At 67.0% G+C, this 56,850-nt stretch carries 54 protein-coding genes (2 of these 54 only partly in view); 29 read left to right on the top strand and 25 right to left on the bottom strand.

All coding sequences use genetic code 11. The features are described from left to right. The 6 genes in view from OHA42_RS36090 to OHA42_RS36065 are tightly spaced (at most 26 nt apart) and all read right to left on the bottom strand, a layout consistent with a single transcriptional unit that may run on beyond the window. Window positions 1-360, bottom strand: the 5' end (the start) of a protein-coding gene (locus OHA42_RS36090) for an AMP-binding enzyme (protein WP_406232659.1). 387 nt of this gene lie to the left of the window's left edge; only the first 360 of its 747 coding nucleotides appear in the window; it begins with the start codon at window positions 358-360; its stop codon lies beyond the left edge, outside the window. A 26-nt stretch (window positions 361-386) separates the two neighbouring features. After that, window positions 387-1,772 carry a hypothetical protein gene (locus OHA42_RS36085; RefSeq protein WP_406232658.1) on the bottom strand — a complete coding sequence of 462 codons (1,386 nt, stop codon included), beginning with the start codon at window positions 1,770-1,772 and terminating at the stop codon, window positions 387-389. A gap of 5 nt (window positions 1,773-1,777) precedes the next feature. Next, window positions 1,778-2,329, bottom strand: a complete 552-nt coding sequence (locus OHA42_RS36080; protein ID WP_406232657.1) for a nuclear transport factor 2 family protein — start codon at window positions 2,327-2,329, stop codon at window positions 1,778-1,780. Further along, entirely contained in the window at window positions 2,329-2,553 is a 225-nt protein-coding gene (locus tag OHA42_RS36075; protein WP_328405504.1) for a ferredoxin, read from the bottom strand. The genes OHA42_RS36080 and OHA42_RS36075 overlap by 1 nt, the downstream gene beginning before the upstream one ends. Next, window positions 2,550-3,368 (bottom strand): SDR family oxidoreductase, encoded by an 819-nt coding sequence (locus OHA42_RS36070; protein ID WP_406232655.1) that lies wholly within the window; start codon window positions 3,366-3,368, stop codon window positions 2,550-2,552. Before OHA42_RS36070 ends, OHA42_RS36075 begins: the two co-directional genes overlap by 4 nt. Beyond that, on the bottom strand, window positions 3,368-4,573 hold the full coding sequence (locus tag OHA42_RS36065) for a cytochrome P450 (protein ID WP_406232653.1): 1,206 nt from the start codon (window positions 4,571-4,573) through the stop codon (window positions 3,368-3,370). The genes OHA42_RS36070 and OHA42_RS36065 overlap by 1 nt, the downstream gene beginning before the upstream one ends. Before the next feature lie 291 nt (window positions 4,574-4,864). Here OHA42_RS36065 and OHA42_RS36060 point away from each other — a divergent pair, with 291 nt between their 5' ends. The 6 genes from OHA42_RS36060 to OHA42_RS36035 all read left to right on the top strand — a co-directional run bounded on the left by OHA42_RS36060 (window position 4,865) and on the right by OHA42_RS36035 (window position 10,696). Beyond that, window positions 4,865-6,334 (top strand): aldehyde dehydrogenase, encoded by a 1,470-nt coding sequence (locus tag OHA42_RS36060; protein WP_406232652.1) that lies wholly within the window; start codon window positions 4,865-4,867, stop codon window positions 6,332-6,334. 17 nt (window positions 6,335-6,351) lie between these two features. Further along, on the top strand, window positions 6,352-7,104 hold the full coding sequence (locus OHA42_RS36055; RefSeq protein WP_406232650.1) for an SDR family oxidoreductase: 753 nt from the start codon (window positions 6,352-6,354) through the stop codon (window positions 7,102-7,104). Continuing rightward, window positions 7,101-8,033 (top strand): NAD(P)-dependent oxidoreductase, encoded by a 933-nt coding sequence (locus tag OHA42_RS36050; RefSeq protein ID WP_406232648.1) that lies wholly within the window; start codon window positions 7,101-7,103, stop codon window positions 8,031-8,033. Before OHA42_RS36055 ends, OHA42_RS36050 begins: the two co-directional genes overlap by 4 nt. Next, window positions 8,030-8,488 (top strand): carboxymuconolactone decarboxylase family protein, encoded by a 459-nt coding sequence (locus tag OHA42_RS36045; RefSeq protein WP_406232646.1) that lies wholly within the window; start codon window positions 8,030-8,032, stop codon window positions 8,486-8,488. The genes OHA42_RS36050 and OHA42_RS36045 overlap by 4 nt, the downstream gene beginning before the upstream one ends. A gap of 151 nt (window positions 8,489-8,639) precedes the next feature. Continuing rightward, window positions 8,640-10,106 carry an FAD-dependent oxidoreductase gene (locus OHA42_RS36040; protein ID WP_406232644.1) on the top strand — a complete coding sequence of 489 codons (1,467 nt, stop codon included), beginning with the start codon at window positions 8,640-8,642 and terminating at the stop codon, window positions 10,104-10,106. Between the two features lie 11 nt (window positions 10,107-10,117). Continuing rightward, window positions 10,118-10,696, top strand: coding sequence for a TetR family transcriptional regulator (locus OHA42_RS36035; protein ID WP_328405487.1), 579 nt, complete (start codon window positions 10,118-10,120; stop codon window positions 10,694-10,696). 261 nt (window positions 10,697-10,957) lie between these two features. Here the strand turns inward: OHA42_RS36035 and OHA42_RS36030 are convergent, their stop codons facing one another. Continuing rightward, window positions 10,958-14,065: an AfsR/SARP family transcriptional regulator gene (locus OHA42_RS36030; protein ID WP_406232642.1), complete on the bottom strand. Its 3,108-nt coding sequence runs from the start codon at window positions 14,063-14,065 to the stop codon at window positions 10,958-10,960. A gap of 58 nt (window positions 14,066-14,123) precedes the next feature. On the opposite strand from OHA42_RS36030, the gene OHA42_RS36025 reads away from it, so the two are divergent. From OHA42_RS36025 to OHA42_RS36015, 3 genes are all read left to right on the top strand, one after another. Continuing rightward, window positions 14,124-15,167: a carboxymuconolactone decarboxylase family protein gene (locus OHA42_RS36025; RefSeq protein ID WP_406232640.1), complete on the top strand. Its 1,044-nt coding sequence runs from the start codon at window positions 14,124-14,126 to the stop codon at window positions 15,165-15,167. 51 nt (window positions 15,168-15,218) lie between these two features. Further along, window positions 15,219-15,860 (top strand): hemerythrin domain-containing protein, encoded by a 642-nt coding sequence (locus OHA42_RS36020; protein WP_406232638.1) that lies wholly within the window; start codon window positions 15,219-15,221, stop codon window positions 15,858-15,860. 143 nt (window positions 15,861-16,003) lie between these two features. After that, window positions 16,004-16,984 (top strand): pyridoxal-phosphate dependent enzyme, encoded by a 981-nt coding sequence (locus OHA42_RS36015; protein ID WP_406232637.1) that lies wholly within the window; start codon window positions 16,004-16,006, stop codon window positions 16,982-16,984. Between the two features lie 27 nt (window positions 16,985-17,011). Here OHA42_RS36015 and OHA42_RS36010 read toward each other — a convergent pair whose 3' ends face one another. Further along, window positions 17,012-18,103: a substrate-binding domain-containing protein gene (locus OHA42_RS36010; protein WP_406232635.1), complete on the bottom strand. Its 1,092-nt coding sequence runs from the start codon at window positions 18,101-18,103 to the stop codon at window positions 17,012-17,014. Window positions 18,104-18,156: 53 nt separating this feature from the next. Between OHA42_RS36010 and OHA42_RS36005 the strand changes: the two genes are divergently transcribed. The 3 genes from OHA42_RS36005 (at window position 18,157) to OHA42_RS35995 (ending at window position 22,203) form a co-directional block, all read left to right on the top strand. Next, a complete protein-coding gene (locus OHA42_RS36005) occupies window positions 18,157-18,597 on the top strand; it encodes a MarR family winged helix-turn-helix transcriptional regulator (RefSeq protein WP_406232633.1) in 441 nt (146 codons plus the stop codon). A 92-nt stretch (window positions 18,598-18,689) separates the two neighbouring features. Beyond that, on the top strand, window positions 18,690-19,466 hold the full coding sequence (locus tag OHA42_RS36000; RefSeq protein ID WP_406232631.1) for an ABC transporter ATP-binding protein: 777 nt from the start codon (window positions 18,690-18,692) through the stop codon (window positions 19,464-19,466). 208 nt (window positions 19,467-19,674) lie between these two features. Next, window positions 19,675-22,203 carry an ABC transporter permease gene (locus OHA42_RS35995; protein ID WP_406232629.1) on the top strand — a complete coding sequence of 843 codons (2,529 nt, stop codon included), beginning with the start codon at window positions 19,675-19,677 and terminating at the stop codon, window positions 22,201-22,203. A gap of 61 nt (window positions 22,204-22,264) precedes the next feature. On the opposite strand, the gene OHA42_RS35990 is transcribed toward OHA42_RS35995, so the two are convergent. After that, a complete protein-coding gene (locus OHA42_RS35990; RefSeq protein ID WP_406232627.1) occupies window positions 22,265-22,858 on the bottom strand; it encodes a TetR/AcrR family transcriptional regulator in 594 nt (197 codons plus the stop codon). A 30-nt stretch (window positions 22,859-22,888) separates the two neighbouring features. Here OHA42_RS35990 and OHA42_RS35985 point away from each other — a divergent pair, with 30 nt between their 5' ends. The 3 genes from OHA42_RS35985 to OHA42_RS35975 are packed head-to-tail and all read left to right on the top strand — an operon-like array spanning window position 22,889 to window position 24,733. Further along, on the top strand, window positions 22,889-23,239 hold the full coding sequence (locus OHA42_RS35985; protein WP_406232625.1) for a DUF6463 family protein: 351 nt from the start codon (window positions 22,889-22,891) through the stop codon (window positions 23,237-23,239). Window positions 23,240-23,280: 41 nt separating this feature from the next. Further along, a complete protein-coding gene (locus OHA42_RS35980) occupies window positions 23,281-23,439 on the top strand; it encodes a hypothetical protein (RefSeq protein WP_406232623.1) in 159 nt (52 codons plus the stop codon). A gap of 46 nt (window positions 23,440-23,485) precedes the next feature. Next, entirely contained in the window at window positions 23,486-24,733 is a 1,248-nt protein-coding gene (locus OHA42_RS35975) for a hypothetical protein (protein ID WP_406232621.1), read from the top strand. A gap of 89 nt (window positions 24,734-24,822) precedes the next feature. Here the strand turns inward: OHA42_RS35975 and OHA42_RS35970 are convergent, their stop codons facing one another. Next, window positions 24,823-25,017 (bottom strand): hypothetical protein, encoded by a 195-nt coding sequence (locus OHA42_RS35970; protein WP_406232619.1) that lies wholly within the window; start codon window positions 25,015-25,017, stop codon window positions 24,823-24,825. Between the two features lie 305 nt (window positions 25,018-25,322). On the opposite strand from OHA42_RS35970, the gene OHA42_RS35965 reads away from it, so the two are divergent. Next, the gene (locus tag OHA42_RS35965) at window positions 25,323-26,150 is read left to right on the top strand and encodes a phosphatase PAP2 family protein (RefSeq protein WP_406232617.1); all 828 of its coding nucleotides are present in this window, start codon (window positions 25,323-25,325) and stop codon (window positions 26,148-26,150) included. Between the two features lie 452 nt (window positions 26,151-26,602). Here OHA42_RS35965 and OHA42_RS35960 read toward each other — a convergent pair whose 3' ends face one another. The 3 genes from OHA42_RS35960 to OHA42_RS35950 all read right to left on the bottom strand — a co-directional run bounded on the left by OHA42_RS35960 (window position 26,603) and on the right by OHA42_RS35950 (window position 28,061). Next, window positions 26,603-26,809: a DUF397 domain-containing protein gene (locus OHA42_RS35960; protein ID WP_406232615.1), complete on the bottom strand. Its 207-nt coding sequence runs from the start codon at window positions 26,807-26,809 to the stop codon at window positions 26,603-26,605. A gap of 167 nt (window positions 26,810-26,976) precedes the next feature. After that, a complete protein-coding gene (locus OHA42_RS35955) occupies window positions 26,977-27,183 on the bottom strand; it encodes a DUF397 domain-containing protein (RefSeq protein ID WP_406232614.1) in 207 nt (68 codons plus the stop codon). Further along, on the bottom strand, window positions 27,180-28,061 hold the full coding sequence (locus tag OHA42_RS35950) for a helix-turn-helix domain-containing protein (RefSeq protein WP_406232612.1): 882 nt from the start codon (window positions 28,059-28,061) through the stop codon (window positions 27,180-27,182). The genes OHA42_RS35955 and OHA42_RS35950 overlap by 4 nt, the downstream gene beginning before the upstream one ends. A gap of 411 nt (window positions 28,062-28,472) precedes the next feature. Here OHA42_RS35950 and OHA42_RS35945 point away from each other — a divergent pair, with 411 nt between their 5' ends. Next, on the top strand, window positions 28,473-28,796 hold the full coding sequence (locus OHA42_RS35945) for a hypothetical protein (protein WP_406232611.1): 324 nt from the start codon (window positions 28,473-28,475) through the stop codon (window positions 28,794-28,796). Window positions 28,797-29,102: 306 nt separating this feature from the next. Here OHA42_RS35945 and OHA42_RS35940 read toward each other — a convergent pair whose 3' ends face one another. The 4 genes from OHA42_RS35940 to OHA42_RS35925 form a co-directional block, all read right to left on the bottom strand. Continuing rightward, window positions 29,103-30,266, bottom strand: a complete 1,164-nt coding sequence (locus OHA42_RS35940) for a VWA domain-containing protein (protein WP_406232609.1) — start codon at window positions 30,264-30,266, stop codon at window positions 29,103-29,105. Window positions 30,267-30,576: 310 nt separating this feature from the next. Continuing rightward, window positions 30,577-32,862 carry a DUF5682 family protein gene (locus OHA42_RS35935; protein WP_406239840.1) on the bottom strand — a complete coding sequence of 762 codons (2,286 nt, stop codon included), beginning with the start codon at window positions 32,860-32,862 and terminating at the stop codon, window positions 30,577-30,579. Between the two features lie 311 nt (window positions 32,863-33,173). After that, entirely contained in the window at window positions 33,174-34,289 is a 1,116-nt protein-coding gene (locus OHA42_RS35930; RefSeq protein WP_406232608.1) for an AAA family ATPase, read from the bottom strand. Further along, complete coding sequence (locus tag OHA42_RS35925) at window positions 34,286-37,207, bottom strand: DUF5691 domain-containing protein (RefSeq protein ID WP_406232606.1); 2,922 nt, start codon at window positions 37,205-37,207, stop codon at window positions 34,286-34,288. Before OHA42_RS35925 ends, OHA42_RS35930 begins: the two co-directional genes overlap by 4 nt. 444 nt (window positions 37,208-37,651) lie before the next feature. On the opposite strand from OHA42_RS35925, the gene OHA42_RS35920 reads away from it, so the two are divergent. From OHA42_RS35920 to OHA42_RS35905, 4 genes are all read left to right on the top strand, one after another. Further along, the gene (locus OHA42_RS35920) at window positions 37,652-40,081 is read left to right on the top strand and encodes an AAA family ATPase (RefSeq protein ID WP_406232604.1); all 2,430 of its coding nucleotides are present in this window, start codon (window positions 37,652-37,654) and stop codon (window positions 40,079-40,081) included. Continuing rightward, a complete protein-coding gene (locus OHA42_RS35915; protein WP_406232602.1) occupies window positions 40,078-40,533 on the top strand; it encodes a hypothetical protein in 456 nt (151 codons plus the stop codon). Before OHA42_RS35920 ends, OHA42_RS35915 begins: the two co-directional genes overlap by 4 nt. Before the next feature lie 175 nt (window positions 40,534-40,708). Beyond that, window positions 40,709-41,098, top strand: a complete 390-nt coding sequence (locus OHA42_RS35910; protein ID WP_406232600.1) for a YchJ family protein — start codon at window positions 40,709-40,711, stop codon at window positions 41,096-41,098. A gap of 17 nt (window positions 41,099-41,115) precedes the next feature. After that, window positions 41,116-41,391 carry a SelT/SelW/SelH family protein gene (locus OHA42_RS35905; protein ID WP_328405433.1) on the top strand — a complete coding sequence of 92 codons (276 nt, stop codon included), beginning with the start codon at window positions 41,116-41,118 and terminating at the stop codon, window positions 41,389-41,391. Between the two features lie 34 nt (window positions 41,392-41,425). Here the strand turns inward: OHA42_RS35905 and OHA42_RS35900 are convergent, their stop codons facing one another. After that, complete coding sequence (locus OHA42_RS35900) at window positions 41,426-41,653, bottom strand: zinc ribbon domain-containing protein (RefSeq protein WP_406232597.1); 228 nt, start codon at window positions 41,651-41,653, stop codon at window positions 41,426-41,428. Between the two features lie 153 nt (window positions 41,654-41,806). Between OHA42_RS35900 and OHA42_RS35895 the strand changes: the two genes are divergently transcribed. Both OHA42_RS35895 and OHA42_RS35890 read left to right on the top strand, forming a co-directional pair. After that, window positions 41,807-43,384, top strand: a complete 1,578-nt coding sequence (locus OHA42_RS35895; protein WP_406232596.1) for a carboxylesterase/lipase family protein — start codon at window positions 41,807-41,809, stop codon at window positions 43,382-43,384. Between the two features lie 312 nt (window positions 43,385-43,696). Next, window positions 43,697-44,422 (top strand): response regulator transcription factor, encoded by a 726-nt coding sequence (locus OHA42_RS35890; protein ID WP_406232594.1) that lies wholly within the window; start codon window positions 43,697-43,699, stop codon window positions 44,420-44,422. A 43-nt stretch (window positions 44,423-44,465) separates the two neighbouring features. Here the strand turns inward: OHA42_RS35890 and OHA42_RS35885 are convergent, their stop codons facing one another. From OHA42_RS35885 to OHA42_RS35875, 3 genes are all read right to left on the bottom strand, one after another. Next, window positions 44,466-45,695, bottom strand: a complete 1,230-nt coding sequence (locus tag OHA42_RS35885) for a cytochrome P450 (protein WP_406232592.1) — start codon at window positions 45,693-45,695, stop codon at window positions 44,466-44,468. Between the two features lie 270 nt (window positions 45,696-45,965). Further along, window positions 45,966-46,685: a TIGR03089 family protein gene (locus tag OHA42_RS35880; RefSeq protein WP_406232590.1), complete on the bottom strand. Its 720-nt coding sequence runs from the start codon at window positions 46,683-46,685 to the stop codon at window positions 45,966-45,968. A 3-nt stretch (window positions 46,686-46,688) separates the two neighbouring features. Next, entirely contained in the window at window positions 46,689-48,164 is a 1,476-nt protein-coding gene (locus OHA42_RS35875; RefSeq protein ID WP_406232589.1) for an LCP family protein, read from the bottom strand. 176 nt (window positions 48,165-48,340) lie between these two features. On the opposite strand from OHA42_RS35875, the gene rfbD reads away from it, so the two are divergent. The 4 genes from rfbD to OHA42_RS35855 all read left to right on the top strand — a co-directional run bounded on the left by rfbD (window position 48,341) and on the right by OHA42_RS35855 (window position 51,805). Beyond that, a complete protein-coding gene (gene rfbD / locus OHA42_RS35870) occupies window positions 48,341-49,198 on the top strand; it encodes a dTDP-4-dehydrorhamnose reductase (RefSeq protein ID WP_406232587.1) in 858 nt (285 codons plus the stop codon). A 91-nt stretch (window positions 49,199-49,289) separates the two neighbouring features. Continuing rightward, window positions 49,290-50,180 (top strand): glycosyltransferase family 2 protein, encoded by an 891-nt coding sequence (locus OHA42_RS35865; protein WP_406232585.1) that lies wholly within the window; start codon window positions 49,290-49,292, stop codon window positions 50,178-50,180. Window positions 50,181-50,229: 49 nt separating this feature from the next. Further along, window positions 50,230-51,309 (top strand): sugar phosphate nucleotidyltransferase, encoded by a 1,080-nt coding sequence (locus OHA42_RS35860; RefSeq protein WP_406232583.1) that lies wholly within the window; start codon window positions 50,230-50,232, stop codon window positions 51,307-51,309. A 94-nt stretch (window positions 51,310-51,403) separates the two neighbouring features. Next, window positions 51,404-51,805: a hypothetical protein gene (locus OHA42_RS35855; RefSeq protein ID WP_406232581.1), complete on the top strand. Its 402-nt coding sequence runs from the start codon at window positions 51,404-51,406 to the stop codon at window positions 51,803-51,805. A gap of 7 nt (window positions 51,806-51,812) precedes the next feature. Here OHA42_RS35855 and OHA42_RS35850 read toward each other — a convergent pair whose 3' ends face one another. Further along, complete coding sequence (locus tag OHA42_RS35850; protein WP_406232579.1) at window positions 51,813-52,511, bottom strand: response regulator; 699 nt, start codon at window positions 52,509-52,511, stop codon at window positions 51,813-51,815. Beyond that, window positions 52,508-54,025: an ATP-binding protein gene (locus tag OHA42_RS35845; RefSeq protein WP_406239838.1), complete on the bottom strand. Its 1,518-nt coding sequence runs from the start codon at window positions 54,023-54,025 to the stop codon at window positions 52,508-52,510. The genes OHA42_RS35850 and OHA42_RS35845 overlap by 4 nt, the downstream gene beginning before the upstream one ends. Window positions 54,026-54,287: 262 nt before the next feature. Here OHA42_RS35845 and OHA42_RS35840 point away from each other — a divergent pair, with 262 nt between their 5' ends. Continuing rightward, complete coding sequence (locus OHA42_RS35840; RefSeq protein WP_406232577.1) at window positions 54,288-55,640, top strand: cation:dicarboxylate symporter family transporter; 1,353 nt, start codon at window positions 54,288-54,290, stop codon at window positions 55,638-55,640. Between the two features lie 123 nt (window positions 55,641-55,763). On the opposite strand, the gene OHA42_RS35835 is transcribed toward OHA42_RS35840, so the two are convergent. Both OHA42_RS35835 and OHA42_RS35830 read right to left on the bottom strand, forming a co-directional pair. Next, on the bottom strand, window positions 55,764-55,979 hold the full coding sequence (locus tag OHA42_RS35835; RefSeq protein WP_406239836.1) for a DUF4287 domain-containing protein: 216 nt from the start codon (window positions 55,977-55,979) through the stop codon (window positions 55,764-55,766). 90 nt (window positions 55,980-56,069) lie between these two features. Beyond that, window positions 56,070-56,501 carry a DUF4267 domain-containing protein gene (locus OHA42_RS35830; protein ID WP_406232575.1) on the bottom strand — a complete coding sequence of 144 codons (432 nt, stop codon included), beginning with the start codon at window positions 56,499-56,501 and terminating at the stop codon, window positions 56,070-56,072. Between the two features lie 112 nt (window positions 56,502-56,613). On the opposite strand from OHA42_RS35830, the gene OHA42_RS35825 reads away from it, so the two are divergent. Continuing rightward, on the top strand, window positions 56,614-56,850 hold the beginning of the coding sequence (locus tag OHA42_RS35825) for a TetR/AcrR family transcriptional regulator (RefSeq protein WP_406232573.1). Its footprint extends 342 nt past the window's final position; the window shows 237 of its 579 coding nt (coding positions 1-237); its start codon is at window positions 56,614-56,616; its stop codon lies off the right edge, out of view.

Raw genomic sequence — 56,850 nt, 5'->3', positions numbered from 1 at the left:
GACGAACACCTTCTCGCCGCCGGTATCGACGACCATGTTGCCGCGGCCGATCAGGGTGACCGACCCGTCCCGCTCGGCCCGAGCTCGATCGTCGGTGACCACCATCCGGGTGCCGTCGACGGTCTTGAACAGCCTGCCGGTCTTCTCCTCGTCCTTGTAGTAGCTGTCGATGCCGTTGTGCATCTGAAAGCCGATGTGCGTGCCGGGGGCGACGTCCACCGAGGCGAGGTGGTCGGCCAGTCGATCGGCCTGTTCGTCGAGTTCGCGGAAGGTGAGCACGCGGTCGCCCTCGATCAGCGCGACCCGGTCGGATATAGCGTCGACGGCGTGCTCGAACAGGTCGGCGAAGTTGCAGGACATGGCAATTCACTCTTTCGGGGCGCGCGTCAGAGCACGGTGAGCGGCAGCGGTATGCCGCGGTCGGTGAAGGTGAAGGACGCGCCGGTGCTGTATCGGGTGAGCGTCACCTCGGTCGCCTCGCGAAATGGTTGTGGGGCGAGCGCCATTTCGACGGTCCAGCCGTGGTCGTCGGTGGCGACGGCGCGGGTGGCGAAGCGCGGGTTCACGCCCCTGGCCATGGCATCCAATGGCGCGAGGTGGTCGGCGTCGATCATCGCGGGCCACGCGCCGTCGGCTACGGCGTCGCTCCGATGCGGAATATGCAGCAGCACGGTGTCGCCGGTCTCGGTGATCTCGACGCCGGTGTAGGGCAGCGGGTTCCAGGCCGGATGCAGCCGCAGCACCTCGGCGAGTGCGGCGGGATCATCACCGATCCCGAGCACGGCACGGATGCGTTCGGAGCTGATGCCCGCGATGCCGGTGAAGTGCTTGCGGCCGAGCTCCATCGCGCTATCACTGCTGGAAGGGCCACCGGCACGGGCACCGGAAGCATCCTCGCCACCGCCACCGCCACCGCCACCGCCACCGCCACCCGCACCGGCAGCGCCGCCGCCACCGGCACCACCGGAAGTGGTGTCAGCAGCCGAAGCGGCATCGGCACCGAGCCTCGAGCGCACTGCGATCATGAATCCCAGGGTCAGCAGATGGTGTTGCAGACACACCTCGTCGGCAATCCGCACCAATGCCGATTTCGAGAAGTCGGCGAAACGGAGATCACTGAGCAGCGGACCGGAATAGTCCGCCCGGCCCGGGTCGTCGGTGTCGATCGCACCGAGCTCGACACCGGCTGCCGCGGACGCCGCCACCAGTTCTGCATAGCGCGGCGCAGGTGGTGCGACATTGGCCGGGTCGATGGTGACGGTCCACGCGCACATGGGATGCCGGTCGGCGGGCCTGCGCGGTGGGCGGTGAATCGGCCGAATCTGCGCGTGCGCGTTGGTCGCCAGCGCCGTCGCGTCGAAGGTCGGATCCTCGATGGTGTGGCACATCGCCACCACGAAATCCTCGCCCATCGGCTCGACATCCATCAGCGCACCGCAATGATCCAGCCAGAATTCCCCGTGTTCGCGGTCCTCGACGCGGAATCGGAAGTCCATGAACTGCGGCGGCGCGCCGATATCGAGTTGCAGCCCTTTGAAGATGGTCGCGACATCGTCGCCGACGAAGCCGAGCGCGCGTTGCATGCGACGGGTGTAGACGGGGCTGGCGAGCTGCCACTCCTCGATGGCGATCGCCGTCATGCCGTCGCGGCCGAACGCCGCGATGGCATGCGGCAGGCCGGATCTGTCGATCAGTTGGCCGCACAGCAGCAATTCCGGCAGCAATGCGGCCAGCGCTGCCCTCGACAGGTGGTCGAAGCTGCTGCGCGACATGGCCGTCACCACAGGGGAACCGGCGCTTCGCCGACTTTGTACCAGCCGGGTAGTGGCTTGCCGGACATCGATCGCTGGATCCGCTTCTGCATACCGGGCAACAGCGCATTGCCGGCGATCATCTCCAAGAACAACTGCGAGACATTGCCGAGGTCGAAAAAGTCACGCTGCCAGGACCATTGGTAGTCGCCGCCGTAGCGGAACCAGCTGCCGCCGATGCCCTCCGGGCTGTAGTTACGCCCATCGGGCCGCTTGGCATCGGCCACCTGTTTCCAGAAGCCGATCACGCTGCCGCTGCGCTCGTCGATCACGAACTCCTGATACGGGTAGGACCAGCCCTCCAGCCCGTCCATTTCCTGGCCGAGGGCGAGCACCCGGATCTCCTCGCGTCCGACCGCCATGAATTCCTGAGTGGGGCCGTAGTTCCAGCCATAGGTGGCGTCCTCGGTGTACATCTCGGCGAGCGGCTTCCAATCGCCTTTGTCCTCGCAGCGCTGGTTCTCCAGCACCCAGCGCCGGACCATCTCGTCGAGCTCGCTGCGTTCGAAACCTGGCATTACGGTGTTCCTTTCGTGCCTGCTGCGGGCTCGTCCGCAATGATCGACAGGGCCTGTGTCGGGCAGTAGCGGACGGCGCGCTCGACATCCGCGGCTGTGTCCGCGTCGGGTGTCGGATCGGTGATTTCCACCTTTCCGCGCTTGGGCACGGTGAAGGTTTCCGGTGCCTCGTCCTGGCAGACGGCGTGCCCCTGGCACAGGTCGAGATCGGCGATGATCCTCACTGCTCGCTCCTGCCTTGCTCGTTCGGGGCGCTGTCCGGGATCGGCAGTAGCGGCGCTTCGGGCTGGACCTCGACGAGCACCAGGTGCGCACCACGCGGTGTGGAGACCACCGCAACCACCGCGGCGGCCAGGTCGGCGGCGCGCAGCATGTATCCGTGGCGGGCGAATCCCCAGGTCTTCCAGGCCTCCAGCATCGGCCCGATCACTTCAGGGGTGGAGTTCATCCCCATGCCGGTCAAGGTCGGGCCGGGCCGCACGAGGCAGGCGCGGATGCCGCTGCCCTCCAGTTCCATCCGCATTTGCCCGACCATGGCTTCGAGTCCGGCTTTCGCGGCGCTGTAGGCGCCGGTGTGCGGGCGTGGCTCGACGGCGCAGTCGGAGCTGATCACGACGACATCGCCGCGCCGCCGGGCGATCATGCCGGGCAGCACCCGATGCGCGAGCCGGTGCGCGCCGCCGAGGTGTACCTGCACCTGCTGAAGAAACCGATCCGGTGCCATGTCGTGGACCGGGCCGAATTCGATGTCGCCCGCACCGGAGACGAGGATTTCGGTGGGGCCGAGCGCCGCCTCGGCCGCGGTCACGAAGGCATCGATCGAGGTGGGATCGGTGACATCCAGCTGGTGTGCGAAGGCCTCGCCGCCGCTGTCGCGGATCTTCTGCGCCAGCGCCTCGCATTGGTCGGTGCGGCGCGCACCGAGCGCGACGGGGTGCCCGAGTTCGGCGAGCGCGACCGCGGTGGCAGCGCCGATGCCGGAGGACGCACCGGCGACGAGGGCGGGCCTGCGCACGGGATGGGGTTCGAAACGTGGCACTATCTCGCCTCCACGACGATGGGAAGTTGGGCGAACCCGCGCACGTTCGTCGAGTGCACCCGCACGATGCCGGAATCGGCGACGTCATAGGACCGGACCCGCGAAACGAATTCGCGCAGTGCGACTCCCGCTTCCAACCGGGCCAGGTGCGCGCCGAGACAGAAATGGACGCCTGCGCCGAAGCTGGCGAGTCCGGCCTTGTCGGTGCGGCCGATGCGATAGCTGTCGCCGTCGGTGAACACTTCGGGATCGCGATTGGCGGAGCCGATCAGCAGCAGCACTTTGGCGCCCGCCGGAATGGTGTGGCCGTGCTGGTCGATGTCGACGGCGGCACTGCGCGCGACCATCTGACTGGAGGTGTCGTAACGCAGTGTCTCTTCGACCCAGTCGGTCACCAGTTCCGGCTCCGCGACGACCCGCGCGTATTCCGCCGGGTTCTTCGCACCCCAGTACAGCGCGTTTCCGAGCAGTTTGGTCGTGGTCTCGTTGCCGGCGACGACCATCAGGAACATGAACCCGATGATCTCCTCGTCCGACAGTGTGTCGCCGTCGATGTCGGCGTCCAAGAGCGCCGAGGTGAGGTCGGTGCCGGGGGAGCGCCTGCGCGCGGCAACCATGTCGCTGTAGTAGCCGATGAGCTGGATCGAGGCTGCCACGGCGGGCATCGGGACGTCGAGCACACCGTCCTCCCGGTGCACGACCAGATCTGCCAGCCTGCGGATCTCGGCGCGATCGGGTTCCGGCACACCCATGAGCTCGGAAATCACGTCCATCGGCAGCTTGCCCGCGACCTCGTCGATCCAGTCGAAAGTTCCCGTGGCCAGGGCGGGTTCGAGGTAGGACAGTGTCAGTTCCTTGATGCGGTCGGCCATTTCGGCGACCCGCTTCGGCGTGAAGCCCTTATAGACGAGCCTGCGCATCCGCATGTGCCGTGGGTCGTCCATCGCCAGGAACGACATCACCCGGTGTGCGTGCGGTCCCCAAGCGGCGGGATCGAGCGACACTCCGTTGGCGCTCGACAACCGGACGCTGTCGCGGAACGCGCCGGTCACATCGGCATGTCGAGACAGTGCCCAGAAGTCGAGTTCGGCGTTGTAGTACAGCGGCGCTTCGGTGCGCAGCCGCTGATAGGTGGGGTAGGGGTCCTCATGGAATCGGTAGTCGTATGGATCGAACGTCAACGGTTCCAATGAGGCCGCCGTCATCGCGCCGTCCCGAAATTCGATAACGAGTTCTCGTCGGTGAAAGTTGTCGCATCACCGTTGAGAGACACATAGCTGGACATGTGTCTGGACGGTACCACTGAGGCATGCTCCCGACAACGATTCTTGGGGATTCGTCCGTGGTTGGCGGTGCGGTTTCGGGGATGTATCAGGATGGCCTTCGAGGCCGGGAATCGCTACCCGAACGACGGCAAATCTGAAACATGTTCTTGCATGCCATCGGGCGCCGAGACTATATTCCGTACACGTGTCCAGACAGTATCGGAGCCCTTCATGAGCAGCCTCCTGCCCAACACGGAATCCCGCCTGCTCATCGGCGGCAAGCTGGTGGCAGGCGCCGACGGCGTGTTCGACACCGTGAACCCCGCGACCGAGGAAGTTCTCGGCCAGGCCGCTGACGCAGGCGGCGGCGATATGGACGCGGCCATCGCCGCCGCACGCACCGCGTTCGACGACACCGACTGGTCACGCAATCACGCCTTCCGCGCACGCTGCCTCGAACAGCTGCGCACCGCGCTACAAGCCCACGTCGACGAGCTGCGGGAGATCACCGTCGCCGAGGCGGGCGCGCCGACGATGCTGACCAGGGGGCCGCAGTTGGAGGGCCCGATCGCCGACCTGGGCTACTCCGCGTCGCTCGCCGAAACCTACAGCTGGGAAACGGATCTCGGCGTCGCAGAGCCGATGGGTATCAAAACCCGCCGGTTGCTGCGCAGAGAGGCGGTCGGCGTGGTCGGTGCGATCACCCCATGGAACTTTCCGCACCAGATCAATTTCGCGAAACTCGGACCGGCGCTCGCGGCCGGAAGCACGCTGGTACTCAAGCCCGCTCCCGACACGCCATGGTGTGCGGCGGCCGTCGGTGCGGTGATCGCCGAGCACACCGACATCCCACCGGGCGTCGTCAATATCGTCACCTCCGCCGACCATGCGATCGGCGCGCGACTGACCACCGATCCACGGGTCGACATGATCAGCTTCACCGGTTCGACGCAGACCGGGAAAGCGGTGATGGCGGGGGCGGCGACCACGCTGAAGAAGGCCTTTCTCGAGCTCGGCGGCAAGTCGGCGTTCATTGTGCTCGACGACGCGAATATCGCGGCTGCCGTTGGTGTTGCGGCCTTTTCGGTGTGTGTGCACGCCGGACAGGGCTGTGCCATCACCACTCGCCTGCTGGTCCCACGTGCGTCCTACGACGACGCGGTGCAGATTGCCGCGGCGACATTGGGTGGGATCGTGCCCGGTGATCCAGCGGATCCGCGCACGATCTGCGGCCCGCTGATTTCGCAGCGGCAGCGGGCCCGCGTCGAACGCTACCTGGAGATCGCCGTCGCCGAGGGTGGCCGCATTGTCACCGGCGGCGGGCGGCCGGCGAATCATGAGCGCGGCTTCTACATCGAGCCGACCCTGATCGCGGACATCTCGAACACCTCGACGGTCGCCCGCGAGGAGATCTTCGGTCCGGTGCTGGTGGTGATCCCCTACGACGGTGACGACGACGCGATCCGGATCGCCAACGATTCCCCGTACGGGCTGTCGGGTTCGGTCTGGGGGAGCGACCAGGACCGGATTCGGCGCGTCACCGAGGGGGTCCGCACCGGGACGCTGAGCGTGAACGGCGGCATCTGGTACTCCGCGGACGCCCCGTTCGGCGGATACAAGCAGTCCGGTATCGGCCGAGAGATGGGCATCGCCGGCTTCGAGGAATACCTGGAAACCAAGCTGATCGCCTACCGAGCCTGACTAGAGGAGCTGACTTCATGGCCCGTTTCACGGGAAGATCCGTCATCGTCACCGGTGCCGCACAGGGGATCGGCGCGGTGTATGCGCAGGCGCTGGCCGCCGAGGGCGCCGAAGTCGTTGTCGCCGACCGTAATGTGGCAGGCGGAAAGGCGGTCGCGAAGAAGATCGTCGCCGACGGCGGTACCGCGGTGTTCGGTGAGGTCGATGTGTCCGAACCCGAATCCGCCACGGCGCTGGCCGAATTCACCGTCGGCGAGTTCGGCGGCATCAATCACTTGGTCAACAATGCGGCCATCTACGGCGAGATGAAGCTGAATCTGCTGTTGACGGTTCCGTGGGACTACTACAAGAAGTTCATGGGCGTGAACATGGACGGCGCGCTGAACATGACCCGCGCGGTGTGGAAGCCCATGATGGCCGCCGGTGGCGGCTCGATCGTCAACCAATCCTCCACGGCCGCATGGACATACTCCAGCTTCTACGGCCTCGCGAAGGTCGGCGTCAATGGTCTCACCCAGCAGCTGGCCTTCGAGCTGGGCGGCTCCAAGATTCGTATCAACGCCATCGCGCCCGGACCGATAGACACCGAGGCCACCAAGGCGGTGACACCGGAGGCGATCGTCACCGACATGGTGAACCGATTGCCGCTCAAACGGATGGGGACACCGCAGGACCTGGTCGGCGCCTGTCTCTACCTGCTCTCGGACGAGGCGAGCTGGGTGACCGGCCAGATCTTCAATGTCGACGGCGGACAAGTGTTCCGGTCATGAGCACGGGTGCGGGTGCGGAGCGATCCGAGCAGACAGCGAACGGGTCTGCTGCCGAATTCCGGGTCGGCTTCATCGGTCTCGGCAATATGGGCGCGCCGATGGCCAAGCGGCTGCTGGAGTGGCCAGGCGGGCTCACGGTGTGTGACATGCGGCCGGACGCGGCCCAGCCGTTCCTCGAGTCGGGGGCGCAGGCGGCAGGCAGCGCGGCACAGGTCGCGCAGCACGCTGCCGTCATCTCGGTGACAGTGCTGAACGACGAGCAGGTCCGTGCTGTGGTCGCGGGGCCGGCAGGGATCCTGCACACCGCTGTGCCGGGAACCGTGGTCGCCGTGCACTCCACGATCAGCGATCGGACCGCGGTCGAGCTGGCGAGCCAGTGCGCCGAACGCGGCGTCGAGCTGGTGGACGCACCGGTAAGTGGTGGTGCGCCCGGTGCGCAGCGCGGCCGGCTCGCCGTCATGGTCGGCGGCAGCGACACGGCATTCCAGCGGGTCCGTGGCCCCTTCGGCTGTTTTGCCGATCTCGTCGTGCACGCGGGCCCGGTGGGTGCGGGCACCCGAATGAAATTGGCCCGCAACCTACTCCACTTCGTCGCCTTCACCGCCGCCACCGAAGCACAGCGGCTCGCCGAGGCCGCAGAGCTGGACATCACCACACTCGGCAAGGTCGTGCGCCATTCCGATGCCGTGACCGGCGGCCCCGGCGCGATCATGCTGCGCAACCGCACCGCACCGATCGAGCCGGGCGATTTCTGGCTGCCGATCCTCGGCCACGTCCGCGATCTCGGCGAAAAGGACCTCACCCTCGCCCTCGAATTGGGCGCCCGGCTCGGTATCGAACTGCCCCTCGCCGAACTGGCCCTCGATCGACTCGGACCAGGACTCGGCGTCGGCGCTGCCGCTACCGCATCAGAAAAGGAATCTCGATGAGCGATCAACCGTCGAAGGGCTCCGCGGCCGAGTCCGTCCGTAGCCGTGGGCTGGCCAAGATGGCCGAGGTCTACGGCACCGAGTTCCAGGACTACCCCGGCGCGCACTTCGCCGTCACCGCCGATCACCTCTTCGCCGATATCTGGTCGCGCCCTGCGCTCACCGTGCGCGACCGGAGACTGATCCTGCTCGGCGCGCTGACCGCCCAGGGCGCAATCGACACCGCGGGCATCCAGATCGGCGCGGCGCTGCGCAATGCAGAGCTCACCGAGGAACAGTTGCACGAGATCGCACTGTTCCTCTGCCATTACGTCGGCTGGCCCAACGGCACCAAGCTCGACCTGCTGGTGGGGACCATCGTCGGCCAGCAGAAAAAGGCCGCGCGTAAACAGCAGGCGGATGCCGCGGAGCAGTCCGAAGCGACGGACGGGCGATCCGACGCGGCGGCGGAGTAGGGCGATCGAGTTGCCGATTCGACCCGCCGGGCCGCCCGAAACGGCACAGTAGTCGACAGCACAGGACCGTCGGGGCGCCTGCCGTGAGCGAGCGGGACAGCTCGACAACGCATCACGGTCCGACCGAGTAGAACAGTAAGGAACACGGAACATGTCTGATGCCACGACAATTCGGCCACTGCGTGCCAGTGCGATCTCCGAGTGGGACAAGGAGGCCGACGTCGTCGTCGCCGGGTACGGCATTGCGGGGGTGTGCGCGGCGATCGAGTCCGCGCGGGCCGGGGCCGAGGTGCTGATCCTGGAACGCACCGGCGGCTGGGGCGGCGCGGCCGCGATGGCGGGCGGGTTCATCTACCTCGGTGGCGGCACCCCGCTGCAGCAGGCACTCGGTTTCGAGGACACTCCAGAGAATATGGAGGCGTTTCTGCTCGCGGCGCTCGGCCCCGGCGTCGACAAGGCCAAGATCGCCGACTACTGCCAGGGCAGCGTCGAGCACTACAACTGGCTGGTCTCCTGCGGTGTCCCGTTCCGCGAGGCGTTCTGGGGTCAGCCGGGCTGGGAGCCGCCGCACGACGAGGGGCTGATGTATTCCGGCGGCGAGAATGCCGCGCCGTTCAACGAGATCGCGAAACCCGCACCGCGCGGGCATGTTCCGCAGATGGCGGATAAGCGCATCGGGCAGAAGAGCGGCGGCTACATGCTGATGAAGCCGCTCGCCGAGACCGCCGACGGCCTCGGGGTCCGCGTCGAATACGACACCAGGATCCGGCGTTTGATCGTCGATGACACCGACCGCGTCGTCGGTGTGCTCGCCACCCAGTTCGGCAAGCAGATCGCCATCCGGGCCGAGCGCGGTGTCGTCCTCGCCACCGGCAGCTTCGCCTACCACCAGAAGATGATCGAGGGCTATGCGCCGCGGCTGATCGGCAGGCCTGCCGCCGCGATCGAGGAGCACGACGGCATCGGCATCCGCCTCGCCCAGGCCCTCGGCGCCGAGCTGGCGCACATGGACGCCACCGAGGTCGCATTCTTCGGCGACCCGCAGATGATGGCGCGCGGCATCCTGGTCAACGGCCGCGGCCAGCGCTACATCCCCGAGGACACCTACCCGGGACGGATCGGGCAGGCCACGCTCATCCAGCAGGACAATCAGGCGTATCTGGTCATCGACGAGGAATCGCTCGAGGCCGCGCTCGCCACCGAGACTTCCACTCCTTTCTTCCGGCAGCCGCCGACCTGGGCCGCGGAGACGGTCGCCGAGCTCGAGGCGGACATGGGTCTGCCGACGCTGACATTGCAGGGCACGGTCGCCGCATACAACCTGCACGCCGCCGACGGTAAGGATCCGTTGCTCGGCAAGAAAGCAGAGTGGGTGCAGCCGATCGGCGCTCCGCTCGCGGCCTTCGACATGCGCGGTTTCACCGCGGGCTTCACCCTCGGCGGTCTGCGCACCGACCTCGACTCCCGGGTGCTGCACGTGTCGGGCGAGCCGATCGCCGGATTGTTCGCCGCGGGACGCTGCACCTCGGGTCTCTGCGCGGGCGGATACGTCAGTGGCGCGTCCCTCGGCGACGGCAGCTTCTATGGCCGCCGCGCCGGCCTCGCCGCCGCCAAGTAGGATCTAGACACATGTCCGAAGGCGAGTCCATCATCCTCGAGGCGACCCGGCGCCGCCTCACCGAGAAGCAGGCCGACACCGTCGACAAGCTCACCAGAGCGGCGGTGGAAGTCCTTGCCCGCGAGGGTTTTGCAGGGATGACAATCCGCATGGTCGCCGCGGCGGCCGGCGTCGGCACCGCCACGGCATACACCTATTTCTCCTCCAAGGAACACCTCGTCGCCGAGATCTTCTGGCGGCGTTTGGTTTCCAGCTCCGCGCCGGTCAGCGAGGACCCGGACCCCACGGTCCGGGTGCTCGCTGAGCTGCGCAATATCGCCCTGCTCGTCGCCGACGAACAGGAACTGTCCGGGGCGGTCACCAGCGCGCTGTTGGGCCGTGACCCCGACGTCGCGCATTTGCGTGCCCGCATCGGCGCTGAAATCCGCAAACGCCTGCTGCGCGCCCTCGGCCCCGACGCCGACCCGGACGTCGTCGAATCCTTGGAACTCCTCTACGCGGGCGCACTCGTCCGCGCGGGGATGGGTTATGCCTCCTACTCCGAAATAGCCGACCGCCTGGAGAAATCGGCGCTGCTCATCCTCGAATAGCGAGGCACCCGGCGTCCTCGACCGGGTGCCCATGCTGGTTCGATCGCCCAAGCCGTGCTCGTTGCTGGAACACCTCGACCTCCGTGAGGTCACTCGTCAAGATGCCGGCCGACCGGGCGGTGGCACATGGTCGCGGCGGCGACGGCTACGCCGCGATGATCGAGCAGTTCCGAAAGTCATAGGCATGAGCGCCGCACCATTCGATCCGCGCTCGCCGGGGTCGGCCCGATCCGGTATCCAGCGTGGCGCCGTGCGCGGGATTCAGGGCAGGGAGTCGAGGAAAGCGCGCATGTCACCGGCTTCCGGGACACCGAGTTCGGTGTAGAGCTCGAGTGCCGACTTGCCGTGCGCGCGGGCTTCGTCCAGGCGGCCGAGAGCATGGTGAGCCCGGGCCAGCCCGTCGTGGGCGCGGGCCTGTTCGGGGAGGTTGCTTGCCGCGTCGGCGAGTTCGAGCGCGGTGGTGTGATCGGCGATGGCTTGGCTGGGATCGCCACCGCACCGGGCGGTTTCGCCGAGGCCGTTGACGGCGGCGGCCTCGTCGCCGGGGTTGCCCAGCATGCGGTAGAGGTCCCTGGCGCGGCTGTGGTTGGCGAGGGAGTGCTCGAATTGTCCGGTGCCGCGGGCGGTGACGCCGAGGTTGTTGAGCAGGAGCGCCTCGCCGCGTTGGTTGCCGAGTTTCTTGTGCAGCGCTAGAGCCCGGTCGAGATGGTCCTCGGCCTCGGTGTAGCGGGAGGCGGCCGCGAAGACCATGCCGAGATTGCCACGCACGTGTGCTTCGCCGACCTGGTTATCGGCCTCGATCGCGAGTTGCAGCGCGTGCTCGAGGTTTCGGCGAGCCAGGTCGTAGTCGCGGCGACGCCAGGCGACATTGCCGAGGGTATTCAGTGCCCGAGCTTCCTGCAGACGGTCGCCGATCTCGCGAGATACCTCCAGTGCCCGAGTAGATCGGCTGACGGCCTGTTCGAAGTCGCCGTCGCGCCAGTGGGCCCAGCCGAGATCGGTCAGTGCACGGGCTTCGCCGCTGCGGTCCGACAGTTGCCTGCTGGCGCTGAGGCCGACGGTGTGCAGGCGCGCGGCATCGGTGTGGCGGGAGTGCCCGTCGAGGTAGGGGCGCAGAGTTTCCGCCGCGTCGCGCGCGTAGGCGGGCGAGCCGTGTTCGACGGCGTAACCTGCTGTGGCAATGAGGTTTTCGCGTTCCGCATCCAACCATCGGGCGGCTGCCGCATTGTCGATGAAGGGAACGATCGGTCTGCTCGGCTCCGGCAGCGGTCGACGGTGTTGCGTGCTGTAGTGGAACAGCAGATCGACGGCTACGCGCGCCGTGTGCAGGTAATGCTCCAACAGGCGCGTGCGGGCAATGTTTCGGCTGTCGTCGGTTTCTTCTTCGGCCGCGGTAGCGCGGGCGTGCTCGCGCAGTAACTCGTGAAAGGTGTAGCGGCCGAGCTTGTGCTGAGCGATGACGTGCGCGTCCAGCAGCTCTTCCAACAGCATTTCGGCATCATCGACGGAGCCCTCGGCCAGCGCCGCTGCCGCACCGGCATCGATATCGCGGCCGGGATGCAGGCCGAGTAGGCGGAACATGCGCCGGTGCGCGGGTTCCAGCTGGCGATACGACAGCGCGAAGGCGGCAGCGACCCCCCTTTCGGCCGTGGACAATTCGGCGAGCCTACGGCGTTCGCCGCGCAGTCTTCCGGCCAGATACTCGACCGTCCAGCGCGGGCGATGCTGCAGCCGGGCCCCCGCGATCCGCACGGCAAGCGGTAGGAAGCCGCACAGTTGCAGCACATCGAGCACCGCCAGTGGTTCGGCGATCGCACGGGCTCCGACGATCCGCTCGAACAGTCCGACGGCATCGTCGGCGGGCAGCAGATCGACCGAAAGTGCTTGCGCACCATCTAGATCGACGAGTCGCCTGCGGCTGGTGACGAGTAGGAGACTTGCACCGGCGCTCGGCAGCAGCGGGCGGACATGGTCGGCATCCGCGGCGTTGTCGAACACGACGACCACCCGGCGTCCGGCCAGCTCCGCGCGCCACAGCGCGCCACGGTCCACCGTCGAGGTCGGGATGCTCTCGTCAGGAATTCCCAACTGGCGCAAGAGAATTTCCAGAGCCGCGTCCGCCGCCACCGGCTCGAGATCGGCCGAATGCGCCTGGAGATCGATGAACAGCTGGCCGTCGGGGAAGCGTTGCGCCACTCGATGCGCCACGTGAACCGCCAGCGCGGTCTTGCCGATACCCGCCATGCCGTCGATGGCGCGGATCGTTACCGAGGCGTCGTCGAGGGGGGCGATGAGGCGGTCGAGTTCGGTGCTGCGGCCCGCGAAATCCGGTATGTCGTAGGGGAGGAAGTTCGCTCTGGTCGACCTTGCCGCAGGAAGTGCCGGAGCCGGCTCCGGCACCGCAGTCGTCGAACCCGATCGCGGTGCGCCGTGCAGCGCGGACTCCGATTGCGTCGGTGTGAAGGTCGCCGACGGGGACTGTGCCGGACCGTCCGGTTCCGAATCCGGCGGTGTGGTCACAGCAGCCCCGGAACCGGAGGTCACGGAACCAGACAGCGTGAGATCGGAAGTCGCGGGTGCGGTGCTCGGCGAACGCCGGAGCGCAGGTGCCCGCGTCGTCGGGTCGTCGCGCAGCACGGCCTGTTCCAGCGCGACGAACGCGCTACCCGGATCGAGCCCCTGCAGTTCGGCGAGCACCGTCCGAAAGCTTCGTGCGGCGGCGAGTGCGTCGGCCTGCCGTCCCGCTCGGTGCAGGGCGAGCATGAGCTGCGCGGATAGCTTCTCCCGCAAGGGATTCGCCGCGACTTGTGCCCGCAGCTCATCGAGCAGTTGGTCGTGTTTGCCGAGTGAAAGCTCGATCTCGGCCAGTTGCTCGAAGGCTGCGATTCGCTTCTCGTCGAGCAGTAGGCGCGCCGAGGCGACGTAGTCGGCATTCAGGCCGGCCAGCGCCTCGCCCTGCCACAGTGACAGCGCTGCCCGCAGTTCGGCTACCGCGGCCGTCGGATCTTGTGCTGTCAGTGTCCGAGCTGTGGCAACCCGCCGGGTGAACTCATCGAGATCGAGCATCCCGGGTTCGGGCGTCACGACGTATCCGGCGGCTTTGCTCTCCAGTGCCTCGGCGATGCCCGCTTCCCGCAGCACTCGGCGGATCGCGGTCATCGCGGCATGAATTTGCGAGCGCGCGGTGCCGGGCGGCTCCATGCCCCAGACGGCGTCGATCAGTCGCTCGCTGCTGTACACCCGCCCGGCATTGAGCAACAACCAGGCCAAAACCGCACGATGCCGCGGTGCCGCGGGCAATGCGCGACCGTCCACCACGACCTCGACCGGTCCGAGGACCGTGAAACGAACACCAACCAAGCCATCCATAGAACACCCATCTTCGAAGCATCGCCAAAGTATCAACTCGGTCGAAGAAGGTGTGTTCATGCCGCACATCCCCCTGATCGAGCCGGAAGCAACAACAGGTGCGACCCGCCGTCTGTTCGCCGAAGCGCAACAGCGGTTCGGGATCACGCCGAATGCCGCCAAGGCGATGGCCAACAGCCCCGTCGCATTGCGCGGCTATCTCGACCTCGCTGTGGCCATGTGCGACAGCGGCCTGCCGGCGGCGACACGCACCCGCATCGGGGTGCTCGTCTCCCAGGAGAACGGCTGTGACTACGGCCTGTCCGCGCACAGCTTCGTCGGGACCCGCCTGAACGGGCTGCGCCGAGACGAGGTCGATCACGCTCGCGCGGGTACCGCCGAAGACCCGAAGGACGCGGCGGTGCTCGGCTTCGCCGCCGCACTGTTGCGGCACCGCGGCGCGGTCACCGACGCAGAACTCGCACAGGCCGGCGCGGAGCTGGCGGACGCGGAGCTCGTCGACATCATCGCCTGCGTTGCCCTCGCCATCTTCGACAACTACCTCACCCTCGCGGGCCGGGTGGCCAACGACTGGCCACTCGTCTCGCACACCGACCCGATCGATTCGTCCCAGCCCGACTCCTCGCAAGGAACCCCGACCATGACCGCACGTATGAAGAACCCCGCGATGGTGCTGTCCGACGCCATGAAGGGCATCAACACCATCTACAAGGGCATCCACCAGGGCGGACTCGCTGCCGACCTCCTCGAGATCGTCGCCTTGCGCGCCAGCCAGATCAACGGTTGCAGCGCGTGTGTCACCTCGCACCTCGGCACCGGCCGCAAGGCGGGTGTCAGCGACGACAAGCTGTTCGCGGTCGCGGCCTGGCGCGAGAGCGCCGAGTTCACCGAGGCCGAACGCGCCGCACTGGCATTGACCGAGGTCGTCACCCGGCTCGCCGACAAGTCCGGAGACGGTGTGCCCGACGAGATCTGGGACGCGGTCGCCGACCAATACGACGAAAACCAGCTCGCCGCACTCGTGCTCAACATCTCCCTCACCAATTTCTTCAACCGCATCAACACCACCATCAAGGAACCCGCGGGCACTCACTGGGGCTGACCACGCACCACCGGCCCGGCCGCAGTTCACGCTCGACAATCAGGAGTAACCATGAGCGCCACGCTCGACATGACCACCATGTACGCCATGCACCACGCGCTGCGGCGCGAGCTGGAGCAGATCGCCAAGATCACCAGCCGGATCGACGACGACCCGCGCAAGATCCTGTCGACTGCGGCGGGCTGGCGGATGTTCACCAAATCCCTGCATATCCACCACACCGCCGAGGACGATGCGCTCTGGCCGGTGATGCGCGAGACGTTGGCGCAGCGCCCCTCGGAGCTGGCGTTGCTCGACGCCATGGAAGCCGAGCACGGCGCCGTCGATCCGCTGATCGAGGCAATCGAGGCGGCCTTCGCCGATCGCGAGAGCGGTTCGCAGCGCCTCGGCGACCTGGTCGATGCGCTGGTCACCGTCCTGGTCGGGCACCTCGAACACGAAGAAAAGCAGGCGCTGCCATTGATCCAGGCCACGGTCACACTGCCGCAGTGGCAGGCGTTCGGCCAGTTGCACGGCAGCAGAATCGGACCGGATGCGCCACAACTGATTCCGTGGCTGCTCGACGGCGCCGACGAGCGGACTGTCGACACGGTCCTTGCGCCGCTGCTGGAGCCGGTCCGCGCCGCCTATTTCCACCAGTGGCAACCCGCCTACATTGCACTGGATCGGTGGAGCGCAGATACTTCCAAATAGTAGGTTTTCGCCGCGCTGTCCCCGATCGAAATAGGTCGGGGACGGTGCAGTCTTCGGCAAATTAGGGCAGATGCCCGATACCGCCCGGCGTCCTCCATGTCTAACGTCCCCGACGGGGCCATAGATCGTGAGGAGGCTGCCGGGTGATCGGTATCTGTACCCCGTCCCTGGTGGATGTAGAAGCCGCTGCCGAGCGAATCGCCGGGCTGGTGCGACCGCTCACGGTGATGGAAGCAGGCCCGGAGTACGCCCCCGGCGCGGAGGTTTTCCTCGGGCTCGAATTCATGCAGCACACCGGCTCGTTCAAGGCGCGGGGTGCGGCTAATCTGCTCGCCGCCATGCTTGCTGCGGGCACGGTGCCCGACGCGGGCATCGTTTCGGCCACCGGCCGCAATGCCGACATCGGATTCGCTTGGGCGGCCCGAATGTTCGGTATTCCGGCCACCATCTTCCTCGCGGAGTCGGCAGCGAAGGCGAGGGTCGATCGGCTGCGCGCACTGGGCGCCGATGTGCGCGTTTTCGGCCGGACCCAGGAGCAGGTGCAGGACAACGCGGGTCTGTTCATGGCGCGCACCGGCGCGATCGACGCCTACACCTTCGACGACACTCTGACCTCGGCAGGCGCGGGCACGATCCTGCTCGAATGCCTGAACGCCATACCGAAATTGGACACGATCGTGCTTGCGGTCGGTGCGGGCGGCATGTTCTCCGGTGTCGCCGCGGTCGCCGACGGTCGCGGTATCAGAGTGGTCGGCGCGGAGCCCGAAGGCAGTTGCGCGCTGCATGCGGCGCTGGCGGCGGATGCCGTCCTGGACGTGGACATCGACTCGATTGCCGCGGATTCTCTTGGCGCGCCCCGTATTTCCGCTGCTGCCCTATCTTGGGCCAGGAGCGCGGACGTGCGGTCGGTGGTCGTCGACGACGACGCGATCATCCGGGCCCGCCGATCTCTGTGGGAGGGGTACGGTCTCGTGGTCGAGCACGGCTCGGCGACGGCCCTTGCGGCGCTCTCGACCGGCGCGTATCGGCCTGGCCGAGGCGAGCGGGTCGGCGTGATCCTGTGCGGGGCCAACACCGATCCCACCGACCTGCGCGCCTCGATCGGCGCGGTCGGCCACCACTGATCGTGGAGTCGTCGGGACCGTTCTGGATCAGATCGTCAGTTCGGCCAGCACGTCGAAGTCGAGTGCGTCCGCGCCGGCGAGGTAGACCGGTTGGGTGGTGTGGGCGCCACGGACGCGGACCTCACCGCGTGGACCACCGTAACTGACACCGGCGGAACGGATTTCGATGGCAGTCGGATCGAGACTGCGTGCGGTCTCGGCCAGGGATGCGAACAGCAGCATGCCCTCGTAGCAGGATTCACCGATATTGTTCAGCGCCGGCGCGAACGCGCCGAACCGCCGGAGATATCTCGCGCCGAAGTCCATGCTCTCGGCGGAGACCACGCTCTCGAAATAGCCACTGGCGGTATACAAGCCGTGAGTGCTCTCGGGGCCGCCCGCGTACAGCACATCTTCGCCGATCATCATGCTCAGTCGCAGGCGGTGCTCGTCCAGGCCCGCCTTGGCGAACGCCTGGTTGAAGGCGGCGCAGTCGGCGCCGACCATGAAGACCAGAACACCTTGCGCGGGTGAGCGTTCGATCAGGTCGAGCGCTCTGCGGAAGTTGCGTCCGCCGAGCGGGATATAGCTATCGCCGACTATCTCGATATCGATGGTCGCAGCGAATTCCCTTGTGGCTAGTGCAGTTTCGCGTGGCCATACGTAATCATTGCCGATCACGCACCAGCGCCGGATGCCGTGTTCCGCGCGCAGCCAGCGCAGGGCCGGAAAGAGCTGCTGGTCGGGGGTCTCGCCGACCATGTAGACGCCGTCGGAATCCTCGCCGCCCTCATAGAAGGTCGTATAGATGTAGGGCACGCGTCCGGCGGTCTGCGGGGTAATCACCTTGCGGGCGTTGGACAGATGCCAGCCGACGACGCCGTCGACGAGTCCAGTGCCGACCATGCGGTCGATCTGCGCAGCAAGTACGGGCAGCGGCGCGCCCGCGTCGACGGCGTGTATCCGGATCGGGCGGTCGAGAATGCCACCCGCGGCATTGATGTCGTCGACGGCGAGGGTGGCGCAGGCCTCACAGGACGGGCCGAACAAGCCCGCCGGTCCGCTCAGTGGCACCACCAGCGCAATGTCAACGGTGTCGCGACGGCCACGAAAACCCGAGGGCGGCAAGGGAATCACCACCGTATATTTCCATTTGAATCAATACCATACGGCGTTGTCTATATAGTGCTGCGGTGGACGATAGCACTGCCCCCGCCGTCTTGGAGGAGCTGGCGCGACTGGTACGCCGGGCGTCGCAGGAATTGGACCGCGCCGTCGCGACCTGCCTCGGCGAAACCTCCGTCGCACGCTGGCACGTGCTGACCGCGGTGGCCGCAGGCACCGGACGTCCGATGGCGCACCTAGGTGAGGCGACCCTGCTCACCGGCGCCAGCCTGACCAGGCTCATCGACGCGATGATCGCCGAGAACCTGGTCCACCGCAAGGTCGACGACACCGACCGCAGACGCGTCCTCGTCTTTCCTACCCGACGCGGACTGCTGACCCACCAGACGATGACCCGCGCCATCACCGAGGCGGGCCTCGATCTGATTGCCACCGATACCGGCCGGCTCACGGGCGCGTTGACCACCATGCTCGACCAACTGCGCGACACCGAACCGGCGATTTTGTAGGAGCTGCTGCCCCGCGTCGGGCGAATCGATACTCAGGTCATCGGGGTTCTCCCCGATGGCGCGGTCGCGCGATCGCAGACAGACTGGACTGCATGACTTCGCACGCTGTGGCTACCGACACCGCCGAAACCGCGGTTCCGACCGATATCGCGGCCCGTGCCATCGACCTGATGAAGGTCTACGGGTCGGGAGATACGCAGGTCAGGGCGCTGGACGGCGTATCGGTCGAGTTCGCGAAGGGAGAGTTCACCGCGATCATGGGGCCGTCGGGCTCCGGCAAGTCGACGCTGATGCACTGCCTGGCAGGTCTGGACGGCGCCAGCTCTGGAACCGTGCGGATCGGCGACACCGATCTGCCGGGACTGTCGGACAAGGAGATGACCCGGCTGCGGCGCGACCGGATCGGCTTCGTGTTCCAGGCGTTCAACCTGGTGCCGACGCTGACGGCGCTGGAGAACATCACGTTGCCGCTGGACATCGCAGGCCGCAAGCCGGACCAGGACTGGCTGGACACGGTGCTCGAGCGGCTCGGGCTGACCGACCGGCTCACCCATCGGCCCAGCGAGCTGTCGGGCGGACAACAGCAGCGGGTTGCGTGTGCGCGTGCGCTCGCGGGCAAGCCGGAGATCATCTTCGGTGACGAACCGACCGGCAATCTCGACTCGCGTGCCTCCGAGGAGGTGCTGAACATCCTGCGGGCCGCGGTGGACGAATTCGGGCAGACGGTCGTCATCGTCACCCACGAACCGCACGCCGCGGGCTACGCCGACCGAGTGATCTTCCTCGCCGACGGACGGATCGTCGACGAGCTGCGCGATCCCACCGCGGAATCGGTGCTCGACAAGATGAAGGCACTGGAGCAGGCGTGAGGGGGAGACAGTCACGCGGCGCTGAGCCGAGCCTGCCGGACGCTCCGCGACTCACCGGGGCCTGCGAGATGCGACGCGAGCACGCAGAGCTGGGCGGGGTCCGCCGGTTGCCGGTGTTCCACAAGACAGATGTCGGCGCGATGAAACATGGTCGCGCCGCGGTGAGCGGAGCCTGCTCGGTCTCCCACACGAGGCAGGGGCAGCAGTAATGGCCGGTAGTCCGATGCGCAAGGTGGCCTTGCGCAATCTCGCCGCGCACAAGGTGCGTTTGGCGCTGACTGTGCTCTCGGTGGTGCTCGGCACCGCGTTCATCGCGGGCTCGTTCGTGTTCACCGACACCCTGCAGCGCACCTTCGATGGGATCTTCGCCAATCAGGCCAAGGGCGTCGATGTTCGGGTGAGTCCCAAGGAACGGCAGGCCCTGGGCGTTCCGCAGAGCGTGGTGGACCAGATCGCCGGGACAGCCGGGGTCCGGGCCGTCGCGCCGAGCGTGAACGGTCCTGTGGTGCTGCTGTATCCGGACGGCAAGAAGGCCGTGCAGACCGGTGGCGCGCCCACCTTCGGGCGGTCGTATCTGCCGCCGGACAAGGCGGTCGCCGAACCGGACACATTCGTCGAGGGCGCCCCGCCCGCGCGCGAAGGCGAGATGGCCATCAACACCGGTGGCGCGGAACGCGCCGGCCTGAAGGTGGGGGACAAGACCAAGATCCTCATCCCGTCGCACGGTCCACCCATCGACGTCACGGTGAGCGGCATCTACCAGGTGCCCTCCGATACCGGCGGCTTCATCGGGCTGCTGTTCGACGACACCCAGGCGCGCAAGCTGTTCACCGACGGCACCCACGTCGCCTACGTCGACATCGCCGCCGCGGGCATTCCGGGCGACCAACTGCGCGACCAGCTGTCGACCACCTTGAAGGACTACAAGGTGCAGAACGGCGAGCAGGTGCGCGCCGATCTGAAGAAGGAAATCTCCAACGCGCTGAACTTCATCAATTACTTCCTGCTCGCCTTCGGTGCGATCGCGCTGATCGTCGGCACGTTCATCATCTACAACACCTTCTCGATGATCGTGGCCCAGCGGCTGCGCGAATTGGCACTGCTGCGGGCGGTGGGAGCAAGCAGGCAGCAGGTCGGGCGTTCGGTGGTTGCGGAGGCCTTCGTCATCGGATTGATCGGCAGCGCCATCGGTTTGGCGGGCGGCATCGGTCTGGCGTTCGGACTTTCCGCGCTGCTCAATGCTTTCGATCTCGGCTTGCCGACCGGTTCGATGGCGGTGCGGCCGCGCACGATCGTGGTCGGCATGCTCGTCGGACTGCTGGTCACCTTGGTGAGCGCATATGCGCCCGCACGGCGGGCCGCGAAAATCCCGCCCGTCGAGGCGATGCGGGAGGAATTCGCTTCTGCCGGTGACTCCTTGCGGGTGCGCACCCTGTGTGGTGCGGTGCTTGCGGTGGCAGGCGTGGTCCTCGTGGTGATCGGTGCGCGATCCACCGGCGGCAATGCCGCGTTGACGGTGGGCATCGGTGCGCTGGCGCTGATCTTGGCCGTACTGCTCGCCGCGCCTGCGGTGTCGCGGCCGGTGGTCGCGGTGCTCGGTGTGCTGATTCGCCCGTTCGGGTCGATCGGGCGGATGGCGCGCAACAACGCCGCCCGCAATCCGCGCCGAACGGCCGCAACGGCTTTCGCGCTCACCCTCGGGCTGATGCTGGTGACCGCGATCGGCATGCTCGGCGCATCGGCGAAGGCGAGTGTGAGCGTGCTGGTCGACAAGGGTGTGAAGGCCGACTACGTGCTGGCCGGGCCGCAGCTGATCGGGGTGCCGCTCGGCGCGGGCGACGCGGTGCGCAAGTCGGTGCCGCAGGTGGCCGATGTGGTCGGGATTCGGGGCGTCGGCCTGAAGGTCGGCGACGATCAGCTCATCGGCACCTCGCCGGACGGGCCGCTCGACCGAGTGCTGAATTACGACGTGATTCGCGGCACCGACACCCTCGGCGACCACGACATGCTGGTCTCGGAGGACGAGGCCGACGAGCGGGGTTGGAAGGTCGGGAATCAGGTCACCGTGGTCAGTCTGGACGGGAAGAAGATTCAGCTGACCGTGACGGGCATCTACAAGAAGACGCCGCTGCTCGGCCCGATGGTGGTCTCGCCCAAGCTGTACGACGAGACCATGCCGATCAACTTCCGCACCAATTTCCTGATGCTGATCAAGGCCAAGCCCGGCGCGGACCTCACCGAGATGCGCACCGACCTGGAAAAGGCGACCGAGCAATTCGTGGTCGTTCAGGTCCAGGACCCGGAGGAGTTCAAGGGCGCGCAGGGCAAGCAGATCAACACGTTGCTCGCGATCCTCTACGGCCTGCTCGCGCTCGCGGTGGTGATCGCGATCCTCGGCATCGTCAATACCTTGGCGTTGTCGGTGGTGGAGCGACGTCGCGAGATCGGCATGCTGCGCGCGGTCGGAATGCAGCGTGCCCAGGTGCGCAGGACCATCTATCTGGAATCGATGTTGATCGCGGTGTTCGGCGCGATCGTCGGCATGCTGCTCGGCCTCGGTCTCGGCGTCGGATTCTTGCGCACCCTGCGCGACCTGGGCATCGATCAGATCGCGATCCCGTGGAATCAACTGGTGCTCGTCCTGGTGTGCTCGGCTGTCGTCGGCATCCTCGCGGCCCTGTGGCCCGGCATCCGAGCGGCGCGCACACCGCCTCTGGCGGCCATTGCGGATCTGTAGGGCTTTTCGCCCTGACGGCCGGTGTCACTCAGTACCGCAATGGCACTCGGTACTGGCAGATCTAACGGCCGGTCGGGCGTAACTTGTGGACAACGGCGGCCGTCGCGGTGGCGGTGACGTCGTCGACCCAGTCCGGAATGGGCACCGCGCCCGCGATGTACTCGCGGACGAGCCCGTAGGGAATGGCTTTGACGGCGGCCACCGCGATCGCCATGCGGTGCTCATCGGCGCCGCCGAACTCCGCGACGACGGCGGCGCGCAGCGCCGCGTCCATTCGGTCGTTGACCGCGGCGATATCGGCGCGCAGTTCCTCAGTGCCCACTTCGAGCAGTTCGTTGCGCCGGAACATCTTCATCGCGCGGGCTTCGGTGGGGTGCTCACGGCAGTACCGCGTCAGGTACATCGCGGCGGCAAGTAGCGGGTCGGGCCCGGAGAGGGCGGCGATGATCCCGATCTGGAAGCGCCGGATCGAGCGCAGCCACAGCCGGGCGAGCAACTCTTCGCGGGAGGCGAAGCGCACGTAGATCGACCCGGTGTGGATGCCGGAGGCGGCGCTGATCGCGGCGATGCTCGGCCGGGTCGTCGCCGGATCGGCGAGCAGATCGCGCGCCGCGTCGAGGACCTGATCATCGGTGAATCGCCGGGGTCTTGCCACGCGGGACAGCTTAAGGCAAGGTTTCTGAATGTGGATTCAAAAACTAGGTTCCCGCTCACAGGCGCACTGCTCGTCTTCATCGGATCGGCCCACACCACGCTCGGCGTTGCCATATGGGCGGCCGGTGTCGAGCAGGCCGAGCTCTCGTTCTGGTTCACCGCGTTCGGAGTTGCCGCCGTCTGCTTCGGGATCGCCGTGATCGATACGGAGCGAACCCGCGGCTACGTGCCAGCGCCGATCCTCGCCGCAACCGCTGTTCTCACTGCGTTCGGTCTCGTATTCGAGCCCGTGTCCGGGTTCCTCACCGTCTTGGCGCCCCTGGCCATCGGCGTCCGCGGATGGACGCGCCACCGCCGCGTCGCCGCAGTCTCGGCCGAGTAACACATCAGATCTACCAGCACCGCCGCGACATCACGGCGCGGATGAACGCGAACGAACAGACCGTGTCCCGGATCCAGGAGAGTCAGCTGCAATTCGCCAGCGCCGCCCGGCATCTGATGGCCGAAACACCGGGCGGTGCCGGTGCACTCGATTCACTGATCACTGTCCTCATCGGCGACATCGACATAGCGACCACGTAGCATCGTGCGGGTTGCGGCGGTACTTGATGGTCGGCAGGTGCACAGGATGGTCCCGGAATTTCCGTTTGCGGAGCAAACTTCGAATGAGTTGTCGTTCAAGGAACGCGATGAACGGTACGAGCGCCTGCACGACTGGCCTGATCCGACCTATCTCCATTCCTCCGGTCTGCGGATGATCTGGAAGTACGACGACGTGCGCGACGTACTGGAGGCGGCCGATCCCGCCCTCTCCAACAGGAATTCGCTTGATCCACTGGTGGGATTCCCGCGAATCGCGGGCACACCACGGGCGATTCCGCATTTCTTCCGGCACCTGGTTCCACTGCCTGCCAAGGCGACCGCAAACCTGACCGACGACACCTTGCACAAACAGGTGTGGGACACCATGGCCGGTCCGGCAGGGCATTTCACGATTTCGCGGGACGAGCGGCCACAGCGGATCGAGGCCATGGTGGAGCACTTTCACCATGCGCTGCATGGCCTCGATAAGGGGATCGTGTCGCGGCTGGACGTGACGGCACTGTCGATCGCCTACGCCGCGCGCGTCGGCGGTGCCGCCGTCGGCCTGCCCTCAGCGGACTGGCCGCAGGTGGCGGTGTGGAGCGGTGCGCAATCCGGGCTGCTCGGCCGTCGGATGCGTGGCCGCGAACTGGCCGAGGCGGTAGGGGCGCTCGGCCAGCTGTTCACGGTGAGCGGCCAGACCGTCGAGCGCAGCCGGCGCCACCGGGTGACCGGCTTCGCGAGCCGCCTGCGCGACGCGGGCGTTCCCCGTCGCGTCGCCGTGTCCGCCATGGCGAATTCCCTTGCGGCAGGCGTGCACACCGTGAGTGGCAGCATTCAGCAGGGAGTGCAGCGATTGCTGAGTGACCCGGGCCGGGAGTGGTGGGATCTGCTCGCGGATCAGAACACCGCCGCGCAGGTCGCCGTCAAGGTGCTCCAACTAGACCCCGGCCTGGTGGCATGGAAACGTCGCGCGGTCCGACCGATGACTCTGCGCAGCGGCACGGAACTCGCGGCGGGGCCCGTGCTGGTCATGTTCGCCGCCGCCAATCGCGATCCGGCGGCATTCCAGAACCCGCTGGATCTGCGTGGTGGCGGCAAGCTGCCGCTGACCTTCGGGTTCGGCAAGCACGTCTGCCCCGGTAAGCAACTGGCCAACCTGGCGATCGAGGTGTTCCTGCGTGAGTTGCGCGAACTCGCGCCACGGGCGCGTCTGTCGGAAGAGGTGACATCGGCGAGCGCACGCAAGCCCGACCTGCTGTTCAGCGGAGCGGACGTCACCCTCACCGTATGAGCCGGGAACCGGTTGCGGCACGGTGGGTTCGGGGTAGGAGATCCTCCCGCCGGCTCACGTGCGGCACGCCGACCAGGGATCGGCTGCGGTCATTCCGTCGAACGGCGCTTAGTGGTGCCGGCGACGCGGATGAGTTCGTCGTCGGAGGTGCCGTTGGGTGCGCAGCGCAGGTAGCAGGCGACTTCGAGCTCGCCTTTGCTGTTGGGTGTCAGTGCCCGGCGCGCCAGCAGCCACCCGCTCCAGCCCGCGGTAGTGGTCCACGCAGCGGCCAGCAGCGAGGCCACCGCCCAGTCGAACTTGCGTGGTCCCTTCGCTCCCGCACCGCAGCTGAATCGCTTCCAGCATCCGAAGGCGCTTGTGCGACAAGGTGATCGGCGCGGGTGCAGCCCGCGGTGACCGTAATGGTCTGGTTGCGTGGCACGGCCACCACGTAGCTGATGCGCTGGGCTTCGCACCAGGACCGGAACTTTGTCTCTCCGGTCACACAGCGGTGAATCGAAGCAGATAGTGATGCTACGGTAAGCGGAGGTTGCTACTCCGCTTAATTGTAGATGGTGGCCTGCTTCGATGAGGAAGGGAGCCGCTGGCGATGGTGGCAGTGGGTTTCGGTGGTCCCGGCGTGAGTTTTCCGCCGGCGCTCGCCGAAAGGGCCGAACGGGTGCGGGCCGCTGTGCACGGCAGGGGCGGTGAGGCGATCGGGCAGCTCGCGCTGACCACCGTGTTGTATCTGGCCTATCGGGTCGGTCGCATGTTCACCGCCGACGACACGATGCATGCGATGGGCAATGCGCACGCCATACTCGGTTTCGAAGACCGGCTCGGACTGCCGGAGGAGACGACCGTGCAGGCGATCTTCGTCGACCGGAGTTTTCTCGCGGTGCCCGCGAATTTTTATTACGCCACCGCGCATTTCACCGTCGCGGTCGCGGTGCTGTTGTGGCTGTGGACTTTCCGGCCCGAGCATTACCGGTGGACCCGCAACTTGATGGTGGCGCTGACCGGCGGCGCGCTGGTGGTGCATGTGCTGATGCCACTCGCGCCGCCGCGCATGCTGCCGCAGTACGGATTCGTCGACCTCGCCGCCGTCCACGGCCAATCGGTCTACGGCGCACCCGATTCCGGCGGCCTGTCGAATCAGTTCGCGGCGATGCCGTCACTGCATGTCGGATGGGCGCTGCTGCTCGCCTTCGCCGTGGTCGCCGCGACCCGAACCCCATGGCGCTGGCTGGCATTGGCGCATCCGGTGATCACCACCCTGGTGGTGGTCGGCACCGGTAACCACTACTGGCTCGACGCCATCGTCGCGATCACACTGCTCGCGGCAGCGGCGGCGATACACCCGCTCGTGGTGCCGGAATCGGCGACCGCCTGGGGCGTGATGGGCCCGGTGGAATCGACAGTGGCCATCACCAGATGATCGCGCCGCCGGTTGTGTGACCGACTGTCACACAACTGAGATCATGTGCCCGCGTACCGATATCGACGCGGGCCGGACACTCGGCTGTCCGATTTTGTTGACCAGTCTCGAAAGGGGTTCGGCGTGGGTGCTCTCGATGCCATCATGGGATGCGCTATAAGTTCATCGACGCGATCAAAGGCATGGTGAGTTTGTCGGCGGGGTACTGACCGTCGGCTCTGTGTCGGCTGTGCAGTTGTTGGCCCGGGACCGGATTCGTGTAGTCCAGGGCCAAGACCGGTTGGTAGAGATTCAGCGGAGTTCGGGGCCTCCGCGAGCGGCCGCCATTGTCATCCCAACGATGCGCGCCGAACGATCTCACGCAGGCGGCCTGCCCGGACCGGGCGGGCCGAACTGCGAGAAATGCCCCAGCTCAGCACAAATGAGCTGGGGATTTGCGTTGTCAGCGAAGGTTAAGGGCGGTCGAACTCGCCGTCGTTCACGCCTGTGGTGAAGGCGTCCCACTCGCTGGGGGTGAAGACCAGCGCCGGGCCGGTCGGGTTCTTCGAGTCACGAACACCGACATGACCGCGATCGAGGAATGCGACTTCGACGCACTCCTTGCCCCCTGAGCTACGGCTGCTCTTGAACCACTTCGCCTCGGACAGATCAGTATTCATGCTGGTACTCCCGTGCAGCTCTCGCGGCAGGTTTGCGCTGCCGCTGTCACTTCATGGTGCGCGCTGCACGTGTATGCGCAGTTGGATTGTCCGAATGTGGGTCTCAACTGCTAGAAAAGCCCCAGCTCAACATGAATGAGCTGGGGCCTTACGTTGTGAGCGGAGGGTTAAGGGCGGTCGAACTCGCCGTCGTTCACGCCTGTGGTGAAGGCGTCCCACTCGCTGGGGGTGAATACCAGCGCTGCGCCGGCCGGATTCTTGGAGTCTCGGACGCCAACGTGACCGCCGTTGAGGAACGCCACCTCAACGCATTCTTGAGAGCCACTGCTGCGGCTGCTCTTGAACCACTGGGCCCCAGATAGATCGATGCTCACCCGGTCAACTCCTTTGCTATCTCAAGGATGAGTCGACGGCTGTCATCCTCATCCATTGCCACGCGCTGAACGTCAGCATAGGCGTTTCGGTATTGCTGTACCTCGTCTGCTTTCTCGAGGTACAGCGCGCCTGTGAAGCCCTGGATGTAGACGACCGGCGGCTCGGTAAGCTTCGCAGTTGGGTGCCGTGGAAAGTCCAATAGCACGAAAGGGCCGACCAGCAACCCTCGGTGTGTGCCTACTCCGGCGGGAACGATCCGTACCGATACATTCGCCAACTGCTGTCCGATCTCGGCAAGATGATGGAGCTGAGCCGCCATCACCGAAGGACCTCCGATCGGGCGATGCAGCGGCAATTCATCCAGAACAACCTGGACAGCAATCGGATTCGTGTCGTTGCTCAACCGCGCTTGTCGTCGAGATGCCAGCTCGATTCGACGTTCCACCTCCCCAGTCTCCATGTTGGGAAACTCCGCCCGGATCACCTCTCGTCTGTATTCGGGGATCTGCAGCAGTCCAGGCAACAGGTTCGTGTGATAGGAACTGAATCGCTCGGCAGCATCCTCCAGTCCGACGTACAGATCGAAGTGCTTCGGGATCGCATCCCCGTATGCGTGCCACCAACCTTTGCCCTGCGCTTCCTCTGTTAGGCCGAGTAGTACCTGAGTCTTCTCCGGTGTCGCACCATAGACCTGGCACAGCCGCTCGATGTCGATGAACCGCAGCCTGACCGGCTGCCCCGTCTCCATGCGCCAAATCGTCTGTTTGCCAACGGAGATAGCTGCTTTGGCTACGTCCATGGTGATGCCCGCGTTCTCTCGCAGGCCGTGCAGTTCGCGACCGAGCAGTCGCCTGGGAAGTGTGGAACCGGTTGCCATCCTTGCCCCTCCAAGAATTCGGTTGTCGATTGGAACCACACTGACATCTCTGATGGAACTTCATGGGTTTTTGCTGGAAAGTTCCTGTTGATATGTGGCCTTCCCGGGGTGGGGGTGGTGTGCTGGTTGTGCGCCCGGGATGACTCTCCCTTCCCCTTCGTCAGGAGTTGTCAGGGGCCGGGCGCACCCAGCCGCAGGCGAATCCCGGAGGTCGGCAGATGCCGAATAGTGAGCTTCCGCAACGAGACCCGTTCACCGGGCCACCAACCGCATACGTCGGCGTGACGGCCGAGCTGGTCGAGCGCTTCGCGTACGCCCTACGTGAGTGGGCGGAGCAGCCGTGCTCGCCGAATCGTCCCGGTGCCGGGGTGCGGCGTCCCCCGGCATCGGGCGCACGAACAGGGAGGCGCGGTGATGCGCCGAGAACGGTTGCGCACCAGCGAATCACCCGATGGCCGGAAGGTTGCCACCTGGCGGCTAGTGCGTTCGGGGGCTCGCATCCTGCGGGTTCAGGATCGGGCCGATGCTTCCCCTGCCTATCGGTGGCCGGGCCGGGAACCGTTGCCTCTGGGAGCGCCGGGTTTGGTGTTATTCGACGAGCTGGCGCCGCCGGATCTGGCGACGGTTCGAGAAGCCTTCCCCGGCTGCCTCGATCTGTGGAACGCGGTGCGTGAGGATTTCTGGCACGCTCTACTCGACACGTCCGATCTGCCTGCCTCGGGTACGAAGGGCTAGCCGGATGTTCGAAATCCATTCCCGGCGAGCGGAACTTGTTCCGTCGGTAGCGGCACTACTCGCCCTTTTTCACGAGGACACTCCTCACAAGCTCGCCCTCGCCTCCGACGACAGCCCCGCGATACTTCATCATGCGGACGGCACCTTCTACCAAGTCGGCGAAGACGGCTGGCCTACGGCTGTCACATGACTGCGGCAACATCGAGAGTCCGCCGCCGCTATGTGCCGCTCGGCAAGGACAACCGAACGAGACTTGGCCGCCGCCACCTCGAGGAGGCGCTCGGTGTTGTTCCGGGCGTGGGGGAGTCAGGGTTGGCCCGCGTTGGTGTTGGCCCAGGATTGGATGTCGCCTCGGTCGAGGGCCAATGCCAGGAGGTCGGGGAATTTGTTGGGCGTGCAGGCGAAGGCGGGTACGCCCAGCGCGGCCAGGGCGGCGGCGTTGTCATGGTCGAAGGCGGGGGCTCCTTCATCCGAAAGGGCCAGCAGGACTACTACCTGGACGCCGGATTCCTTCATGGCGTTGACGCGGCGGAGCATTTCGTTGCGGATGCCGCCTTCGTAGAGGTCGGAGATGAGGACGAAGAGGGTGTCTGCGGGGCGGGTGATGAGTGACTGGGAGTAGGCGATGGCGCGGTTGATGTCGGTGCCGCCGCCGAGCTGGGTGCCGAACAGGACGTCTACGGGGTCGGCGAGTTGTTCGGTGAGGTCGACGACTTCGGTGTCGAAGACGACCAGGGACGTCTTCAGCGCGCGCATCGAAGCGAGGACCGCGCCGAACACCGATGCGTAGACCACGCTCGAGGCCATCGAGCCGGATTGGTCGATGGCCAGCACCACATCACGGCGCACCGCCTGGGCTTTGCGGCCGTAGCCGACGAGGCGTTCGGGCACCACGGTGCGGTGTTCGGGCAGGTAGTGCGCGAGGTTCTTGCGGATGGTCCGGTCCCAGTCGATATCGCGCAGGCGTGGGCGGCCGATGCGGGCGGCGCGGTTCAGCGCGCCGGAGACGGCCGCGAGCGTGTGAGCGGCGATGCGCTGCTCGATCTCGCGGACGACCTTCTCCACCACCATGCGCGCTGTCGCCTTGGTGGTTTCGGGCATCACGCCATTGAGACTCAGCAGCGTGCCGACGAGGTGGACGTCGGGCTCGACTGCTTCCAGCAGCTCGGGTTCCAGCAGCAGTTGGGTCAGGTTCAGCCGGTCGACCGCGTCGCGCTGCATGACCTCCACGACCGTGGACGGGAAATAGGTGCGGATGTCCCCGAGCCAGCGAGCGACTTTCGGCGCCGAGCCGCCGAGGCCCGCCGCACGTTTACCGGACGACGTGGTGTCGTCGGTGTTGTAGAGGGCCGACAATGCTGCGTCCATCGCCTGGTCATCGCCGGACCCGAGGCCGCCGAGGCTCGGTTCGGCAGTGGTGCCGAGCACCAAACGCCAACGCCGGGAGTGTGTTTCATCGATGTCGTTCATCCAGTTACTCCGGGGAAGTCGATGGTCCGCATTTGTCTGGTCACGTAGTTCGAAGTGCTGGTGCCCGAGCCGGAGGTGTTCGCGCGACGGACATACCGCTGCGAGGGTTCATCCGGCGGCTTCACGATGGTTCTGGTGTCGCTCGCGGCTCGGGTCTTGTGGGCGGTCGTTGGGGTGTGGCCCGTGGTTTGGGTGGGTTGGGTGCTGGGAATGGTGCTTCGGGTGTTGCGAGCGGGCCGGGTTCTGCGAGGGGTGATTCGGGCGGCGCGAGTGAGGCACGTGCCCTGAGATCGTTGTGGTGCTGAGGTTTTCATCCGGCGACCCCCAGAATCTCGGCGACCGTGTTCATGGCGATCAGCCCCCGGTTCACGTCGAAGGATGTGCTGTCGGAGTTGTCGGTGCGGAGTGCGCCGCCGTCGCGGACGGCCTGGCCGATGGCACGTCGTTCTCCCGATTCGAAAGCGCCGAAGGTGCGGCGCAGCAGGGGGAGTGTCTCGACGAACTGGTCGTCGCCGAGTTCGCGCAGCCAATCGTCGATGAGGCGCAGCAACTCTCGGTCGTGGACGAGCAAGAGACCGCGTCCACCGAGAAAACCGTCGATCCAGGCGGCCTTCGCAGCGGCGGTGTTACCGATCGACAGTGCGGCGGAAAGCCTGCGCGCGGACTCTGTTTCATCGATGATGCCCGCGTCGCAGAGTAGCCGGACCGCGCGGCCCACCAGCGCGCCGTGGACATCGTCGCGGTCGGCGAGGCGGCGCAGCGCCGCGAGCCACTCCTTGGTGGCCCAGCCGTCGTCCCTGGTGTGGATGGCGGTGTGGGCTGCGTCGAGGAGGCTGCGCAGTTGCTCGGCGGCGTCGGCGTCCAGCCCGGTGACGGCGCCGGGGAGGCCCGCACAGATGCGCACCAGCAGACCATCGGCGACGTGGACGAGCGCCTTGGTGTCGGTGCCGCGCACATCGCCGTAACGCAGGGTGCGGACCAGACCTGGCAGGGCGGCGAGCAGGTGGCTCACGTCGTGGTCCAGTGCCGCAACCGATTCCAGTCGGGAGATGAGGCCGTCGGTGGCGCCGCCGAGGTCGGCCAGCAGTGCCGTTTCCAGCGCGGCGGTGAGGTCGGCGACGGTGCTGCCGTCGCGGTTGGCCAGATCGAGGATCTTCGACTCGGCGGCGGTGCGGATGGTGGTGCCCCAGCGGGAGGCCTCGATGATCGAGACCGCGAACTCCGGCCGCCATTCCAGTGTCCAGGTTTCCCGGAAGGTGCCGGTGCTGCGCACCTCCCCGGCGGTCGGTGTGCCCCAACCGATGCCGAGCAGGCGCAGCCGATGCAGCAGCCGGGAACGATCGACCTCCCGTTCTTTGCGCAGGTCCAGATCGAGGGTCCGCGACACGGCCTCCTGCTTCATGCGCAGTGTTCTGATCTTGGCCCGCAGATCGGCGTCGAGCGGCACGGTGGGCGTGCCCTCCGGCACGGCGCCGAGCGCCTCGCCGACGACGAGTTCGGCGGCGATCAATCGGACCATCGTCTCCTCGCCCGCGCACATCACCGAACGCACCGCCTCGGTGACCTCGGAAAGGCCGGCAAGCGGACGATCACGCAGCACGGCCAGAGTCTCGGCCAGCCGGACGGCTTCGATGATGTGCGCACTCGAGACCGGCAGATCATGCGCCCGCAGCACCCCGGCCACCTTGGTGAGCCACCGGGCGATGGGCTGCTCGGTCTGCGTGAACAGATGGTGATACCAGCCCGGCGAGGTAATGCCCGCGCCATAGCCGGACGCCGAGGCCAGCCGCGAATGCGTCCACGGCACCCAGGTCACGGTGGCCTTCACCTTCGGCAACCCCTTGAGCAGCCGCATATCCGCTGCCGCCGGTCCGAGCTTGCCGACCAACGCGGGCGCATGCCACGCACCGCAGACCACCGCGAGCCGTTGCGCTCCGTCCTTGAGCGCCTTGCGCATCGTCTGCCGCATGTACGCCTCACGCCGCAGGGTGTGCTCGTCGATCGCGACCGGCACTCGTGGCGCGATCTCCGATTCGACAGCAACCGAGCCGCTTTCGGGTGCGCCGTCTTCGGTCGGTTGTCCGTTGTAGTCGGTCCGGGCACCGAGCGTTCCTGCGGCGGGTGCATCGCGGATTGCCCCCATCGCTTCCGTGATCGCGTCGAAAGCGGTGGAGTCGGCTGCCGATTCGACCACCGCATCCCACCAGCGTTCGGCGTCGTCGTATCCAGCAGCCGCGGCCAACTCGGCGAGTGGGTCGATGTGATCACCGGGTTCGTCGTCGCGGGCGAGCACGGTGGTAGCGGGCAGGTCGCAGAACCGCACGGCCACACCGTGTTCCACCGCATACCGCAGCGCCTGCCACTCCGGAGAGAACACCGCATACGGCCAGAACGCCGCCTTCGCCGGCGTGTCCGGCACATAGGCGAGCAGCGCCACCGGCGGTGCCATCCCGTCCGCGGCGACATAACCGACCAGCGGATCGGCATCCGCAGGACCTTCGATCAGGATCGCATCGGGCCGGAATGCCTCCAACGCCGCGCGCAGCGACTTGGCCGAACCCGGCCCGTGATGGCGGATGCCGAATACTCGGGTCACTGGTCCGTCGCTGACCTGCGATGCGTCGCCGCCCTGCGCGTTCGTGTCCGTGTGTCCGTTGGTGTCAGTGCCTGGATACGTCTGGATCACGGTGCTACCCCTTGTTTCCGTGCCGCGCCGGCCGGGCTGTGCGCACCGATTTCGTGCGGTTGCCCGCATGCGCGGATGCATCCCGTGTGGCTTGTGGTTTCCGGGTGTGTATCGGTGTCGACGTATGTGTGAGTCACCCTGCTACCTCGGGTCGAATATCTCTGTCCGTGTGCACATCCCGGCCGTCGCAGCACCGAGCTGCGCCGATTCGGCGGTGTGGCTCACCCGTTCACGTCGCGGCAGGCGCGGTAGAAATCGGACCAGTCGGGGCGTTCGCGGACGACGGCTTCCAGGTATTCGGTCCAGACGACGGCGTCGGAGACCGGGTCCTTGATCACCGAGCCGAGGACGGCGCCCGCGATGTCGGAGGCGCGCAGGACGCCGTCGCCGAAGTGTGCGGACAGGGCGATGCCGTTGGTGATGACCGAGATTGCTTCGGCGGTGGACAGGGTGCCCGACGGGGACTTGAGCTTGGTACGGCCGTCGGCGGTGATGCCGGAGCGCAGTTCCCGGAAGATGCGTACGACGCGGCGCACTTCCTCGGCGGCGGCGGGAATGGTGGGCAGTTCCAGCGCGGAGCCGAGTTGTTCCACGCGACGGGTGACGATGGCGACCTCGTCGTCTTCGCTGGCAGGCAGCGGCAGCACCACGGTATTGAAGCGGCGGCGCAGCGCCGAGGACAGGTCGTTGACGCCGCGGTCGCGGTCATTGGCGGTGGCGATGACGTTGAAGCCCTTGGCGGCTTGCACCTCGGTGCCGAGTTCGGGGACCGGCAGCGTCTTCTCCGACAGCACGGTGATCAGCGCGTCCTGCACATCAGAGGGGATACGGGTGAGCTCTTCGATGCGGGCGATCGCGCCGCGACTCATCGCGGTCATCACCGGCGAAGCCACCATCGCGCCTTCGCTCGGCCCTTCTGCCAGCAGTCGCGCGTAGTTCCAGCCGTAGCGGATCGCTTCTTCCGCGGTGCCGGAGGTGCCCTGCACCAGCAGCGTCGACTCGCCGCAGATAGCAGCCGAAAGATGTTCCGACACCCAGGTTTTGGCGGTGCCGGGCACACCGAGCAGCAGCAGCGCCCGGTCGGTTGCCAGGGTGGCCACCGCGACCTCCATGAGTCGGCGCGGGCCGACGTACTTCGGAGTGATCACGGTGCCGTCGTCGAGCGTGCCACCGAGCAGATAGGTGACCACCGCCCAGGGCGAGAGCCGCCACGAGGGCGGGCGCTGGCGGTCGTCGATGGCGGTCAGCGCCCGCAGTTCGTGGGCGTATGCCTGTTCGGCGTGGGGGCGCAACAGGTCCGGTGTGGTGTCTTCGGTGGACACGGTGGTGGTGGTCACTGCAACTCCTCGAGCATCATCGAGCGGTGGTTGAGGTCGTGGGCGAGTTGGTTGAAGGCCTGCTCCCAGGCGGGGTCGTCGCAACGGCGGGCCACCACGGTGACCGCAGCGGCCGCGACGAGCGGCAGGTGTGCGGCTGCTGCGGAGAGCAGCGACCGGTGTGCGCTCGGCGTCGCGCCGTGTGCGCCGGGGCGGTTGGTCCCCGGCGGCTGGTACGCGGCGCGCGCACGCTCGAACAGCAGCAGAATCAGATGCTGGGCCAACGGTTCCGGCCACGGGTGCCCCATAGCGGGCAACAGTGCCTCGATCTCCGAGAGCCACGATCCGTCCAGTTGCAGCAGGTGCGTGGTCCGGTCGGCGAGCGGCAGCAGCGCGAAGAGCTCACGGCGGCGCAGCATGGCGAGATCGGACGGCACGCCGGCGTTGAACAGGCCACGGGCCCACGCCGGATCGTGCTGCGCCAGTGTGGCATCGACCCAGCCGTCGAAGACCGGCTGCCGAAACCGGTCGGCGATGCCGGCCTGCGTCACCTGCTCCGGCGTGGCCGGATTATTCGGCGTACCCAGCGCCGCCGCCCAGTGCGTCAGCGGCGTCGCGGCGACGAGCTGGCGGACGCGGCCCGCGGTCACGTCGGGTCCGCCTCCCCACCGGTAGGTGAACTCCACCGTACGGTCGGCGATGCCGTCCCGGTGATCCGCGGTGTCGAGTGCGTCGGGCAACTCGATGGTGAGATGCGCACGGAGCGAGCCGTTTTCGGCAGGCGCCCAGATTGTGTTCAACCATTGGGTCGCGCGCCGCGTCATCCGATGGGCGAACGCCGAGTCGGGCAGCAGGGTGAGCAGTCCGGCGGCGGTGCGCCGGACGTCGGCGCGGCGATCGTCCAACGCCGTCTCGAGCAGCGCCTCGTCGGCCGCCGAAATCCCCTCGGCGAGGACGGCGAGCAACTCCGCTTTCAGCGGGCCGGATTCCTTCGGCCACGCCGCGGTCAGCGCCGCCAGCGCGGCGGCCGCGTCGCGGCGGCGCAGATCGGTGAGCCAGTCCCGCCGCTCGGGCGGCCTGCCGAACTGCCATACCTCCGCAGCCGGAGTTGTCACACTGTGCCGCAACATGTTTCGCCACTCTGGATGCTGTATCGCCAACCAGCGACCGCGCGCACCGGCCAGGCGCAAAAGGGGTTCGCGCAGCTCGGCGTTCGTTTTCGCGTGTTCCAGTAATAGTCCGCACAGTGCATCGGGGGCGCGGTAGTTGTACGGCGCGGCCGCGGCGAACCATTCCGCCAGAAACGGTGACCGGTCGGCCACCATGCGCGACAGCCGGGAGGCCGCAAGCCTCGGCAGTACTCGCCGGGTGTCGTCCTCGGCGGGTTCGGGCGGGGTTGCGGTGCCCGCTGCCACCCCGCCGCGCGCGAAAGTGTCACGCAGTGCGGCAGATTCGAGCAGCAGCAGTGCAGGCTCGGAGCGCAGCTCGGCCGCCACGGCCGCGACCGGTGGATCGAGCCGGGCCGGGTCCGGGGCCCGACGCGCGGTGCCCAGCAAGGCGACCGAGGTCAGGTCTGCGGCGTTCGGCGACTGCGTGGCAGCCGAATTCCTGACGCTGCGGGCGGTGAGTCCCTGGCCGCTCACGTCGACGATTTCGCCCGCGGTGAACGCCGAGATCGGGACAAGGCCATCGGCAGTCCACTCCGCGGCAAGTGTCACCGGATGACCGCCGGACACGCCGAGTAGCCGCCACGGCTGCTCGATCGGCACAACCGGTACCGCAGCACCGCCGGATTCCGCTATATACCAACCATTTTCGGTGGGTACCGGTACGACGTCGGTGAGCAGGATCGGCCACGACCGCAGCCACGGATCCGCGCCGAGCGCCCGCGCGTGCGCATCGAGCGCGGCGGTGATGCTGCCGGCTTCGGCTGCGATCGGGAAGGTGGTGAATGGTTCTGCGGCGCCGTGCCGTTCGCCCCACAGTGCGCGCAGTGGCGCGGCCCCCGGGTAGTAGTGCAGGTGCGCGTCGGCCATCATGCCGGGGGCGGGCACCTCCGCGGAGAAGCTCGGTGTGCCGAAGGAGTGCTCGACGAGCAGCGCCCAGCGCCGGCTTTCCCTGCCGTACAGCCAGCTTCGCCGCGTGTAGAGCCGTTCCTCCTCGCTGGTGCGGACGCCGAGCACCATCCAGCGGTCGCGAACAGCAGGCTCGTCGCGCACGCTCTCGGCCGGTGCGGGATAGCCGATGTGGGAGCGGATGCTCGCCGCCAATGCGGGCGACATGTCGTCGATGCGACGATGCGCGGCGACAAGCAGGTGTAGCCGCGCGAATTCACGCAGGACAAGGTCCGGCCAATCCGCGCTGGTCACCACCGTGGCAGGCAGTTGCCGCAGCGCCGAGGCGATACCGGGCGCCTGCGCGTCGACCATCCGTGCGGCGATCGCCTCGAACGCCCCGAAGGACCGATCGCTCTGGGCGAGCCCGGTGCGTACCTGATCGCCGAGCCAGATATCGAGTTCCTCCAGCCCCGCGGTCACCCGCACCCGTCGCTGCTCGGCCGTGGCCGGATTCGGCGTGCGCGCGACGGTTTCACCAGCAGGTTTCGCCGCAGCGCGAGTGGCGCGGCCGGTGATCCAGTCGGCGGCGAAATCGGCGATCTGCGCTGCCTCTTCGACGGACCCGCCCGACCAGCTCAGCAGCAGCGACAGCGCGTGTTTGCACGGGAACTTGCGACTGGGACACGAGCACTTGTACGCCGGACCGGCGAGATCGACGATCGTTTGATACGGCTTGGCGCCGCTGCCCTTACAGAGGCCCCACAGCGCGGTGTCGTGATACCCCGCGCCGTGCCAGCGTCCGGCGAGCTTGCGTGCGGCCGACAGCGAGCTCGCGTCCGGTGCCAGCGCGCTGACCTGTTCCTCGGTCCACGGTGCTGTCATCGGGCGGCTCCCGCTCGGCTCTGCGTCATGTGTTCCCCCGTTTCTCGGTTGACCGGATTTCTACCGCAGCCCACCGACAAGTGCCGCGCTACCCACGGGTTTTGCCTGGAAATCGCTGTGCAGTCGGAAAATTCGAGACAAATGTGCCTTGCCTTACCGGTCGGTTTCTGTCATTCTGTTCTGTTCGGCTCGACCGAGCCACCCGCATCGGGTGAGACACCATCGAGCTGCCCGCCGGGGTTGGCGAGGGGTGGACATCGAGCGCATTCCCCTGACGCTCGATGGCCATACCATCCCCGCGGGCAGGTTCGAGCCCCTACCAGCACATTCGGACCGTGCGGTGGGCGAATTCGACACGATCGGGTAGCGTTTCGCACAGCTTTCGACAGTGACGCCGGGCCCTGGGGTCGCCAGGACGCCGTTCCGTGGTGGAGGGGGTTTCGCATGCGCACGGATCCCGATGCCGACCCGACGACGGAATCGGTGCCGCGTCTCACCGCGGTGGTTGCCCGCAGGCTTGCTGCCGATCCCACGGTCACCGCCGATGTGGCGCACGCGGTCTTGCAGGCGCTCGGCACCGAGTCTCCCGACCGCACAACGGAGTTCGATGATTCGGGGATATTCCTGCGCGCGATCCGGGTGCGTGGCTTCCGCGGCATCGGACCCGAGGTATCGCTGAAGCTGCCGCCGGGTCCCGGTTTGACCCTGGTCGTCGGACGTAACGGCAGCGGCAAATCCAGCTTCGCCGAGGCCGCAGAGCTGGCGCTGACCGGCGGCAATCGCCGCTGGGAGGGCAGGTCTGCCGCATGGCGGGAGGGCTGGCGCAATCTGCACGAGTCCGACTCCACGCGCATCGAGCTGGAATTGCTCACCACGGGAAGCGATTCCGAGCTGACCATTGCCAAGGAATGGACACCGGAGGCGGGCCTCGGCGCGGCGCGCTGGACCGAACAGCGACCACCAGGCCCGCCAACGGAATTCGATACCGACCGCTGGTCCGGACTGCTCGACCTGTACCGCCCTTTCCTGTCCTACAGCGAGCTCGGTGCGCTGGTCGACGGCAAACCCAGCGACCTCTTCGACGCGCTGCACCAGCTGCTCGGCCTCGACGAACTGACCATGGCGCAGGAGCGGATTCGCACCCGCCGGCTGGAATTCGAACGCGTGGTACGGGATTCGCGGCAGCAGCGGCTCGGGCTGGTCGCCACGCTCGAGTCGGTGGCCGACGATCGCGCGATCCGGCTCGCAGGTCTGCTGCGCCCCACGCAACCGGATCTCACCGCGATCGGCCGTGCGGTATTCGGTTCCGCCGACGATCCGTCCGGACCCGCGGGCCTGCGCGCGATCGTGCGACTGGCCATCCCGTCCAACGCCGAGGTCGAGGCGGTGGCCAAGCGCCTGGAGCAATGCGCGGCCGTGCTGGCTCGCGATTCCACCGCGGACGCCGAAGCCGATCTGCGGGTGCTCGAGCTGCTGCGCAAAGCCCGCGATCATGTTGCCGCCGGTGGTAGCTGCGCGTGCCCGGTGTGCGGCCGCGGGGAGTTGGACGGCGCATGGTCGCGTGCCGCCGATGATTCGATCGCCGCGCTGACCGCACGTGTCGATGCGCTCGCCACCGCGCGTGCCGATCTGCGCCGAGCCGTGCGTGCGGCGCGGGCATTACCGCAACATGTTCCCGCGGAACTGGATTTCGACCCCGGCTACCCGCCCACCGTGGACACCACAGCGGTGCGCAGTGCCTGGTCGCAGTGGTCCGCGCTGAGCTCGGCCGAGTACACCGCTGAGCTGCCCGACCAGTTGCGTTGTGCGCATGCGCGGCTCGTCGACGAACTCGATCTGCTGCAACAGGGCACCCGCAAGGAACTGAGCCGGATCGACGAAGTGTGGTCGCCGCTGGTGCCCCGCCTCGTCGGCTGGTTGGACGGAGCTCGGCGGGTGGCCGCGCAGGCGGGCGTCCTGCGCACGGTCCGGCGGGCCGAGGACTGGCTCAAGTCCGCGACCGCGGGGTTGCGCGGCGAACGCATGGCGCCGCTGGAGACGACGGCGCGCTGGGTCTGGCACACGCTACGGCAGCAGAGCAATGTGGAGCTCGGCGCAATCACGTTGCAGGGCAATGCCGGAACCGCGCGGCGAGTGCTGCTCGATGTCACCGTCGACGACGTCGACGGCGCGGCGCTCGGCGTGATGAGCCAGGGCGAGCTGCATGCGCTGGGGTTGTCACTGTTCCTGCCGCGCGCGACCGTCGAACAGAGTCCGTTCCGTTTCGTCATGATCGACGACCCGGTGCAGGCGATGGACCCGGCGAAGGTGGACGGGCTGGCCAGGGTGCTCGCCGTCGTCGCGTGGACGCGCCAGGTGATCGTGTTCACCCACGACGAGCGGCTGGCCGAGGCCGTCCGCCGCATGCAGTTGGACGCCTGTGTGCTCGAGGTGCAGCGGCGCGAGCGTTCGGTGATCGAGGTCAGGATGGCAAGCGACCCGGTGCGCCGCTACCTCGATGACGCGCGCTCGCTGGCCAAGACCCCGCAGCTGCCGCAGGCGATCGCCGATGAACTCGTCGCCACCTGCTGCCGCTCCGCGGTGGAGGCGGCCAGCCTGGCGCGGGCCAGGCGCAATCTGCTTGCCGAAGGCATGGATCATCGCGAGGTGGAGCGCTACATCGAGGGCGCGCAGACCACCCGCGCGATGGTCGCGCTCGCGGTGATGGGCGTGTCCGGGCGCGTCGACGATCTGAACAAACACCTTGCCCGCGAAGGTAAATGGGTGGTGGACGCACTGCGCGACGCGACTGCGGGCGCGCACGTGCCGATCGGCCGCAGTATGCGCGATCTGATCGCCGACACCGAGAAGTTCGTCGCCTGGTTACGCGCATGAGTGCAGAACACAGGCCGCGGCGGAGGCCGGGGCGTCGCGGTCCTGCGCGTCGATCGGGTGCGGGCCGTCCGCGCGCGCTGCCACGGCCGACCGTTGCCGAACGATTCGATGCCGTCGACCGACTGCTCGACGGGTCGGTGACCGACGCCGACGGGCTGTGGTCGCGCGCGACGGTGTGGATCCTGCGCCTGGCCCTCGAGCAGTGCGTCGACGAATTATGGGCGCGGGTCGCTCCGGAGCTGGCGCGTTGCCCGATGCGCGCGCAGCTCCTGGCATTGCGCGCATTCGCGGGCTCCGAGACGGCCGCGCAGGTCGCGACGGTATGGGCGGCGCTGTCGCGTGCCGCCCACCACTACGACTACGAGCTCGCGCCCAGCGTCACCGACCTGCGCCGCTGGCGCGAGCAGACCGCGGCGATCGCCGCCGCGCTTGCCACTGCCGAAGTGCGCTGAGGTGTGGGCGGCCTCACTCGAACAAGCCGATGATGCTGCTCGGTCGCAAAACGCAATTGCAGGCAATGGCCGAACCGATGCTCAGCACGTTCGACACAGTCAGGGGTCGGGACACCTCCGGCCCTTTCGGGGGCCCGGAGTGATATCGAGTTCTCCGGGCTTGCACGATGGGGGGATGGGTAAGACCGAGGTGTGTCCGTGCCAGCGCGGCGAGCCGTTCGAGCAGTGCTGTGGTCCGGTGCTTGCGGGGCAGCGGCCTGCGGCGACTGCCGAGGCGTTGATGCGGTCGAGGTACACCGCGTTCGCGATCGGTGACACCGAATATCTTCGGCGCTCATGGCATTCGAGCACCCGGCCCGCGGATCTCGAGCTCGATCCCGGGCAGCGGTGGCTATTCCTGGAGATCGTGCGCACCGAGCGCGGCGGTCCGTTCGACGATGTCGGCACCGTCGAGTTCATCGCGCACTATCGGGCCGACGGCGCCCGCGGATCGTTGCACGAGGTCAGCAGGTTCCGCAGGGAGGACGGCGCCTGGGTCTACCTGGACGGTGTCATCGAACCATGACCGGTAGCGTGCCCCTCATGGCACGAGTCGCGATCGAATACTGCACCCAGTGCCGCTGGCTGCTGCGGGCGAGCTGGATGGCACAGGAACTGCTGAGCACCTTCGAAACAGCCCTCGGCGAGGTTGCGCTGATCCCGGGATCGGGCGGTGTCTTCCGGATCACCGTGGACGGCGAGCAGGTGTGGGAGCGCAAGGCCGACGGCGGGTTCCCCGATATCGCCGTGCTCAAGCAACGGGTGCGCGACCGGGTCGAGCCGGATCGTGATCTCGGCCACGCCGACAAGCGCGACTGAGCTCGGCCCCGCCGCGGCTCGAGCCGAACGCAGGTCAGGCGCAGCAGCCGCCACCGCAGCAGCCGCCGCCCGAAGGACGCGGCGCCGCAGCAGGCTGCGGTGTGCCGCCGCCACCCCGGCTGACCGTGGCAAACGTGGTGAGCAGCTTGACCGTGTCGTGGTGACCGTGCGGGCAGGTGGCCGGATTCGAGGACTCCGCCATCGGGCGATTCACGTCGAAGGTGTCGCCACAGCTGCGGCACCGGAAGCTGTAACTCGGCATCGCTCCAGCGTAGCGTCCCGCAACCGTTAGCTGCGTCTTGCCCGCCGCGCTCGCGGCGTGGACGTACTCTCGAAGCAGAGATCACGAAGAACCGGACCGGGCGGAGCGAATTCGCAGCATTCCGACCGGGGTCGTGAGCAGGAGGTGCGGACGATGAGCACTCAGTTCGAGACGGAACCGAGCTCGGATGTGGAAGGCGCCGCGCCTGTCGCACGAACAACGTCGGGACACGTGCGCGGTCACTGGGACGGCCGGGTCGCCGTCTGGCGCAGCATCCCGTACGCGGCCCCTGTCACGGGGCCGGACCGGTTTCGGCCGCCGATGCCGCCGCAGCCGTGGGACGGGATTCGGGATTGCGTGACATTCGGGGATATCGCCCCGCAGACCATCGGCCCCATGGTTCCCGTCGATTCGGAACTTCGGATGGGCGAGGATTGCCTCTGGCTGAATGTCTGGGCGCCGCCGCACGCCACCGAATCAGGTGAACCACGGCCGGTGCTGGTGTGGCTGCACGGCGGTGCGTACTGCCTCGGCACCGCGGCGCAGGGCATCTACGACGGCCGCAAGCTGGCCGAAACCGGTGACGTGGTGGTGGTCGGCGTCAATTACCGGCTCGGCGCACTCGGGTTTCTCGATCTGTCCTCGCTGTCGGACGCCTTCACCCCCAACCTCGGTCTGCACGATCAGATCGCGGCACTGGAATGGGTGCGCGACAATATCGCCGGATTCGGCGGCGACCCCGACAATGTGACGCTGTTCGGTGAGTCGTCGGGGGCCGGGTGTGTGACGGCGCTGCTGACCTCGCCGCGTTCGGCCGGCTTGTTCCACAAGGCCATTGCGCAAAGTCCGCCCGCGACAACGGTATTCGGACACGAGCGGGCCGCAGGCGTCGCGCAGCGGTTCCTGGAACTGCTGGAATTGCCCGAATCGAGAGTGGGTGAACTGCTCGAATGCCCGCTCGAACGGATCGTGAGTGCGGCGGGCGTGCTGCTCGACGAGATCCCGCTGAAAGAGCCGGGCAGGCTGGCCGCGGCCCCCGTCGTCGACGGCGACCTGCTCCCCACCTACCCGATCGACCGTTTCCAGCACGGGCGTTCACACCGGATGCCGCTGATGATCGGGACCAACAAAGACGAGGCCTCGCTGTTTCGGGTGTTCCGTTCGCCGATCATGCCGGTGACGCCGGATGCGGTGAACGCCATGCTGCGCGATGTCGCCGCCAATCACCCGGAGATGTCGCACGAGCGGATCGCCGAAATCACCTCGGCCTACCCTGATCTCGACAAGACCCGCGGTGCGCTCGCCATGTCCACCGACGCGGCGTTCCGGATGCCCGCCCACTGGGTGGCCGATGCGCATGCCCAGCACTCACCGACCTGGATGTACCGCTTCGACCATGCGACGCCGATGTTGAAGGCTGCACGCGTCGGCGCAGGCCATGCCACCGAATTACCTTACGTCTTCGGCAATTTCGGTACCTTCAACCACGACCCGACCTTCTGGCTGGGCGGCCGCAAGGTGGCCACCGAGGTATCGGGCCGGATGATGCGCCGTTGGCTGGCCTTCGCCACACACGGCGTTCCCGCCGCGCTGGACGGCTCGAAACACTGGCCGCCCTACCGCCTGTCGAACCGCACCACCCTGCTGATCGACGCCATCGATCGCGTGGTGGACAACCCCGACCGCGACCTACACACCGCGTGGGGCGAGCAGGCCGTCGGTTTCAGCTGAGCTCCCCGATCCGCGGATTGCCGCAACGACCGAGGTCATCGGCTACCCCTGAGCGGACCGGCACGGCCATCGAAGGACTCTTGTTGCGCTGCTATGGAACCGATCTGTGGTTCGTTGCGTCCATACGTGTAGCTGAACCAGATCCCAAGAGGTGCCGCGGTCGTGACCGGCTGACGCAGCCTCGCAGGCGAACGGTGCTGCACACGGGCCGGCCGCACCGAGAACCCGGCCGGTACCTCGACCGAACCGAGTGGGGGATTTCTTGTGAACGGGACGCAACCGAGTCAGGCTGTTGGTGGAAGGGCGGCGCGTGTGGCCCTCGCGCATCCGGGCCTGCACGAGTACCTGGACTCCGCGAATGAGCTGTGGGGACAGCTCTTCGCGCCTACCTTCCGAATCGAGTTCGCGGACTACGACGAATTGGTCTCGCGCAGTGACATTTCCGGCGCGATCATCATGCTCCCGGTCAACGCGGAGTACGAGGCCGAAAGCTTGCATAAGGTTCGGGCGCAGCATGCGATGGGCCTCATCGTCGCGGTCACCGACGACGTCACCGGTCATTCGACGTACTCCGCGATCCGCTTCGGTGCCGACTTCGTGATCAACGTCGCGATACCGGGCGAGCGGCAGGCGGGGATGCTTCGGGCGCAGTTGGGCGAGTTCACGCACTCGGCCAGGATCGACACGCGTCCGGCGTTGCTCGGCGCGGTCACCGACCACAGCGTGAGCAGCCGTGGGCAGCACGCCGAGCCGCGGCGCGACGATGCACCTGAGGCCGGAGACCTGCCTCCACTGGGGATCTCGGTCGGCCGGAGCGCGTTGACCGAATTCGACATCAGATTGCTGAGGATGCTGCGAACGTCGATGACCGTCGCCGAGATCGCGCGGGCCAACTACCTGTCGGAACGCTCGATCTATCGGCGCATCCGCAATCTTTACAACGCGCTCGGCGTGGTGAGCCGCACCGAGCTGATCAGGTCGACAGGCGGGGAATATTCGGCCGAGCGGTCTGTAGAACAGATGGAAGCTCTCCGGTAGAGAAGGACGGTGTCTCCCGATCTCATCGATCGGAAGACACGCTTTAGACGGTCGTCGGTTCCTGGGCGGGAGTGCTCGCGCGGCGGCCGAGGCGGACCGGCATTCGCTCATACCCATGCAGGGTGAACAGGTTCCGGCGTCGGGGTCGGCCGTCGAGGGCGAGGTCGGGGAAACAGTCGAACAGTGATTGCAGAGCGTAGACGGCCTCCATTCGGGCCAGGCTCGCGCCGAGGCAGGCGTGCATGCCGCTGCTGAAGGTGAGGTGCTCCTTGGCGTTCGAGCGGGCGACGTCGAAGGCCGCGGGGTCGGTGAAGACTGCGGGGTCGCGGTTGGCGCCTGCCAGTGAAAGGACGATGGTGCTGCCTTGCCGAATCGCGACGCCGTCGAGTTCTACGTCGCACAGGGCGGTGCGAGCCGTTGTCTGCACCGGAGCGTCGATGCGCAGGACCTCTTCGATGGCGTTGGGCCACAGTTCCGGTTCGGCGCGCAGCCGGTCGAGCTGTTCGGGGTGACTGACCAGTTGCACGACACCGTTGCCGATAAGGTTGACCGTGGTTTCGAAACCGGCGCCCATCAGCAGGCTGGCGGTCGCCTTCAGCTCGAAGGTATCCAGTTCACCGGCGGTGACCAGGTTGCTGAGGATGTCGTCACCCGGTTCGCGGCGTAGCCGTTCGATGTGGTCGTCGAGGTAGGAGTTCATGACGTCCATCGCGACCACCCCGCGGTGGAACGCGCGCCAGGAGATGCCGACGTCGAGCAGTGGCGTCGCCTTGTCGCCCCAGTCGAGGAAGAGCTTGCGGTCGCGGTCGGGGAATCCGAGCATTTCGGAGATGATCGCGATGGGAACCTGTGCGGCAAAAGATTCGATCAGGTCGGCCGAGCCGCCGGAGGGTAGCGCGCCGAGCAGTTCCTCGGTGACGGTTTCGACGCGCTCACGCAGCTTGCGGATGGCCCGCGGGGTGAAGGCCGAGGAGACCGGACGGCGCATCGCCGTGTGCTGCGGCGGATCGATCACCAGCATCGATGGCGGCTCGACCGGGCTCGGCGGCATCGGGAAGCGATCCGCGATCAGCTGGAGCGGCTTGGGGATATTGAAGCTTTCGGTGGTTCGCACACCGAAACGGGTGTCCCGCAGAATGGCTCGGCACAGATCGTGGTCGAAGGCGGCCCACGCGATCGGGGTGGGCAGCAGCCTGCTCGGTCCGTGCGTCACCTGCGCGCGCAGGTGCTCGATGAGTGGATAGGGGTCGTCGAGACCGCTGGGTCCACCCATCAGCTGAGCGAATGGATCACCGCGCCATGCCTGTGTTCGCAAGGCCAACCGGGGGGCGCCCTGCACTGATAACCAACGCAACCAATACTGCGGCTTCATTCTCACCAACCCCGTCGTTGTGCGATATATCCACCGTACGGATTCGAGTGCGGTTGTGGAACGTCCTGTGGTCGGATAGGCGGCCTATACCGTGGTAGGAGACGCCACCTCCACGCCTGGACCGATTATCCCAGCGAACGACGACATTCCTCCGGTGAATGCCGGATTCGATCAGCGTCGAACGGTAACCCGTTCGGATGCCACGCGCCGGTCGTGCTGGGCCGGGTCCGGGTTGACCACCTGCACCAGCGAGGCGCCCACTGCCAGCACCGAGATCAGTCCGTCGATCAGTTCCGCGGGTGTATCCCACGACGCACTCGACAGCACCCGGTCGCCCTCGGAAAACCCTTGCAGCAGTGCGGATTTCTTCGCTTCGGCCAGAACCTCGGACACCGGCATGCCATCCAGCGCCACGCCCGCTCCGCGCGGGTGGAACTGGTCACCGTGGACGCGCACCGAGGTGGCGAAATCGGTGATGCCGATCGGCAGATCGCGAACGGGCATGCCGAACGCATCCAGCGACAGCGCGGCAACCTCGGCGACACCGTCGGTTTCGTCGAGTCGCTCGGCGGTGGCCAGGGCCAGATCGGCGTCGGGATCGGGCCCCAACACCACCTCGGCACCGGCCCACCAGCAGCCGAGCAGGACCGCGGCGGTCTGCCAGTGCGCGGGCAGCAATACCGCGACCCTGGCGCCGGGACTCAGGCCGAACTCGTCGCGAATCAGGTTGGCGGTCTTGGCTGCCCAGTTCGCAAGCGTCAGCCCGGACAGCTCGATCCTGGCGCCGGTGGCGTCGTTGTAATAGGTGATGCGTGGACCCGCGGGTTCGCGTTCGAGGATCGGATCGAGCACCGCCTCGGTGAGGGTCAGCGTCTTGGTTTTGTCACGCATGGTTCAGTTCACGCATTTCGGTCCTGTCTGGCCTGCGTCGATCGGTGGGGCGGGCGGGACCGGTGTTGCGGTGGCCGCCGACGTCCCGGAGATGTCGAACATGCTGCTCGCAGCCGAGCCCGGACCAGAATAGTCGCTCGCCAGCACGACGCTGACCGATTCCGGTGACAACGACGGATCGGCGACCACTGTGAGCCCACCGAGCGCTTTCGCCACCGCCTGGGCTTTCGGGTCCGCGGTGCTCGTGGCAAGCACCCGGCTGCTGGTCACGCTCGGGCCGGTGTAGTTGCCCACCAGACCCTCATGAAAGCCCTTGGTGGTCAATGCCTCTGCCACCTGGCCGGCGAGTCCACCGATGCTGCTGGCGTTGAACACGCTGACGCTCACGGTGCTCGGGTCGATCGTCGATTCGGCGGGCTGCTCGGTCTTGCCGTCGACCAGCGACGCCACATAGGTCTTGACGGCCTTGGGGTCGACGCGGACCACCGATTCGCCGTCGCTGGTCATGCTGTTCAGATCGGTGACCGGCACCGTCTCGAACTTCACCTGGCCACCCGAAAGATCCTGTAGCTGTTGGAGAAACGCGAGCACATCCCAGTTGTCGTCCAAGACGACGGCCCGCCCCACGGCACCGCTGAGTTGCTGGAGTTTGCCCGGATTGGCCAGCGTTTTCGCGGTGAGTACCTGCTTGACCAACTGCGCCATGAAGACCTGCTGGCGCACGATCCGATCCAGGTCACCGCGCGGCAGATCGTGGCGCTGGCGCACGAAACCGAGGGCCTGCGGGCCGTCGAGCCGCTGGCGGCCCGCCGGGAAGTCGGCGCCGGACATCCATTCGTCGACCGGGTTGTTCAGGCACACCTCGACACCACCGACCGCGTCGGTGAGCAGCACGAAGCCGAGCAGGCTCACTTCGGCGTAATGGTCGACGGTGATCCCGGTGAGGTTGGCCACCGACTTGATCAGTGCCTGGCGGCCGGCTTGGGTGGACTGTTTTTCCGCGTCGGCCTCGGAAACACCCTGATTGCTCAGCTTCAGCCGCTCGGTTTCCTTGGTCTCGCCGTAGGCGGAGTTGATTTTGCCCATGCCGAGGCCGGGGATGTCGACGTAGGAATCGCGGGGGATAGAGATGGCGGTGGCGGAGCGCCCGTCGTTCGGGACGCGCATCAGCACAATGGTGTCGGTATTGGTGCCCACCTCGTTCCCCGCGTGCAACATCGCACGTTCGGCGCTGCTCAACGGGTTTCCGTGCGCGTCGGTGCGGCTGTCCACACCGACGAGCAGGATGTCGACGGCGCCGTCGCGGCCACCGCCGAGGCCGAGGTTGCCGATGCGTTCGATCTGCGAGATCAGGGAATCGACGCTGTGCCAGGCGAATCCGGTGATGACAAGGACCAATACCGCACCCGCCGCGATGAATACGCGCAGCGGACCGGACGCGACCGGTCCGGCATCAGCGCCGGATAGTCGCGATCGCACCGACGTCCTGCTCCGCTGCGACAACTCTGCATCCTCTCGCCTGACTCAGGTTCTCTGCTGGCAGCGCCAGACCGCCCCTACTCCGGTAAGTCCCCCGTACCCGTCCATCAAGGCTAACCAACGGTTACCGCGGCAGACATCAACCTCAGGTGTCACGGCGTGCCAGACTTGCGGCCGTGACCGCAGACACCGCAGCCCCAGGACGCCTGATCGTGACCGGGGCACGGGGGCAGCTCGGACAGGAGATACTCCGCCGGGCACCCGCCGCCCGTGCCTTCGGCCACCGCGAACTCGACATCACCGACGCGGCTGCGGTGCGTGTGATTGTCGAACCCGGTGACGTGGTGCTCAATTGCGCCGCGTACACCGCCGTCGACCAAGCCGAATCCGAGCCGGATGCGGCCTTCGCCTGCAACGAGACCGGACCCGCCGTACTCGCCGCTGCCTGCGCCGATGCGGGTGCTCGGCTGATCCATCTCTCGACCGATTACGTGTTCGCCGGTACCGACGACAAGCCGTACGACACCACCGATCCGACCGGTCCATCGACGGTGTACGGCCGGTCCAAACTGGCCGGTGAGCAGGCGGTATCGGCATTGGCCCCGCAGTCGCACATCGTGCGGACCGCATGGGTGTACACGGGGGTGGGCAATGATTTCGTGGCCACCATGCTGCGGCTGGAACGCGAACGCGACACCATCGATGTGGTCGACGATCAAATCGGCTCCCCGACCTATGCTGCCGATCTGGCCGCAGGTCTGCTGGAGCTGGTCGACCGGCCGGACGCGCCCCGAGTGCTGCACGCCACTAATGCGGGCCGGGCGAGTTGGTTCGAACTGGCACAGGCGGTGTTCGCCGGAATCGGCGCCGACCCCGCCCGGGTTCGCCCGTGTGACTCGACCGCATTTCCGAGACCTGCACGGCGCCCGGCATATTCGGTGTTGTCCAACGATGCGTGGATCGGCGCAGGGCTCGCTCCGCTGCGAGATTGGCAGGAAGCACTCGGGGACGCGCTGTCGGGTAGGTCCGACTAGGCTGGCATGTCGTGAGTGAGCGCAGCGAACGAACCAGAGACACAGCCGCCGAAGCGGCCAGGCCGGAGCCGAGCGTCCGCGAGGCGCAGGCGTGAGCACTTCCGATTCTGCCGCCCCCGGCGGGCTTGTCGTCGTCACGGTGACTTATTCACCGGGCGAGCACCTCGAGCACTTCATCACCACGCTTGCCGATGCGACCAGCGAGAAGCCACAGGTGATTCTTGCCGACAACGGTTCCGTCGACGGCACGCCGGAACTGGCGGCCGAGGCGAATTCACACGTCCGACTGCTACGCACCGGCGGCAACATCGGTTACGGCGGTGCGATCAACCGCGCCGTCGCGGAGATCGATCCCGACGTCGAGTTCGTGATCATTGCCAACCCCGACATCCGCTGGGGCACCGATTCCATCGATGAACTGCTCGCCGCCGCCCAGCGCTGGCCGCGCGCGGGCGCGCTCGGCCCGAAGGTGCTCGAACCGGACGGCAGCACCTACCCCTCGGCGCGCTCGGTTCCCGGCCTGCTCGACGGGGCAGGGCACGCGATTCTCGGCACGGTATGGAAGTCGAATCCCTGGACGCGGCGCTACCGGCAGGAAAACGAGGAGATCTCCGAGCGGGCCGTCGGCTGGCTGTCGGGATCGTGCCTGCTGGTGCGGCGCGCGGCCTTCGATTCCATCGACGGCTTCGACTCCCGCTACTTCATGTACATGGAGGACGTCGACTTCGGTGACCGGATGGGCAAGGCAGGCTGGCACAACGTGTTCGTGCCCTCCGCCGAGGTGACCCATGCCAAGGGGCACGCCGCAGGCCGTCACCCGGAGCTGATGCTGCCCGCACACCACGCGAGCGCGTACCGTTTCCAGGCCGACCGGCATCCGCACTGGTGGCAGGCGCCGCTGCGGCTCGCACTGCGCGCTGGACTTGCGATCCGCTCGCGGATTGCGGTTCGATCTGCGCTGCGTCAACAGGCGCAGAGCTAGCCGCGTCAACCGGTACAGCTGAACAATCCACTGTGAACAGGGGAGCTCGATGGCAGGAAAAGCAGGCACCGACGCCGTCATTCTGGTCGGTGGGCAGGGCACGCGGCTGCGTCCGCTGACCCTGTCGGCACCGAAGCCGATGCTGCCGACGGCCGGGCTGCCGTTCCTGACGCATCTGCTCGCCCGCATCGCCGATGCCGGGATCAACCACGTCGTGCTCGGCACCTCCTTCAAGGCGGAGGTGTTCGAGGAGCATTTCGGCGACGGGTCCGAGCTCGGCTTGGAGCTGGAGTACGTCACCGAGACCGAGCCGCTCGGCACTGGAGGCGGCATCCGCAATGTGCTGTCCAAGCTGCGCGCGGACAACATCATGGTGTTCAACGGTGACGTGCTCGGTGGCACCGACCTGGGTGGGATCCTCGACACACATGAGTCGACCAAGGCCGATGTGACGCTGCATCTGGTCCGGGTCGGCGATCCGCGCGCCTTCGGCTGCGTACCGACCGACGAGAACGGCCGGGTCACCGCCTTCCTGGAGAAGACCCAGGATCCGCCGACCGACCAGATCAATGCGGGCTGTTACGTCTTCCGTCGCGAATACATCGAGAAGATCCCGGCCGGTCGCCCGGTCTCGGTGGAGCGCGAGGTCTTCCCCGCGCTGCTTGCCGAGGGCGCCCGCGTACAGGGTCACGTCGACTCCTCCTACTGGCGTGACATGGGCACACCCGAAGACTTCGTCCGCGGCTCGGCCGACCTGGTGCGCGGTATCGCGCCCTCACCGGCGCTGCCGGGCCAGCGCGGCGAATTCCTGGTCCACGAGGGTGCGGGCGTCGCACCGGGCGCCGTGCTGATCGGTGGCACCGTGGTCGGTCGTGGCGCCGAGGTCGGTGCGGGCGCCCGCCTCGACGGCGCGGTGCTCTTCGACGGAGCACGCATCGAAGCAGGCGCCACTGTCGAGCGCTCGATCATCGGTTTCGGTGCTCGGATCGGCCCGCGCGCCCTGGTCCGTGACGCCGTCATCGGTGACGGTGCGAATGTCGGCGCCCGCTGCGAACTACTACGCGGTGCCCGTGTCTGGCCTGGCGTCGACATCCCCGACGGCGGCATCCGCTTCTCCACCGACGTGTAATGACTCGCCTGCCGTCCTCGACATGTTGTTCGGCGGCGGCAGTTTCGGTCCGGCCGTCGCGCCTCGCGTATCGCATGGTCGGAAAGGACGAAGTATGACTACTCTCGCTCGCCGCATGTCGCAGCTCACCGGTGTCACGGCGGTCGCCGCCGCGGTTCTCCTCGGAACCTCTGGTGTCGCCGCCGCCGACGAATGGCCGCCGGTGCCCACCACACCGAGCCCGACGGCACCGTTCGAGACCAAGCATTTCCTCACACCGGGCGACCTCGACTACTGGAACCCGCTCGTTTCCCGTGATCGGCTCACCTCACCGTTCGGGACCAGCACCCGAATCGTGTGCAGCGCGTTCCATGGCGTGACCCTCGGCTGCTGGCAGGCAGATCGGGCAGGCAACCCGCACAAGCTGATTCGGCTGCCCTTCAACGTCCCCTCGGTCACCGGCTCCAGCCAGCCCGGCGGCGGACCGAGCCATTTCGTCTATCCCGGACTGAGCTGACCGACGGCTAGCTCCGAATCTTCCACAGGTAGCGGGTTTTCGGTCGGCCTGCCCGACCGTAGTCGGAGCGGCGGTCGACCAGACCGTCGTCGGCCAGCTTCTCCAGATAGCGCCATGCGGTGATGCGGGAGACACCGACGGTGGTCGCGGTGTCGGCGGCGGTGACGCCGTCCGGAGCGTCGCGGACCACCCGGGAGATTTCGTCGAGGGTTTGCGGGGCAACGCCTTTGGGGGCGGTAGCGCGCTGGTCGGAGGTGCGCAAGGCGCTGAGGGCGCGGTCGACATCCTGTTGGGAGACGGCGGTTTCGCCCGCGGGCAGTGCGGTGCGGAACTCGCGGTAGCGTTCGAGTTTGTCGCGAAATGCCGCGAAGGTGAACGGTTTCAGCAGGTAGAGCACGACGCCGTGGGACACAGCAGTGCGGACCATGGCCAGGTCTCGCGCCGAGGTTATCGCGATGACGTCGGGGCGGGGCGCGAGGCCGGTGAGTGCCGCAGCGACGTCGAGGCCGCTGGCGTCGGGCAGGCCGATGTCCATGAGCACCAGGTCGACCGGGGTGCCTTCGGCCGCGTTGTCGGCAGCGGCGCGCATCGCGTCGCGACCGGTGTGCGCGATGCCGACCGGAGTGAAGCCGGGGATGCGTTCGACGTAGGCGCGATGCGCCTCGGCGATCAGTGGTTCGTCCTCGACGATCAGGACCCGGATCATGGTGCGACCTTTCGTGGAATCGTCACGGAGACCGCGCTTTCCGGATCTCGCTCGGTGTAGATCGCGCCGCCGTGCCTGGCGACCAACCGGTGCACCAGCGCCAAGCCGAGCCCTTGATGGTCGGCCTTGGTGGAATAGCCGCGTTCGGCGGCACGGGCGAATGTCTGTGCGGACATGCCGGGTCCGCTGTCCGCGACATGCAGGTACAGCGCTGAATCCTGGTCGGTGGCCGTGTCGTCTGCCAAATCCTGCTGGCGCACAGTCACCTCCACCCAGCCCTCGGCCCCGTCCGCGGCCGCGTCGATGGCGTTATCGATCAAATTGCCGACCAGCGTCACTGTTTCGTGCGCGGACAGCGGTGCGGTCGAGTCGAGGGCGGTGTCCTCGGTGATGGTCAGTTCGACGCTGCGTTCGGCGGCCTGGTTCACCTTGCCGAGCAGCAGGGCCGCGAGTGCTGGGTCGCCGACCGAGGTGAGCAGCCGATCGATCAGCGCTTGGGACAGTTCGAGTTCGGCGGTCGCGAACTCCACGGCCTCCCGGTAGCGGCCCAACTCCACCATGGTGACGACGGTGTGCAACCGATTGGCCGATTCGTGGGCCTGCGCCCGCAGCGATTCGGCGAATCCGCGCACGGAATCGAGTTCGCCCATGACAGTACGCAATTCGGTGTGATCACGGATGGTCATCACGGTGCCGATCGGGCGGCCCTCCCAGGCCACCACGTCCTGGTTGACCAGCAGAATCCGATCGGTGGTCACATGCATCTCGTCGCGGACCGCGCCCCAGCTCATACGCTGCATCGATAGCGGCAGATCGGTGCGCTGCACCGGGCCGGACGGCAGGTCGAGTAGCTTGCGTGCCTGGTCGTTGACGACCTCCGCGTGCTCGGCGAACGGACCGAACACCACGAGACCTTCGTGGATCGAGTGCAGCACCGCGTCGTGCTGCTCGTACATGGCGCGCAGTTCGTCCGGCGCGAGGCCATGGGTCTGGCGGCGAATCCGCCGGCTGAGCAGGAAGGAACCCGCTGCCGCGACCACCAGTCCCGCGAACGCGACGCCGAGGATTACCGGCAGTTGGGTGGCGACCTGGTCGCCGATGCGGGCCCGGGTCACTCCCGCCGACACCAGCGCGACCACTCGACCGTCGTCGTAGATCGGTGTCACCGCGCGGATAGATGGCCCGAGGGTGCCCGCATAGGTCTCGGTGAAGGTCTGCCCGGCCAGCGCGCGATCGATATTGCCGCTGAAGGGTTGTCCGATGCGTTCGGGCGTGGTGTGGGTGAACCGGGTGCGGTCCGGCGCCATCACGACGATGAAGTCCATGCCCGTGTCCCTGCGGATCCGCTCGGTCACCGGTTGCAGCAGTGCCGTGGGATCGGGGGAGTGCACCGCGGCGAGGGTGGACGGCGCCTGCGCGACCGCCACCGCGACGTCGGTGACCTCCCGCGTGGTCGTCACATCGCTGTCGTGGCGCGCGTCGATGACCGCGAGGACCGCTCCGATGCCGATCATCAGCGCGAGCACGACCAGTTGCAGAACGAACGCCTGCCCTGCCAACGAGCGGCGACTGCCTCGTATGCGCTCGGCCGGACGCAGACTGCGTCTGGCCGCGCCGGCTAGGCGACCACCTCTCACGAACTGTCCTCCGCTGAACACTGTCTTTCTTGAACGAAATGCACCAAAGCGTGACCGGCATCACTCCGGCCGCCAACATTGTGCACAAGGGGTGGTGACCCACCTCACGCCGGTACCACTGAAGAGGACAGCACTCGCTATGAGCGACACAACGCAACAGCAGCGGCGCGACCGTACCCATTGGCTGTATCTAGCCGTCATCGTCGCCGTCGGAGCGGGAATTCTGGTCGGCTGGTTGGCGCCCGGTGTCGGTCAGTCGATGGCGCCGCTGGGCACCATGTTCGTGAACCTGATCAAGATGATGATCGCCCCGGTCATCTTCTGCACCATTGTCCTCGGCATCGGTTCGGTGCGGGCGGCGGCCACCGTCGGCAAGGTAGGCGGCCTCGCCATCGGGTACTTCATGGTGATGTCGACGGTGGCGCTCGGCATCGGCCTCGTGGTCGGCAACCTGCTGGAACCGGGCACCGGCATGAACATCGCCGAGACCGCCAAGCAGGGCGCGAAGCTGGCGGATCAGGCGCACGCCGCGGGCGGTACCTGGGACTTCATCCAGGGCATCATTCCGACGACGCTGATCTCCTCGCTGACCGCGGGCAGCGTGTTGCAGGCGCTGTTCGTCGCGCTGCTGGTCGGATTCGCGGTGCAGGCCATGGGCAGCGCGGGCGAGCCGGTGCTGCGCGGTGTAGCGACGCTGCAGAAGCTGGTGTTCCGAATCCTGTCGATGATCTTGTGGCTGGCCCCGATCGGCGCGTTCGGTGCGATCGCGAACGTGGTCGGCAAGACCGGGCTCGATGCGGTGCAGCAACTCGCGCTGCTGATGATCGCGTTCTACCTGACCTGCCTGGTGTTCATCTTCGGCGTGCTCGGTGTGCTGCTTCGGACGGTGTCCGGTGTCTCGATCTTCAAGCTGGTCCGCTACCTGGCGCGGGAGTATCTGCTGATCGTCGGCACCTCGTCTTCCGAGTCCGCGCTGCCGCGGCTGATCGCGAAGATGGAACACCTCGGTGTCGAGCGCACCACGGTGGGTGTTGTTGTGCCGACCGGATATTCGTTCAACCTGGACGGTACCGCCATCTATCTGACCATGGCCTCACTGTTCATCGCCGACGCGATGGGTAAGCCACTGGCCATCGGCGAACAGGTCGGCCTGCTCCTGTTCATGATCGTCGCGTCGAAGGGGGCGGCAGGCGTGACCGGTGCCGGACTTGCCACGCTGGCCGGCGGATTGCAGAGCCACCGCCCCGAGCTGCTCGACGGTGTCGGCCTGATCGTCGGTATCGATCGCTTCATGTCCGAGGCCCGCGCTCTCACCAATTTCTCCGGTAACGCGGTCGCGACCCTGCTGGTCGGCACCTGGACCAAGACGGTCGACGTCGATCGAGTTCGCACCGTGCTCGACCGCAAGTTGCCCTTCGACGAGCGGACCATGGTCGACGATGACCACGATTCGCGGCCGCAGCCTGATACCAAGGACCTGGTCTCGGCCTAGCTGCACGCAGCCGGACGGAGTCCGTCGACGATCCTGCGCTCGGGCGAGCGCAGGCGAGGGCTGCCCAGCTGCAACTGAAAACGAAAGGCCCGCAGGATCTGCGGGCCTTTCGTGGTGTGTGGGTCAGGACGCCCACTTCTCCGGGTTGAGGTAGTGCTGGGTGATCGCGGTCGCGTGGCCGTGGCCGAAGCCGTGCTCGTCCCGCAGCCAGGTGACGAGTTCCTTGTGCGAGGCCAGGCCCGACTCGCGCATCAGGGACTTCCACTCGTCGATGGTGTGGCCGTATTTGGCCTCGATCGACGGGAAGTAGGACGCGGGGCCGTGCGGCTTGGTCGACATGGTGGTCATCTCCTGCTTGTTCGGACGTTCAGTGGAATAGACGTACCCCCGCTCGCGAATTCATCGGCGAGCGGGGGCATGTGGTCTGAATCACGCTACTGCGGCGGCGGGTACCGGCTCGGCGACCTTCTTGTTCGACGTGTTGTGCTCGCGGATCAGCAGTCCGCCGGCGAGGGCGACCAGGACGGCGGTGAGGCCGTGGATGCCGAAGGCCGCGGCGGTCGAGCCGTTCCAGCTGAGCACGGTCAGCATGTCGCCGGTCGGGATCAGGGCCAGGACCAGCATCACGATGCCGAGTGCGAACCGCTGCCGCAGCGCCAGCAGGGCCAGGATCAACACCCCGGAGGCGGTGTCGCGGACGCCCTTCAGGTTCATGAATGCGACCGCGTCGCCCTTCGGCCATTCCGGCAGGCCGAATCCGGTGGCGATGGTCTCCGGCGTGATCAGGTAGCTGAGGCCGATGTAAAGGATGAACGCCGCGCCGATGAGGGAAAGGACGGTGGCGATGCGGGAGATGTTCATGGCGATTGCTCCTTGGTGCGCGTTCTCGATGCTCTGCTATCTAGCGTTGCTAGGTGTGGGAGCAACACTAACTGAGCTTCGATAGTTTGTCTAGCGCTGCTAGTATTTCTTCATGACCATTCAGAATCGCAAGGAACGCGAGCGTGCCGAGCGGCACCAGCGGATCATCGACACCGCCCGCGAACTCGCCGAGGCGCAGGGCTGGGAGGCGGTGACGGTGCGCCGCCTCGCCGAGCGGATCGAATACAGCCAGCCGGTGCTCTACAGCCATTTCACGGGCAAGGTGGCCATCGTGTCGGCAGTCGCGGAACAGGGGTTTGCGGACCTCGGCGCGACGTTGCACGAGGCG

The sequence above is a fragment of the Nocardia sp. NBC_01009 genome, from assembly GCF_045208035.1.
Taxonomy (GTDB): Bacteria; Actinomycetota; Actinomycetes; order Mycobacteriales; family Mycobacteriaceae; genus Nocardia.
Note: the sequence above shows the minus strand (reverse complement) of the source record. Positions and strands in the feature narration are given on the sequence as shown.

Coding starts and splice junctions, on each gene's coding strand:
- OHA42_RS36085 (WP_406232658.1), bottom strand. CDS start 1,772: ATGTCGCGCAGCAGCTTCGACCACCTGTCGAGGGCAGCGCTGGCCGCA.
- OHA42_RS36080 (WP_406232657.1), bottom strand. CDS start 2,329: ATGCCAGGTTTCGAACGCAGCGAGCTCGACGAGATGGTCCGGCGCTGG.
- OHA42_RS36065 (WP_406232653.1), bottom strand. CDS start 4,573: ATGACGGCGGCCTCATTGGAACCGTTGACGTTCGATCCATACGACTAC.
- OHA42_RS36060 (WP_406232652.1), top strand. CDS start 4,865: ATGAGCAGCCTCCTGCCCAACACGGAATCCCGCCTGCTCATCGGCGGC.
- OHA42_RS36055 (WP_406232650.1), top strand. CDS start 6,352: ATGGCCCGTTTCACGGGAAGATCCGTCATCGTCACCGGTGCCGCACAG.
- OHA42_RS36050 (WP_406232648.1), top strand. CDS start 7,101: ATGAGCACGGGTGCGGGTGCGGAGCGATCCGAGCAGACAGCGAACGGG.
- OHA42_RS36045 (WP_406232646.1), top strand. CDS start 8,030: ATGAGCGATCAACCGTCGAAGGGCTCCGCGGCCGAGTCCGTCCGTAGC.
- OHA42_RS36040 (WP_406232644.1), top strand. CDS start 8,640: ATGTCTGATGCCACGACAATTCGGCCACTGCGTGCCAGTGCGATCTCC.
- OHA42_RS36035 (WP_328405487.1), top strand. CDS start 10,118: ATGTCCGAAGGCGAGTCCATCATCCTCGAGGCGACCCGGCGCCGCCTC.
- OHA42_RS36030 (WP_406232642.1), bottom strand. CDS start 14,065: ATGGATGGCTTGGTTGGTGTTCGTTTCACGGTCCTCGGACCGGTCGAG.
- OHA42_RS36025 (WP_406232640.1), top strand. CDS start 14,124: ATGCCGCACATCCCCCTGATCGAGCCGGAAGCAACAACAGGTGCGACC.
- OHA42_RS36020 (WP_406232638.1), top strand. CDS start 15,219: ATGAGCGCCACGCTCGACATGACCACCATGTACGCCATGCACCACGCG.
- OHA42_RS36000 (WP_406232631.1), top strand. CDS start 18,690: ATGACTTCGCACGCTGTGGCTACCGACACCGCCGAAACCGCGGTTCCG.
- OHA42_RS35995 (WP_406232629.1), top strand. CDS start 19,675: ATGGCCGGTAGTCCGATGCGCAAGGTGGCCTTGCGCAATCTCGCCGCG.
- OHA42_RS35980 (WP_406232623.1), top strand. CDS start 23,281: ATGAACGCGAACGAACAGACCGTGTCCCGGATCCAGGAGAGTCAGCTG.
- OHA42_RS35975 (WP_406232621.1), top strand. CDS start 23,486: ATGGTCCCGGAATTTCCGTTTGCGGAGCAAACTTCGAATGAGTTGTCG.
- OHA42_RS35965 (WP_406232617.1), top strand. CDS start 25,323: ATGGTGGCAGTGGGTTTCGGTGGTCCCGGCGTGAGTTTTCCGCCGGCG.
- OHA42_RS35960 (WP_406232615.1), bottom strand. CDS start 26,809: ATGAATACTGATCTGTCCGAGGCGAAGTGGTTCAAGAGCAGCCGTAGC.
- OHA42_RS35950 (WP_406232612.1), bottom strand. CDS start 28,061: ATGGCAACCGGTTCCACACTTCCCAGGCGACTGCTCGGTCGCGAACTG.
- OHA42_RS35940 (WP_406232609.1), bottom strand. CDS start 30,266: ATGAACGACATCGATGAAACACACTCCCGGCGTTGGCGTTTGGTGCTC.
- OHA42_RS35925 (WP_406232606.1), bottom strand. CDS start 37,207: ATGACAGCACCGTGGACCGAGGAACAGGTCAGCGCGCTGGCACCGGAC.
- OHA42_RS35920 (WP_406232604.1), top strand. CDS start 37,652: ATGCGCACGGATCCCGATGCCGACCCGACGACGGAATCGGTGCCGCGT.
- OHA42_RS35915 (WP_406232602.1), top strand. CDS start 40,078: ATGAGTGCAGAACACAGGCCGCGGCGGAGGCCGGGGCGTCGCGGTCCT.
- OHA42_RS35910 (WP_406232600.1), top strand. CDS start 40,709: ATGGGTAAGACCGAGGTGTGTCCGTGCCAGCGCGGCGAGCCGTTCGAG.
- OHA42_RS35905 (WP_328405433.1), top strand. CDS start 41,116: ATGGCACGAGTCGCGATCGAATACTGCACCCAGTGCCGCTGGCTGCTG.
- OHA42_RS35900 (WP_406232597.1), bottom strand. CDS start 41,653: ATGCCGAGTTACAGCTTCCGGTGCCGCAGCTGTGGCGACACCTTCGAC.
- OHA42_RS35895 (WP_406232596.1), top strand. CDS start 41,807: ATGAGCACTCAGTTCGAGACGGAACCGAGCTCGGATGTGGAAGGCGCC.
- OHA42_RS35885 (WP_406232592.1), bottom strand. CDS start 45,695: ATGGGTGGACCCAGCGGTCTCGACGACCCCTATCCACTCATCGAGCAC.
- OHA42_RS35880 (WP_406232590.1), bottom strand. CDS start 46,685: ATGCGTGACAAAACCAAGACGCTGACCCTCACCGAGGCGGTGCTCGAT.
- OHA42_RS35860 (WP_406232583.1), top strand. CDS start 50,230: ATGGCAGGAAAAGCAGGCACCGACGCCGTCATTCTGGTCGGTGGGCAG.
- OHA42_RS35855 (WP_406232581.1), top strand. CDS start 51,404: ATGACTACTCTCGCTCGCCGCATGTCGCAGCTCACCGGTGTCACGGCG.
- OHA42_RS35850 (WP_406232579.1), bottom strand. CDS start 52,511: ATGATCCGGGTCCTGATCGTCGAGGACGAACCACTGATCGCCGAGGCG.
- OHA42_RS35845 (WP_406239838.1), bottom strand. CDS start 54,025: ATGATCGGCATCGGAGCGGTCCTCGCGGTCATCGACGCGCGCCACGAC.
- OHA42_RS35840 (WP_406232577.1), top strand. CDS start 54,288: ATGAGCGACACAACGCAACAGCAGCGGCGCGACCGTACCCATTGGCTG.
- OHA42_RS35835 (WP_406239836.1), bottom strand. CDS start 55,979: ATGTCGACCAAGCCGCACGGCCCCGCGTCCTACTTCCCGTCGATCGAG.
- OHA42_RS35830 (WP_406232575.1), bottom strand. CDS start 56,501: ATGAACATCTCCCGCATCGCCACCGTCCTTTCCCTCATCGGCGCGGCG.